Source organism: Pseudomonas sp. MS19, from assembly GCF_013277615.1.
GTDB classification, from domain to species: Bacteria; Pseudomonadota; Gammaproteobacteria; order Pseudomonadales; family Pseudomonadaceae; genus Aquipseudomonas; species Aquipseudomonas marincola.
The window spans coordinates 171900-229570 of sequence record NZ_VBTO01000007.1 but is presented as its reverse complement, the minus strand read 5'-3'; the positions used below and the strand labels follow the sequence as shown (position 1 = coordinate 229570).

At 55.8% G+C, this 57671-nt stretch carries 47 protein-coding genes and 2 tRNA genes (1 of these 49 only partly in view); 12 read left to right on the top strand and 37 right to left on the bottom strand.

The window, feature by feature from the left end; genetic code table 11:
• The 8 genes from pgi to FEZ62_RS06950 all read left to right on the top strand — a co-directional run.
• On the top strand, positions 1 to 1353 hold the 3' portion of the coding sequence (gene pgi, locus FEZ62_RS06985) for a glucose-6-phosphate isomerase (RefSeq protein ID WP_069897959.1). Its footprint begins 312 nt before the window's first position; the window shows 1353 of its 1665 coding nt (coding positions 313-1665); the start codon falls outside the window, past its left edge; its stop codon occupies positions 1351 to 1353.
• A 158-nt stretch (positions 1354 to 1511) separates the two neighbouring features.
• On the top strand, positions 1512 to 3449 hold the full coding sequence (acs, locus tag FEZ62_RS06980; RefSeq protein ID WP_172927236.1) for an acetate--CoA ligase: 1938 nt from the start codon (positions 1512 to 1514) through the stop codon (positions 3447 to 3449).
• A gap of 102 nt (positions 3450 to 3551) precedes the next feature.
• Complete coding sequence (locus FEZ62_RS06975) at positions 3552 to 4424, top strand: oxygenase MpaB family protein (RefSeq protein WP_172927235.1); 873 nt, start codon at positions 3552 to 3554, stop codon at positions 4422 to 4424.
• 95 nt (positions 4425 to 4519) lie between these two features.
• Entirely contained in the window at positions 4520 to 5701 is a 1182-nt protein-coding gene (locus tag FEZ62_RS06970) for an acetyl-CoA C-acetyltransferase (RefSeq protein WP_172927234.1), read from the top strand.
• A 105-nt stretch (positions 5702 to 5806) separates the two neighbouring features.
• Entirely contained in the window at positions 5807 to 6823 is a 1017-nt protein-coding gene (locus FEZ62_RS06965) for a class I SAM-dependent methyltransferase (protein ID WP_172927233.1), read from the top strand.
• Positions 6824 to 6934: 111 nt separating this feature from the next.
• Positions 6935 to 10039 (top strand): DUF748 domain-containing protein, encoded by a 3105-nt coding sequence (locus FEZ62_RS06960; RefSeq protein WP_172927232.1) that lies wholly within the window; start codon positions 6935 to 6937, stop codon positions 10037 to 10039.
• A gap of 68 nt (positions 10040 to 10107) precedes the next feature.
• A complete protein-coding gene (locus FEZ62_RS06955) occupies positions 10108 to 10335 on the top strand; it encodes a DUF2845 domain-containing protein (protein ID WP_172927275.1) in 228 nt (75 codons plus the stop codon).
• 18 nt (positions 10336 to 10353) lie between these two features.
• Positions 10354 to 10665 carry a DUF2845 domain-containing protein gene (locus FEZ62_RS06950; protein ID WP_069897966.1) on the top strand — a complete coding sequence of 104 codons (312 nt, stop codon included), beginning with the start codon at positions 10354 to 10356 and terminating at the stop codon, positions 10663 to 10665.
• Positions 10666 to 10732: 67 nt separating this feature from the next.
• On the opposite strand, the gene FEZ62_RS06945 is transcribed toward FEZ62_RS06950, so the two are convergent.
• The 23 genes from FEZ62_RS06945 to rlmE form a co-directional block, all read right to left on the bottom strand.
• On the bottom strand, positions 10733 to 10930 hold the full coding sequence (locus FEZ62_RS06945) for a CsbD family protein (protein WP_069897967.1): 198 nt from the start codon (positions 10928 to 10930) through the stop codon (positions 10733 to 10735).
• A gap of 51 nt (positions 10931 to 10981) precedes the next feature.
• A complete protein-coding gene (locus FEZ62_RS06940; RefSeq protein WP_069897968.1) occupies positions 10982 to 11350 on the bottom strand; it encodes a BON domain-containing protein in 369 nt (122 codons plus the stop codon).
• 297 nt (positions 11351 to 11647) lie between these two features.
• A complete protein-coding gene (locus tag FEZ62_RS06935; protein ID WP_172927274.1) occupies positions 11648 to 12103 on the bottom strand; it encodes a type IV pilin protein in 456 nt (151 codons plus the stop codon).
• Entirely contained in the window at positions 12103 to 15666 is a 3564-nt protein-coding gene (locus FEZ62_RS20920; RefSeq protein ID WP_345940433.1) for a PilC/PilY family type IV pilus protein, read from the bottom strand. Before FEZ62_RS20920 ends, FEZ62_RS06935 begins: the two co-directional genes overlap by 1 nt.
• A gap of 160 nt (positions 15667 to 15826) precedes the next feature.
• Positions 15827 to 16318, bottom strand: coding sequence for a PilX N-terminal domain-containing pilus assembly protein (locus FEZ62_RS06925; protein WP_172927231.1), 492 nt, complete (start codon positions 16316 to 16318; stop codon positions 15827 to 15829).
• Positions 16315 to 17301 (bottom strand): PilW family protein, encoded by a 987-nt coding sequence (locus FEZ62_RS06920; protein ID WP_172927230.1) that lies wholly within the window; start codon positions 17299 to 17301, stop codon positions 16315 to 16317. Before FEZ62_RS06920 ends, FEZ62_RS06925 begins: the two co-directional genes overlap by 4 nt.
• Entirely contained in the window at positions 17298 to 18107 is an 810-nt protein-coding gene (gene pilV / locus FEZ62_RS20725; protein WP_242454908.1) for a type IV pilus modification protein PilV, read from the bottom strand. The genes FEZ62_RS06920 and pilV overlap by 4 nt, the downstream gene beginning before the upstream one ends.
• 78 nt (positions 18108 to 18185) lie before the next feature.
• Complete coding sequence (locus tag FEZ62_RS06910; RefSeq protein ID WP_172927229.1) at positions 18186 to 18704, bottom strand: GspH/FimT family pseudopilin; 519 nt, start codon at positions 18702 to 18704, stop codon at positions 18186 to 18188.
• Positions 18705 to 19233: 529 nt separating this feature from the next.
• Positions 19234 to 21339 carry a polyribonucleotide nucleotidyltransferase gene (pnp, locus tag FEZ62_RS06905; RefSeq protein WP_069898540.1) on the bottom strand — a complete coding sequence of 702 codons (2106 nt, stop codon included), beginning with the start codon at positions 21337 to 21339 and terminating at the stop codon, positions 19234 to 19236.
• Between the two features lie 265 nt (positions 21340 to 21604).
• The gene (gene rpsO, locus FEZ62_RS06900) at positions 21605 to 21874 is read right to left on the bottom strand and encodes a 30S ribosomal protein S15 (protein WP_069897972.1); all 270 of its coding nucleotides are present in this window, start codon (positions 21872 to 21874) and stop codon (positions 21605 to 21607) included.
• 316 nt (positions 21875 to 22190) lie between these two features.
• Positions 22191 to 23108, bottom strand: a complete 918-nt coding sequence (gene truB, locus FEZ62_RS06895) for a tRNA pseudouridine(55) synthase TruB (RefSeq protein ID WP_172927228.1) — start codon at positions 23106 to 23108, stop codon at positions 22191 to 22193.
• Between the two features lie 4 nt (positions 23109 to 23112).
• Positions 23113 to 23514, bottom strand: a complete 402-nt coding sequence (gene rbfA, locus FEZ62_RS06890; RefSeq protein ID WP_069897974.1) for a 30S ribosome-binding factor RbfA — start codon at positions 23512 to 23514, stop codon at positions 23113 to 23115.
• Between the two features lie 109 nt (positions 23515 to 23623).
• A complete protein-coding gene (gene infB, locus FEZ62_RS06885) occupies positions 23624 to 26143 on the bottom strand; it encodes a translation initiation factor IF-2 (protein WP_172927227.1) in 2520 nt (839 codons plus the stop codon).
• Between the two features lie 26 nt (positions 26144 to 26169).
• The gene (gene nusA / locus FEZ62_RS06880) at positions 26170 to 27651 is read right to left on the bottom strand and encodes a transcription termination factor NusA (protein ID WP_069897976.1); all 1482 of its coding nucleotides are present in this window, start codon (positions 27649 to 27651) and stop codon (positions 26170 to 26172) included.
• A 47-nt stretch (positions 27652 to 27698) separates the two neighbouring features.
• Positions 27699 to 28157: a ribosome maturation factor RimP gene (gene rimP, locus FEZ62_RS06875; protein ID WP_069897977.1), complete on the bottom strand. Its 459-nt coding sequence runs from the start codon at positions 28155 to 28157 to the stop codon at positions 27699 to 27701.
• Positions 28158 to 28287: 130 nt separating this feature from the next.
• Positions 28288 to 28364 (bottom strand) — tRNA-Met (locus tag FEZ62_RS06870).
• 97 nt (positions 28365 to 28461) lie between these two features.
• Positions 28462 to 28547: transfer RNA gene (locus FEZ62_RS06865), tRNA-Leu, on the bottom strand.
• A 12-nt stretch (positions 28548 to 28559) separates the two neighbouring features.
• Positions 28560 to 28943: a preprotein translocase subunit SecG gene (secG, locus tag FEZ62_RS06860; protein WP_172927226.1), complete on the bottom strand. Its 384-nt coding sequence runs from the start codon at positions 28941 to 28943 to the stop codon at positions 28560 to 28562.
• Positions 28944 to 28946: 3 nt separating this feature from the next.
• A complete protein-coding gene (gene tpiA / locus FEZ62_RS06855) occupies positions 28947 to 29702 on the bottom strand; it encodes a triose-phosphate isomerase (RefSeq protein ID WP_172927225.1) in 756 nt (251 codons plus the stop codon).
• Positions 29703 to 29767: 65 nt separating this feature from the next.
• Positions 29768 to 31105, bottom strand: coding sequence for a phosphoglucosamine mutase (gene glmM, locus FEZ62_RS06850; RefSeq protein ID WP_069897980.1), 1338 nt, complete (start codon positions 31103 to 31105; stop codon positions 29768 to 29770).
• A 12-nt stretch (positions 31106 to 31117) separates the two neighbouring features.
• Positions 31118 to 31975, bottom strand: a complete 858-nt coding sequence (gene folP / locus FEZ62_RS06845) for a dihydropteroate synthase (protein ID WP_172927224.1) — start codon at positions 31973 to 31975, stop codon at positions 31118 to 31120.
• Between the two features lie 8 nt (positions 31976 to 31983).
• Entirely contained in the window at positions 31984 to 33900 is a 1917-nt protein-coding gene (ftsH, locus tag FEZ62_RS06840; protein WP_069897982.1) for an ATP-dependent zinc metalloprotease FtsH, read from the bottom strand.
• Between the two features lie 194 nt (positions 33901 to 34094).
• Positions 34095 to 34727, bottom strand: a complete 633-nt coding sequence (rlmE, locus tag FEZ62_RS06835) for a 23S rRNA (uridine(2552)-2'-O)-methyltransferase RlmE (RefSeq protein ID WP_069897983.1) — start codon at positions 34725 to 34727, stop codon at positions 34095 to 34097.
• Positions 34728 to 34842: 115 nt separating this feature from the next.
• Here rlmE and yhbY point away from each other — a divergent pair, with 115 nt between their 5' ends.
• Positions 34843 to 35154, top strand: coding sequence for a ribosome assembly RNA-binding protein YhbY (gene yhbY / locus FEZ62_RS06830; RefSeq protein ID WP_090509752.1), 312 nt, complete (start codon positions 34843 to 34845; stop codon positions 35152 to 35154).
• A 42-nt stretch (positions 35155 to 35196) separates the two neighbouring features.
• On the opposite strand, the gene FEZ62_RS06825 is transcribed toward yhbY, so the two are convergent.
• From FEZ62_RS06825 to grpE, 8 genes are all read right to left on the bottom strand, one after another.
• A complete protein-coding gene (locus tag FEZ62_RS06825) occupies positions 35197 to 35607 on the bottom strand; it encodes a DUF4149 domain-containing protein (protein ID WP_090509819.1) in 411 nt (136 codons plus the stop codon).
• Positions 35608 to 35617: 10 nt separating this feature from the next.
• Positions 35618 to 36094 carry a transcription elongation factor GreA gene (gene greA, locus FEZ62_RS06820; protein ID WP_069897986.1) on the bottom strand — a complete coding sequence of 159 codons (477 nt, stop codon included), beginning with the start codon at positions 36092 to 36094 and terminating at the stop codon, positions 35618 to 35620.
• Positions 36091 to 39312, bottom strand: a complete 3222-nt coding sequence (gene carB / locus FEZ62_RS06815; protein ID WP_172927223.1) for a carbamoyl-phosphate synthase large subunit — start codon at positions 39310 to 39312, stop codon at positions 36091 to 36093. Before carB ends, greA begins: the two co-directional genes overlap by 4 nt.
• A gap of 38 nt (positions 39313 to 39350) precedes the next feature.
• Positions 39351 to 40499 carry a glutamine-hydrolyzing carbamoyl-phosphate synthase small subunit gene (gene carA / locus FEZ62_RS06810; RefSeq protein ID WP_069897988.1) on the bottom strand — a complete coding sequence of 383 codons (1149 nt, stop codon included), beginning with the start codon at positions 40497 to 40499 and terminating at the stop codon, positions 39351 to 39353.
• Between the two features lie 207 nt (positions 40500 to 40706).
• Positions 40707 to 41510, bottom strand: coding sequence for a 4-hydroxy-tetrahydrodipicolinate reductase (gene dapB / locus FEZ62_RS06805; RefSeq protein ID WP_172927222.1), 804 nt, complete (start codon positions 41508 to 41510; stop codon positions 40707 to 40709).
• Positions 41511 to 41714: 204 nt separating this feature from the next.
• The gene (gene dnaJ, locus FEZ62_RS06800; RefSeq protein WP_069897990.1) at positions 41715 to 42857 is read right to left on the bottom strand and encodes a molecular chaperone DnaJ; all 1143 of its coding nucleotides are present in this window, start codon (positions 42855 to 42857) and stop codon (positions 41715 to 41717) included.
• 205 nt (positions 42858 to 43062) lie between these two features.
• On the bottom strand, positions 43063 to 44979 hold the full coding sequence (gene dnaK / locus FEZ62_RS06795; RefSeq protein ID WP_069897991.1) for a molecular chaperone DnaK: 1917 nt from the start codon (positions 44977 to 44979) through the stop codon (positions 43063 to 43065).
• Between the two features lie 100 nt (positions 44980 to 45079).
• The gene (gene grpE, locus FEZ62_RS06790; RefSeq protein ID WP_172927221.1) at positions 45080 to 45649 is read right to left on the bottom strand and encodes a nucleotide exchange factor GrpE; all 570 of its coding nucleotides are present in this window, start codon (positions 45647 to 45649) and stop codon (positions 45080 to 45082) included.
• A 194-nt stretch (positions 45650 to 45843) separates the two neighbouring features.
• On the opposite strand from grpE, the gene recN reads away from it, so the two are divergent.
• Positions 45844 to 47517, top strand: a complete 1674-nt coding sequence (gene recN, locus FEZ62_RS06785; protein ID WP_172927220.1) for a DNA repair protein RecN — start codon at positions 45844 to 45846, stop codon at positions 47515 to 47517.
• A gap of 792 nt (positions 47518 to 48309) precedes the next feature.
• On the opposite strand, the gene FEZ62_RS06780 is transcribed toward recN, so the two are convergent.
• A complete protein-coding gene (locus FEZ62_RS06780) occupies positions 48310 to 49455 on the bottom strand; it encodes an acyl-CoA dehydrogenase family protein (RefSeq protein WP_172927219.1) in 1146 nt (381 codons plus the stop codon).
• A 171-nt stretch (positions 49456 to 49626) separates the two neighbouring features.
• Here FEZ62_RS06780 and FEZ62_RS06775 point away from each other — a divergent pair, with 171 nt between their 5' ends.
• A complete protein-coding gene (locus tag FEZ62_RS06775; RefSeq protein WP_069897995.1) occupies positions 49627 to 50631 on the top strand; it encodes a GlxA family transcriptional regulator in 1005 nt (334 codons plus the stop codon).
• A 78-nt stretch (positions 50632 to 50709) separates the two neighbouring features.
• On the opposite strand, the gene zapE is transcribed toward FEZ62_RS06775, so the two are convergent.
• The 3 genes from zapE to FEZ62_RS06760 form a co-directional block, all read right to left on the bottom strand.
• Positions 50710 to 51804 carry a cell division protein ZapE gene (gene zapE / locus FEZ62_RS06770; protein ID WP_172927218.1) on the bottom strand — a complete coding sequence of 365 codons (1095 nt, stop codon included), beginning with the start codon at positions 51802 to 51804 and terminating at the stop codon, positions 50710 to 50712.
• Positions 51805 to 52013: 209 nt separating this feature from the next.
• Entirely contained in the window at positions 52014 to 53357 is a 1344-nt protein-coding gene (locus tag FEZ62_RS06765; protein WP_172927217.1) for a tryptophan--tRNA ligase, read from the bottom strand.
• Between the two features lie 30 nt (positions 53358 to 53387).
• On the bottom strand, positions 53388 to 54017 hold the full coding sequence (locus FEZ62_RS06760) for an alpha/beta fold hydrolase (RefSeq protein ID WP_172927216.1): 630 nt from the start codon (positions 54015 to 54017) through the stop codon (positions 53388 to 53390).
• A gap of 139 nt (positions 54018 to 54156) precedes the next feature.
• On the opposite strand from FEZ62_RS06760, the gene FEZ62_RS06755 reads away from it, so the two are divergent.
• Positions 54157 to 54597, top strand: a complete 441-nt coding sequence (locus FEZ62_RS06755; protein WP_172927215.1) for a DUF1043 family protein — start codon at positions 54157 to 54159, stop codon at positions 54595 to 54597.
• 134 nt (positions 54598 to 54731) lie between these two features.
• Here the strand turns inward: FEZ62_RS06755 and cysN are convergent, their stop codons facing one another.
• Together cysN and cysD are read right to left on the bottom strand one after the other, a co-directional pair.
• A complete protein-coding gene (gene cysN / locus FEZ62_RS06750) occupies positions 54732 to 56630 on the bottom strand; it encodes a sulfate adenylyltransferase subunit CysN (protein WP_069898000.1) in 1899 nt (632 codons plus the stop codon).
• A 12-nt stretch (positions 56631 to 56642) separates the two neighbouring features.
• A complete protein-coding gene (gene cysD / locus FEZ62_RS06745; protein WP_069898001.1) occupies positions 56643 to 57560 on the bottom strand; it encodes a sulfate adenylyltransferase subunit CysD in 918 nt (305 codons plus the stop codon).
• Positions 57561 to 57671 lie beyond the last annotated feature (111 nt).

Here is a 57671-nt window from a genome sequence, read left to right as displayed (position 1 = left end):
CGCCGCCCGATTGGCGACAAGGTGCTGGTTGATGGCGAAGATGTCATGCCTGAGGTGCAGCAGGTTCTCAACAAAATGACCGCGCTGGTCGGCAGCGTGCATGACGGCCTGTGGCGCGGCTACACCGATAAGCCGATCACCGATGTGGTCAACATTGGTATCGGCGGTTCATTCCTCGGCCCGCAACTGGTCTCCGAAGCGCTGTTGCCGTTCGCCCAGCGCGGCGTGCGTTGTCATTACCTGGCCAACATTGACGGCAGCTCCTTCCATGAACTCTCGGCCAAACTGCGCGCTGAAACCACGCTGTTTATCGTCTCGTCGAAATCCTTCAGCACCCTGGAAACTCTGAAAAACGCACAGGCGGCCCGCCGCTGGTATCTCGCTCAGGGCGGCACTGAAGCAGAGCTGTATCGCCACTTTATTGCGGTTTCCAGCAACAAGCCGGCGGCCATGGCCTTCGGGATTCGTGAAGAGAACATCTTCCCGATGTGGGACTGGGTTGGCGGCCGTTACTCGCTGTGGTCGGCGATCGGTCTGCCGATTGCCATGACCATTGGCATGTCCAACTTCAAAGAGCTGTTGTCCGGCGCCTACAGCATGGACAAGCATTTCCAGACCGCTCTTTTTGAAGAAAACATGCCGGTGCTGATGGCGATGCTGGGCATTTGGTATGGCAATTTCTGGGACGCACAGAGCCAGGCGATCCTGCCGTACGACCATTACCTGCGCAATATAACCAAGCACCTGCAGCAGCTGGACATGGAGTCCAACGGTAAGCGCGTGATGCAAAACGGCCAGCCGGTCAACTGCGACACCGGGCCGGTCATCTGGGGCGGCGTGGGTTGTAACGGCCAGCATGCTTATCACCAGTTATTGCATCAGGGCACGCAAATGATTCCGGCTGACTTCATTGTGCCGGTGGTCAGTTATAACCCGGTGGAAGACCATCACCAGTGGCTGTACGCCAACTGCCTGTCGCAGAGCCAGGCGTTGATGCTTGGCAAATGCCGCAACGAAGCCGAAGCTGAATTGCGCAAGCAAGGGCTCAGCGAAGACCAAGTGCAGTACCTCGCGCCGCACAAGGTGATTCCGGGTAACCGCCCGAGCAACACGCTGGTACTTGAACGCATCAGCCCGCGCCGTCTGGGTGCGCTGGTGGCGCTGTATGAGCACAAGGTTTTTACCCAGAGCGTGATCTGGGGCATCAACGCATTCGACCAGTGGGGCGTCGAGCTCGGCAAGGAACTGGGCAAAGGCGTTTACTCGCGTCTTACCGGCGCTGAAGCAAGCACCGCGGAAGATCAGTCTACCCAAGGTTTGATCGAGTTCTTCCGCGCCCGTCATCGCGGCTAATCGCCCGCGCAAATGGTACCTGCCCGGCAATCGGGCAGGTTGCCAGCACCAGTTTGCCCCTCCTCTTCCCCCGACAGCCGGGCGGCCAATACTTGAACCTGAGCCGCCTCGGGTCCACCCTGTAAGCATCGCGGACAAACAACTACAAAGGACCCGCCATGTTTGAGATTACTCGTCACCCGGTTGCCGAAGCCGTCCGGCAACGTGCGCACCTGAACGACGGTGACTATCAACGTTTGTATCGTCAGTCTGTCGAGCAGCCCGAAGCCTTCTGGGCCGAACAAGCGAAGCAGTTTCTCGACTGGTTTACGCCATGGCAGAGCGTGCACCACGTGGATATGCGCAAAGGCCACGCGACCTGGTTCAAGGGCGGCAAGCTCAATGTCAGTTACAACTGCATAGACCGCCATCTGCAACAGCGCGGCGAGCAGATTGCCTTTATCTGGGAAGGCGATGATCCCAGCGAATCCGCGCACATCACCTACAACAAGCTGCATCACCATGTGTGCCGACTGGCTAACGTGCTGAAAGAACGCGGCGTCGAAAAAGGTGATCGCGTGTGTATTTACATGCCCATGATCCCTGAGGCCGCCTACGCCATGCTGGCATGCACCCGCATCGGCGCCGTGCACTCCGTGGTTTTTGGCGGTTTCTCGCCGGACGCCCTGCGCGACCGGATTCTCGATTGTGACTGCAAAATGGTGATAACCGCAGACGAAGGTGTGCGCGGCGGCAAATACATTCCGCTCAAGGCCAACGTCGACAAGGCGCTGCAGAGCTGCCCGAAGGTCGACACCGTAGTGGTGGTTCAACGCACCGAGGGCAAGATCGACTGGCAAAGCGGCCGTGACATCTGGTACCACGAAGCCGTGCACGCAGTTGAGGCTGATTGCGCGCCAGAACCGATGGACGCCGAAGATCCGTTGTTCATCCTCTACACCTCGGGCAGCACCGGCAAACCCAAGGGCGTTCTGCACACCACCGGTGGCTACCTGCTGCAAGCAGCGATGACGCACAAATACGTGTTCGACTATCACGACGACGATGTCTACTGGTGCAGCGCAGACGTTGGCTGGGTCACGGGCCACAGTTACATCGTCTACGGCCCGCTGGCCAATGGCGCCACCAGCCTGATATTTGAAGGGGTGCCGAATTATCCGGACGCCTCGCGCTTCTGGCAGGTGGTCGACAAGCATCAGGTGAATATTTTCTATACCGCGCCGACTGCCTTGCGCGCCCTCATGCGCGAAGGCGATGGACCCGTAAAAAGCACCTCGCGTAGCAGCTTGCGCCTGCTTGGCAGCGTTGGCGAGCCGATCAACCCGGAAGCCTGGGAATGGTATTTCAATGTGGTCGGCGATAAACGCTGCCCGATTGTCGACACCTGGTGGCAGACCGAAACCGGCGCCATCATGATCACCCCGCTGCCCGGTGCAACCGATCTCAAGCCCGGCTCGGCCACCCGTCCATTCTTCGGCGTGCAGCCAGTTTTGCTGGATGAGCAAGGCAAGGAAATCGACGGCGTCGGCAGCGGCGTACTGGCGATGAAGGCCAGTTGGCCAAGCCAGATTCGCAGCGTTTACGGTGATCATCAGCGCATGATCGACACCTACTTCAGCGCCTATCCCGGCTATTACTTCAGCGGCGACGGGGCGCGACGCGACGAAGACGGCTATTACTGGATTACTGGCCGCGTCGATGATGTGCTCAACGTCTCCGGCCACCGCATCGGCACGGCAGAAGTCGAAAGCGCTCTGGTGCTGCATGACGCCGTTGCCGAGGCTGCCGTCGTGGGTTATCCACATGACCTCAAAGGTCAGGGCGTCTATGCCTTTGTTACGCCGATGCGCGGCGTCGAGCCCACGGAAGCACTGCAGCAGGAATTGCTGGCGCTGGTCAGCAAGGAGATCGGCAGCTTCGCCAAACCGGATCTGGTGCAGTGGGCTCAGGCGCTGCCGAAAACCCGCTCAGGCAAGATCATGCGGCGAATTCTGCGCAAGATTGCCTGCAACGAACTCGACACGCTGGGGGACACCTCAACGCTGGCCGATCCAAGCGTAGTCGACGGGCTGATCGACTCACGCCTGAATCAATAATAGCTGTTACAGCCAAGGCTGCGGGACGCCCTCCCACAGCCTTGGCTGGCTTATGGCGGGCCTGAGCTTGTCGCGCTAGGTGCAAAGCAGCACACTATCGCCATGGAATACATTCGCAAAAAGATCGAAAGCCAAGTGCTGGGCCTCAGCGGGATTGCGCTCGGGCAGATCGACTTCGAAAACCCCGAAGGTGATCCCGGCCTGTTTGGGCCCGATTCGATTAGTTGGCAAGTGCATGGCGACTTCACCAGCATGCTGGTGGGCGGTATCAGTGCCCTGCTGATGCAGGCCCTGCACCCGCTGGCACTAGCGGGCGTGTGGGATCACTCGAACTTTCGTCAAGACCTGCTCGGGCGCCTGCGACGCACCGGCCAGTTCATATCCGGCACCACCTTTGGCGCCAAAGCCGACGCCGACTGGCTGATCGGAAAGGTCAAAACCATTCACTTACAAGTCACCGGCACCGCGCCGGACGGGCGCAGCTATGCAGCCAGTGATCCCGCGCTGCTGACTTGGGTGCATGTTGCTGAGGTACATAGTTTCCTGCAGTCGCACTTGCGCTACCGCAACCCGAATTTATCCGGCGCAGATCAGGATCGTTACTACGCTGAAATAGCCGTTATTGCCGAACGCCTGGGCGCAACGAATGTGCCGCGCTCGCGGGCGCAAGTTGCAGAGTATTTACAGGACATGCGCCCGCAACTGCTCTGCGATGAGCGCTCACTTGAGATATTGCAGATTCTGCTCAACGCCCCCGCGCCCAGTCTTTTAGCTGGAGTGGCCGGCAAACTGTTCATGCAAGGCGGTATCGACCTTCTGCCTGTATGGGCGCAGCGTATGCTTGGCCAGCCTGTCAGCCCGCAGCGCAGCCGACTGATCCGCACCAACATCAATCGGCTTGCCCCGCTGCTGCGTTGGGCCGTGCGCAGCGGGGCTATTCACCGGGCGCGCAAGCGTTTGGGTATAGAGCAATAGCCCAGAATTTTAGTCCTACCGGTTACCAACCGAACCTCTGTGCAACCACCGATCTATTCGCGGCCTGACACGCTGCTTTCAATCAGGAGCCAACCATGCAAGAAGTCGTAATTGTTGCCGCTACGCGCACCGCCATTGGGACATTCCAGGGTTCTCTGGCAAACATTCCGGCGCCAGAACTCGGCGCCGCCGTTATTCGCCGCCTGCTTGAGCAAACAAGCCTTGCGCCGGCCGACGTCGACGAAGTCATACTCGGCCAGGTGCTTACCGCAGGCTCAGGCCAGAACCCGGCGCGTCAGGCATCCATACTGGCCGGGCTGCCAAATGCAGTGCCCGCCATGACCCTGAACAAAGTCTGCGGTTCCGGTCTGAAAGCGCTGCATCTGGGCGCTCAGGCCATTCGCTGTGGCGATGCCGAGGTGATCATTGCTGGTGGCATGGAAAACATGAGCCTGGCCCCGTATGTGATGCCGGGCGCTCGCACCGGCTTGCGCATGGGCCACGCCAAGGTTATCGACAGCATGATCACCGACGGCCTGTGGGATGCATTCAATGACTACCACATGGGCATCACCGCAGAGAATCTGGTCGACAAGTACTCGATCAGCCGCGAACAGCAGGACGCCTTTGCGGCAGCCTCACAGCAAAAAGCCGTCGCCGCGATTGAGGCAGGCCGCTTCGATGCCGAGATCACTCCGGTCATGATCCCTCAGCGCAAGGGCGATCCGGTTGCATTCAGCAAGGATGAAGGGCCGCGCGCGGGCGTAACAGCCGAGTCTCTGAGCAAACTCAAACCGGCATTCAAAAAGGACGGCAGCGTAACCGCCGGCAATGCTTCAAGCCTGAATGACGGCGCCGCTGCCGTGTTACTGATGAGTGCCGACAAAGCCAAGGCGCTTGGTTTACCGGTTCTGGCGCGTATTGCCAGCTACGCCAACGCAGGTGTAGACCCGGCAATCATGGGCATCGGCCCGGTGTCTGCAACCCGTCGCTGCCTGGAAAAAGCCAACTGGAAAATCGAAGACCTCGACCTGGTCGAAGCCAACGAGGCATTTGCCGCCCAAGCGCTTTCGGTTAATCAGGAACTGGGCTGGGACACGGCGAAAATCAACGTTAACGGCGGCGCAATCGCCCTCGGCCACCCGATTGGCGCATCAGGCTGCCGCGTGTTAGTGACTCTGCTGCACGAGATGATCAAACGCGATGCCAAGAAAGGGCTGGCAACCTTGTGCATCGGCGGCGGCCAGGGCGTGGCATTAGCGCTGCAGCGCGACTAAACACCAGCGCCAACGCGAAACGCCAGCACCGCCCGCAATTAGTGGGCTCAGTGCTGGCGTTTTTGTTGATAAACTAGCGCTACCTTCCCTTCTGAGTCGTCGCGCATGTCCGCTCTCACACTGGCGCTGCGCGCCGCTCTGGCTAATCGCCAACCCTTGATCGAACAACTGCACCAGCAGCAGACCGATTGCTATCGCCTGTTTCATGGCAGCCAGGAAGGCGCTGGCGGCCTGACTATCGACCGCTACGGCGACCAGCTACTGGTGCAGAGCTTCCACCAAACCCTCAGCCGCGACGAACTCCTGCAACTGGCCGAGCAGTGCTGTGAGCAGCTCGATAAACAGTTTCTGCTGGTCTATAACGACCGCTCGCAGGGTAACTCGCGGATTGATCGTAGCGATCCCATTTACGCAGCCGAACCTGCTGCACTGGAAGATCTGGTCGGTCGCGAATGGGGCCTGAACTACCGGGTTCGAAGCCGTCACCCCGGACAAGATCCTCTACTGTTTCTCGATCTGCGCAATGCACGCGGCTGGATCAAACAGCACAGCGCCGGCAAGTCGGTGCTTAACCTGTTCGCCTACACCTGCGGCGTCGGTCTTGCTGCTGCGGCCGGTGGCGCCCGCGAAGTGGTCAACCTGGATTTCGCCGAAGGAAATCTGGCGGTGGGCAAAGAGAACGGTTTGCTTAACCCGGCCCTGACGCCCATGCAGTTTGTGCAGTCCGATTACTTTCCAGCCATCCGCCAGCTCGCCGGTTTGCCGATTGCCCAGCGCCGTGGTCAAAAGCTGCCAAGCTACATTCGCATGGCCCAGCGCCAATTTGATCTGGTGTTTCTCGACCCTCCCGCCTGGGCCAAAAGCGCGTTCGGCACGGTAGACCTGCTGCGTGATTACCAGAGCCTGCTCAAGCCCGCCATTCTGGCGACTGCCGAAGATGGCGTGCTGGTGTGCTGCAACAACTTGGCCAAGGTGTCGCTCGCGGACTGGCGCGAACAGGTGCTGCGCTGCGCGACCAAACTGGGCCGCCCCGTGCGCGAATGGCAGCAAATTGAGCCGGCCGCGGACTTCCCCTCAAGTGACGGCCAGCCGCCTTTGAAAACCCTGGTGCTGCGCTTCTAGCAAGGCGTCAGGGTCGGTCTGTGCGCTAGAAATCCTGCAGAGAATGCGTCGCCTGCAAGTAGCCGTGCCATACTACAAAGCACTTTTTGGCGGGATAGATGACGCATCGCTATGTACAAAGGACTGAAATACGTCGCGCTAACATTATTCGTGCTGGTTGGCCTCTACACACTGCTGGGCTTTTTGATACTTCCCGGTGTCGGTTTGCGGGTGATCAACCAGCAACTGGCCAACTACGCGCAAGTGCCTGCAAGGCTGGATCGCCTGCAACTCAACCCCTATTCGTTACAGCTCACACTCTGGGGCCTGCATGTGGGCGAGGCGGAAAAAGAGCAAGTTGCGTTTGAGCGCTTGTACGTAGACCTTGAGCTCGACAGCCTGTGGACGGGCGCCGCGCACCTGGCCGGTATCGAGCTGGACAAATCGCATACCGAAGTCACTTTCGACAAACAAGGCACGCTCAACCTGACGCAGTTGTTCAAGCTGCCAGAAAGCCCGCCTCCCGCAGAAGAACCTGCCGCTACAGATCCTTTTCCGGTGCGCATCGACAGCATCAAACTGGCAGCAGGCTCGCTGCACTTTCAAGATCTGCGCCCCAGCGAGCCGATCAACTTTGTCTACGACAAGCTCGATTTCGAACTGAACAATCTCAGCACCCTGCCAGAAGACAACGCCGAGATGACCCTCACGGCGACTGGCCCACATGGCGGCAGGATCGACTGGAAAGGCCAGGCCAGCCTGGTGCCGATCAGCTCCAGCGGCTCACTAAAAGTCACCGACGCGCAAATGCAGGGTTTCTGGCCCTATGTTCGTGATGCCGTGCCCTTGGATTTAGCCCAGGGCGTTCTCAACCTGAACACCGACTACAAGCTTGATCTACAGGACACCACTGAGCTGGTCCTGAGCAACATCAACGTCAAGGTTTCTCCCTTCGCGATTCAGGCGCCTGATGGTCGGCCGCTGGTCAATCTGGCCAACCTTGAGATCAGTGAAACCACGGTAGATCTGGCCAAGCAAACCGTGGTGGTTGGCAAGATTCGCAGCCAAAAGCTCGAAACATGGGCGACGCGAGAAGCCGATGGCGAACTCGACTGGCAGAAGCTGTTTGCCAGCAATCCACCGCCAGCCAAAGCGCCTGCAAGCAAGGCCCCGAGTAAAGCTGAACAGACGCCGCCAGCAGATGCCGCCAAGTCACCTCAGCCTGATGTGGCCAAAGCTGATGCAGAGCCGGCTGCCGAGCAGTCACCTGCAGTGGCTACAAACGAACCCAAGCCTGCTGCGAAGGCTGACGCCACCGTTGAAAAAACCGCCACGCTTGAGGCTGACAACAAGGCGCCAGCTTCGACTCCAGCACCAGCCAAACCAGCGCAGCCAGTAGAGCCCGGCAAGCCTTGGCAGGTCACGCTCAAGGATGTGCAGCTGCGCGAATATCAAGTTCATCTGGCGGATCGCGTGCCCGAAAAGGACGTCGCGATTGAGTTGGGCCCGCTGAATGTCGACATCCAAAACTTCAACAGCTTGGGCACCACGCCATTCGATCTCAGACTCGACACCGGACTGGGCAAAGAGGGCAAACTTCAAGCCCAAGGCCAGGTACAGATCAGTCCGACCACCGCCAAGCTCAAGGTGGCGACGCAGAATATCGACATGCGCGTGGCGCAAGCTTACCTCAGCCCGTTTGTGCGCTTAGAGCTGCGCAGCGGCATGCTCGGCAGCGATCTCGACGTTGCGCTGCCAAGTGTCGACCCGCTGAAACTGAGTATTACCGGCAACGCCAAAATCACTCAGTTGCACACGCTGGACACAATCAAGGAGCGCGATTTTGTCCGGTGGGAGCAGGTTGACCTCAGCGGATTGAACTACCAACACGGCGACAGCCTGAACATCGACAAAGTCACTCTGAGCAAGCCTTACGCCCGCTTTGTGATCAATGAAGACCTGACCACCAATGTCAGCGATCTGGTGATAGAGCAACCTGCCGATCCCAAAGCCAAGGCTGAGCCAGCCGGCAAGCCGCTGGGAATTCGCATTGGCCAAATCGATATCAAGGATGGCTCGGCCAACTTTGCCGACTTCAGCCTGCGGCCCAACTTCGCCACCGCGATCCAGCAACTCAACGGCAAGATCGGCACCATCAACAGCCGTGCGCCAAAACCGGCCTCAATCAACATTGCCGGTAAAGTCGACCGCTACGCGCCGGTTAGCATCAAGGGCAGCCTGAACCCATTTGATCCCCTTGAAAGCCTGGACATTGCGACCTCGTTCAAGCGTGTCGAGCTGACCACACTTACGCCCTACTCCGGCAAGTTTGCCGGCTACCGGATCCGCAAAGGCCGGCTCAATCTCGACCTGCATTACCGAATCAATCGCGGCAAATTGAATGCTGAAAACAGCGTCGTGGTCGAGCAACTGCAACTCGGTGAGTCGGTCGACAGCCCAAGCGCTGTCGACTTGCCAATTCGCCTGGCCGTTGCGTTGCTTAAAGATGCCGATGGCAAGATTGCCCTGAGCTTGCCGGTTCAGGGTGACCTGAATAATCCGCAGTTCAGCGTGATGCCAATCGTCTGGCAAACCCTGCGCAATCTGGTGGTACGCACCGTGCAGGCACCGTTCAAGTTCATCAGCGGCCTGGTCAGCGGCGGCAGTGACCTCGACCTCAGCAACGTGCCCTTTAGCGCCGGCAGCGCTGAGCTTGAAGGTGACGGCCAGGAAATTCTCGACACCCTGGCAAGCGCCCTTGGCGAACGTCCGAATCTGCGCCTGGAAGTCGAAGGCACCAGCGCCAAGAGCATTGACGGCCCGATCCTCGCGCAACAGCGGCTAGAACGTGAGTATCAGGATACCTACTACCGCATACTGCAACGCCGGGGCGACAAAGTGCCGGCTGAAGCCAGCCAGCTGGAAGTCCCGGATGACGACAAAGCGCCGCTGCTCGAAGGTATTTATCGGGCGCGCCTGAAAAAGCAGCCGCCGAAGGAATGGGCTGAACTCGACTCCGATGTACGCGCTGAAAAACTTCGCGATGGCGTGCTGCAAGCCTGGACCGAAAGCGATTTGTTGCAGCGCAAGCTTGCACAGGAACGTGCAGCCAGCGTCAAAGCCTACCTTGTGGATAAAGGTAAGCTAAGTGATGAACGCGTGTATCTGATTGATGTGAGCCTGGCCGAAGCTGAAGGCGATCAAGTCGCAACCCTGCTGCACCTGGACAGCGACTAATCGTGAAAAGCTTATCTGTCGTGACCCTCGGGCTGTTGCTGCTGTGTACTGCTGCCCGGGCGGACACCATGCGCTGCGGCAGCCAGCTGGTTTCGGAGGGTGACCGCGCATTTGAAGTTGAAGAGAAATGCGGCCGGCCGATATACCGCGATCAAATCGGCTATACCCTTGGCCCTTCCGAGCGCCGCGAAATGCTTATCGAAGAATGGGTGTACGGCCCCACCAACGGCGTTCACAGCATCCTGACATTTGAAGGCAATCGGCTGACGCGCATCGAACGGCGTCGAGCTCGCTAATCGCCATACGAACGGCCTATGTGCAAACCAATCAAGTGCTCAAGCCTGCTCATCTCGCTGATATTGCTCAGCGGATATGCGCACGCCGCCAGCATGCGCTGCTCAAGTGCCTTGGTCACAAGTGGTGACCCCACCAGCGAGGTGCTACAGAAGTGCGGTGAACCGATCAGCCGGGATTTTCTCGGCTACATCGAAGTCCGGGACGCCTGGGGCTATAGCCAGGAGCTGGAGGTTGAAGAATGGAGCTATGGCCCCACCAACGGGATGTACCATTATTTGCGCTTCGAGGGCGGACGCCTGAAGCGGGTCAAAAGCGCCCGCAGGCGTTGATGCTCAAACCCCAATTGCGCGCATAAAAAAGCCCGGCAATAAATGCCGGGCTTTCTCTACCAAGTGTCTACAGCTTACCGCTGAAGTCACGCAGCTCTTCCTGAGCCTTCTCCTTGCTCCAGCCATAACGCTCTTGGAGCTTACCTACGAGGTACTCACTGTGACCCTCAGCAACATCTACATCGTCATCTGTCAGGTTGCCCCAACGTTCCTTGATGCGACCATTCAACTGTTTCCACTTGCCTTTAATAACATCGCTGTTCATCTTAAGTCCCTCTAGGTAAGTAATGGCTGAAGCTCGAATAAACGAATTCGTTTAGTCAGCTGTTTTCAGGCCATCAGCAGATACGTCTGTGACACCTTTAATCTCTTTGGTCTTGGCAACGGCCAGATCACGCTCGGAATCGTTGGCAACAACACCTGTCAAAGACACTACGCCTTTGTTGGTTTCGACTTTAATGTCCAGACCACTCAGGGTGTCATCAGCCAGCAGAGTCGACTTGACCTTGCTAGTGATCCAGGTATCGGTAACCACTTCTTCAGCCTGATCCATGCTGGTATTAGCTGCCAGCATTGTTGGCTGTACAGCGCTCTCGCTAGCGGCGAAAGCTGAACCCGCCAGCGACAAGCTCAGGGTGGTTGCAGCAGCGGCGGCAATGACGAACTTATTGATTGGCTGTTTCATAATTCACAACTCCATTTATTTAAGAAGACCTGCAAGCGATACCGCGTTGCAGACACACCATTACTATCGCAATCGCTGTGCCAGCTTTTTAAAAATAAAAAATCGTTATAAAACAACAACTTAAAAAAACACCAATATGAGCATGTCTTGCGATTCGCAAGGTTGATCATTTTTTATCGGGCAACTTGCACGAATGCGCAGTCACTGAGGGCCAGCCACTACAAAACAGGCCGTAGATTCGAACGAATCGACAAACTCGACTGATCAGCGCTTTCTCTGGCGCTGGGTTGTTTACATTCAGCGCCGCCAACAGGTTGCCAGATTCGCCCCATCATCCTGGCCTTTGACGCCTGTGTGGCTCAGAGTGAGCACACCGCAAATATCATCACGCATCATCCCTTCCGGCCTCGCTTGCAGGACATACCCGTTGGCGGTAGGGCTGCCCTTTGCGAAACCGAGCGAATAAATTTTGCTGCCTGCCTTAGGCGCATAACTGAACGGCAGCGTTGGTGGTTGGCTGTTGCTGTCGAGATAACCGCCGTTGGCGGTGTAGAAGCGCTCCATGTGCTGGGCTAGCTCCATCAAGGCAGTGTGCGCTTCGGATCGCTTGGCACGCCGAACATGATCGACATAAGAGGGATAGGCGATAGCGCTGATGATTCCAATAATGGCAACAACGATCATCAGTTCGATCAAGGTAAAGCCACTGCTCGCATGACACTTCGGTGGGCCGGCAGCTTGTCGAGACTGCATCATAGTGGCTTCACTTCGCGCCAAGACTGGCGGGCAGTGTTCAATACAGTGGCAACAGGGATTTTGCTCAAGTTTCCATCTGAGTCCACGTAATACAAAACTAGTTGATCATCCTCGTAAGCAACCTTGACCCCTTTGATCACACCCTCGAGTTCATAAGAGATACCGGACCACGGGATGAGCTCACCATTTGCATCGAACATGTCTTGGTGATCAAAGAGCGCATCATGGTTTGTATCGAAGTAGACCGAGTCCAGTCGTGAGCCGCTGTCACGAACAACAGCCATGACCCAACTATTGCCTCCGAAAGCACAGGGGTCTGCCGAAGGAGTCATCGTGGTGATGATGATCTGCTGACTGCGCACAGTCGCCTCGGCGATTACACGCTCACCCTTGCCACTGCCACCCTCCAGAACCAGATCCATATACCAACCGGGCTCAGTGGTTAGCTCATGGTCGGTGATCGCCCGAACATTCAATCCACCCGCCAGTGTTCGCTCCTCAAAGATTGTTTGCTGCAAAAGACGACTTCGACCCACAATGGCCTTACCTTCATCAATCAGCCCATAAAACGTCTCAACCGCTGGCTCGCTGGGGATTTCGTTGTCGGTTGTGCGGTAGAAACTGCCGGTTCCAAAGAAAACCATGTGCTGATTTTTCTGGTTGAACCCAGAAGTTAAAGGCGCCGTAATGGCTTGGCGTTGGCCATTTTTATCTTTCGCGATGAATAGAGGCCCATCAGCAAGACTGGACGGAATGCCCCATTTCGCAGGATCTTTATCCGCAAGATCAATGCGCCAGAGATTTCCAGCCGTATCCGCCACATAAGCACGATCGGCAACAAGGTCACGGTTGGTGTCAGAGGCTAATGGGGAGCCCAGGTTAGCGCTGGTAGGCAAGTTTATCTCGCGGATCACATGCCCATCCTTAACATCCAATACCCACAGTTTGCCGTCGTTATCGGGCTCGGTATCGTGGTAACCACTGGTGACCAGCACCGCAAATCGCTCATTGGGTAAGGCAACCAGCGTGGGCTGCCCTAAGTTATAACCCATGCGCGGATGGCTGAATTCCCACAGAACGCTGTTGGAGCCCACATTTTCCGGGTCGGTAACATCGAGGGCGAAAATACTGTTGCCGCCGGCGCCACCACTACCAACTACAACGCTAGCCCAACGGGAGCCCAGCCACACATCGCCGACTCTTGGCGTGCCATCGACGAAATAGCGGTGCGTATAATTTGGATCACTTAACGCTGGCAGCTTGCCAAACAGACTGGCAGGTACATAGGCGAAAAGCTCACGGCCACCGAGTGTTTTACCGCCGTCATCATCGCTCGTTGCATCAAAGCCGTGGAGCATTCCGTCGTTTGCACCTACGACGACAAGCGGGGAGCGCTTCAAGTATTTATTGCTTGAGCGAAAGGTTTTGTAGGCTTGGCCGACCGTTCCGCTCGACCATTTAAGGGTGGCGTAGCCAAAGTTTTGATGATGCAGGTATTGAGGATCGGAGTTGACGATGTCGCCTAGGCGACTGCCACGCTGACGGAAAGGACGGCTGCGAATCTTATCGGTTATCTCTTGCGAGCGATCGCCCCGAAGATACTCAAGCCGCAACTTGGCAGTTGCGCTGCTCTCGTCGTCCAGCGTTAGCTGTTGTTGCTGCTCGCGACTCAAAGCGTTCCAAGTGAACTCGACGCCCTGAGAGGCAATATGTCCACCCACATTAGCCGTTCCGGTCGGCGGGAGGACAGTCAGGATATTGCGCTGAGTAATATCCTTGATCGCATCCAACTTTTGCGCAGCGCTCCACAGCGGCTCTTCAGAAGCAGGGCCATCTGCGTCGATACGCTTGGCAAGCAAATCACCGCTCCATGCTTTGCTGTTGAAGCGCGACTGGAAGATAGCACTGTCGGTTGAAATCCGCGTCGAGTTAGTGGCGAGAGAGGTCGTGGTGCTCGTGACTTCGTTGGCTATTTGCGCAAAAGCACGGGTTAACCCCGCGACCATATTGGCAGCATCACTGGCCACATAAAAATTATCGGGCCTCAAATCATTAGTGCTTAGACGCTGATTGTTAGTATGCCACCAAGCCCTGACCAGTGGACGGCTACGCTGGAGCGGGTTACCAAAGTCGTCAGGTACATCGAAGCCTCCGTATTTTGCAGCTAACCAGTACTGGTTATTCTTTCTAGGCTGTAATTTTTTCTTCTCACGCACATCAACCCAATAGGTCGAAATAGTTTGCTTACCCGGTAAATCCGGTCGAATATCAGACGTATTTGCGTAATAGGCCATTCCAGCGATGAAAGCCGAGTTATTATATTCAGTGAATTGCGCACCAGCAGACTTGTTAATACCTTCTAAATCAAAAACTTTTTGCGTATACCGGCGAACATTTAAGCGATCATCACTGTGAGGCAAGTTTTGATCCTCGTGGGTATGCACATCGCCGATTCCTAAAATAAAGTTATTCTGGCATGCGTATTGGATCGGATCGTCCCATTTTGTAATCACCGGAAATTTATCCCTTTGAATATCATTTGATGCCGATGAGTAGGCCGCTACATTCCCCTGCTTCTTGAAATAGCGTAACGCTGTATAATAAAGCTCACTAACGGGATCATACAGCTTGTGTTGATTAGTGAGCTCCCCGAACTTATTAATATAATTAATAACACCACTATTACCAATTTTATTATTCAGCGGATTTTTATAGATCACGCCACTCACCGAGTCCCACTCAACTCCTGAGTTATTAACGAGTCCTGGCGAGTCTGGCTCGCGCATGAGAGGACCTACATAGGTTTGCTGGGAGCGAAGAACACCTCCATTCTTATTATCATTATCATTATCAATATTCAGATAGCTAAAAGCGCTAAAACGAATATCAGCTGCATACCGTTGGATTAATCCTTCCGGCTTCCAATGATTACCGTAGCGCACGCAATTATCTTCCAACAGCGAGGGATTCTTACACACCTCAACCCGTACAGAATAATAGTGCTTATTTTTACCAACGCCGATCGCAAGAGCCTTGTTGAGCTGATATTTTTTAGCGCGTGCGCTCGCATTCGGGTTAGAAGAAACAACTGAACTGCGTAACGAGTTAGACTGATAAGGAGAGATTCGGCTGATAACATTTCTTCCCGTCACGGTACGATCGTAAAATCGAGTATCCTTCCCATCACTTCCATCGCGATCATCACGAGTTGCTTTCTCCAGAATAGTTTGTGACGCTGTATCCACAGAGCGATAGCCACCCGTCAGAGCCTTTCTAAAGGGGTCAATGGTCTGTGTGGTCGCCCAGTTGAGGTAATTACCACTCCATTTCCCTGCACATGAGCGTCCATGACTCACTGGCGTAAAGTATCCCCCCCCTTCCGCCCCTGTTATTAACCCAAAATAAACATGTCTAACGCTTTGCCGGTTATATTCATAACACTTGTCGCTATCAAAATAACCTACATAATCACTCCCTTCGACGAATTTATTGGCTATGTTGGCAACATTGATAACTGTTGGAAACTCAACCGAAGGAACTAAGGCAAGATTGCCAGGCACTGTATTGCTGCCAAGAATAAGGGGCGTCTGAGCGACCTGAGCAAAAGCCGGACTTATAAATACAGAATAACAGCATAACCTCCAAACCGAACGGCGACCACACGATATAGCAGCAACGATAAGCCCGCCCCCATTACGCCAGCGTCGTATCCGTTCGACTTCACTCTCCATCTTTAAACTCAACTATAAAATTAGATACTAATTTAGCCTGAGATACAGGCGTGTTATCAGCCGCTATACTTTTCCCAAAACCGGTTGACTCAATCCGCGTTAGGGCGCCGTCCGCAACCTTCGGCTCGCCGGCTTTAGTGGTAAAGTCGACAACATCAACTAAAATGACTTTATACTCCGGAGGCTGGACAACGCCCGGAAAGTTTTCATAAGTTCCGGTAATCGGCTCGTCCCTGAGATCGTTTATATCAGCAGTTAGAAACTGATTAATCGCTGTGCGCTCGCCCTCACGCAAAGCAGCTTCAGAGGCTTGAAAAGCCAAGTTTTCATCACGCGCACTGCCGGCCATGGTTTCTTGCAGGGATGTCCCCTGCATACTCGACACTGCAATTATAGTCAGTATCAATAACATAATAAGCGCAACAATGAGGACCGCCCCACGCTGGGGGTTAATAAACTCAACCTGCTGCAGTGTTTTCATGGCAGGCGATTCCTGATACTCACTGTGTTAGAAAAAACCTCAGCCAATTGTCGCTTGGGTATTTCCAATTCCAAACCATTAAACCTTACTGTTTGATTCTCTGTGACGACATTTAATTGCGGACTGACAACTAGAAGTTCGACATGTACAGATACCACACGCTGCCAATCTGGCACTTGATCAGCTGAAACATAGCGAGTCACTTGTTTATCCTCTCCCGATAAACCGTAACTTAATTGCATATCCTGAACATTTTCGATCAACTCTTCAGTTGTCCACTTCAATTCACCCAGTGCTTTTTGAGGGTTCAATCGCTGCCTGAATAGTGAAGAGTTACCACTCAGATTTTCACGTATGTAATACGTGGCATGGTGCACGCCGAGAACGTCTATCTCCTCGGAGTAAGCGCGACTCCAAGGTTTCGAGGCATCATGCTTTGATATTGTTTTGTCGCTTGCTGTTGCTGCATTCAAGAACAGATCACAACCCAGGCCATCTGTAATCAGTGCAACGGCGCCATAATCGATTGCAGAAGGCTCAAGCAAGCGCACAGAATCACTCGCCGCTGTGTTGCTTAAGGCAGCCTCAAGACTGCTTGAGCCCGCAGCATACTTGACCAGAAGAACGTCAGTTCCCTTGATAGGCGTGCCATTGAGGTGGGCAGGTTTACGCTCAACATCATCCCAGCCCTTTAGTGGCTGATCCAATTCCAGGCTGGTGGTTTGACTCGCGGTCAGGTGGTTAGACTCAGGCGTAAAACACAATCCCGTGAAACCCAGCCCCCTGATGGCCACAGTAAGAAAACCGATTGAAAATCGACCGCTCTCCTGAATCCGGGACAATGAACTGTTAGTCGAATACGTCTGCTTGGTGCTTAGAAATACTTGCATCACACCCAGCATAAGAATCAGGGCGATGACCATGCTTACCATCAGCTCGACGAGCGAAAGCCCATACTGTCGGGAGATCAGTGAATGGCTCATATTTCAGTTCGATAAACGAATGTTTCGGTGTATGGCTGGGTGTCAGATCGGGCCTTAACCCGCCCACGGTTGTCGTTCCAACGAATTGATATGCTGAGTAATCGCTCTTCGCGACTTATCGCTGCAGTTCCATCAGGTAAGGTCTGCGCCAAGGCATTAAGCCATTCACTGAGATCCTTATTCGCCTGGTTGCCTGAGACCTCATGCGCTGTTGATGAAGCCGGAAAATTGAGGAAGTAAACATCGGTGTTCGCTTGCACCTGATTTGCGCGCATGCGGTCGGCCATGTCGTAAGCAAGCAAGGTGGCTTGAGAGCGGTAATACGCGCTCTTATTGGCTTGAATGCTGACCATTTGCAGCCCGGCCAAGCCGATTAGCCCAACCGACAACACCAGCAGCGTGATCAGTACCTCGATCAAACTCACACCCTGCTGCGTGTTGTTCATCGCCAGATGAGGCCTTTCAACGATTATGCACCCATTACTGTCGTGCCTCCCGGGCGGCGGTTGCCTTGCCCACGTTGAAGCAAGGCTGGGATTGCTCAGCTGCATAGCGTCTGCTGTATTTACAGTGCAGCTGCTCAGGCTCTCTCCATTACCACCCGTTACGCGACCGCCGCAGCGCATCTCGATGCGTTCAGATGATCCATACGCGCCAATTATTGAACAAGCGAAGGACTGCTTGTTACTCAGGCCAAGAGTATCAAGCACGAGTGAATTGGCTTTTGCCGCCGAAAAAAGCATAGTGCCGGAAAACCCTGTAAAGGTGTGTTCAAGCGCAAAGATACGCAGTCCTTGTATTAACAATTTATCTTCCCTGACTCATTCAAAGTCTTGTATTAAGAGCCGGCAATCTATTCATAACGACTTTATCCTTTGTCGTTATCAACACGGGTTTGCTGCAGCGGCGCTTTCGACCCTGAGCCTGCCCGCGGTATTAATTACGGCACGGCTAGCCTCTTTACTTCCATCACACAAGGTGAAGGTTCCATTCATGCTGTGTGTCATGCCGTTAGGTTTGAAACTTAAATACGCTTTGCCTCTGAAGTTGCTCCAATTCCAGTGATAGGGTTTTGAGATGCTGAACATGCGCAACAATTCATCCCCTTCATCCATCTCACCGTCATTATTGGAATCAGCAAACACCATAACGTTGGACGTCCAATTTGACTCATCTGTGCACGTCACAACCCCAGAACAGACAGTTACTGTGCCATTACGGGTGATCGCACTGGCGCGAGCAAATCGAATCCCGCTTAATAATTCATTCATGTGACTGTTATTTCGTTCGCGCTGTACCCAGCTACTCATACTGGGCGCCGCTATACTTACCAAAATCGCAAGCACTGCAATTGTTGTCAGCAACTCGATCAAACTGAATGCTGCCTGCACTTGGCTCTTCACGTGTCTACCTTTTAATTTCGGATTCCAGTAATTCCTTACGCATGAGACTCAAACCTGACCAAATAGAGTGCCAAAGTGCAATGCAGCACACATCTATTGCTATTTATTCAAAGCTAACTGTTTGATAACACTGAGAGCCGCCTGACCGCACAGACCGAAAGATCAGGCACTGGTGATATTTGAAAACAGAACTCGGCCGAGCCCGACCTGCGGCGCAAGCGTTATAGCCTAGATCAGGGTTATTCCCTATCGCCTTCGCTGCAGTCATCGAGCTGTACCAGGCAGGGCAAAGTCGGCATCTGCGTGCGCCGGGCGCGCACTAATTCACCCTCACAACACACAAGCCTTGGCGCTGGGTATCTGATCTACCAGTTAAAACGCCAGGACCACTTTTCGAAAGCCAAAAAAAAATCCGATGCCTGTTAGGGCATCGGATTTCCAGTGCTGGTGACTACAGCTATTTACCTGAGGTGTTCAAATGCCTCAGTGCAGGCTGTTTTCAATCAAGCACCCATACAGCAATCTGCGATTAAACGCCGGACGCTTTAGCAGCAGCAACGTCTTTGATCGACAGCTTGATACGACCGCGGTTGTCCACGTCCAGTACCAGTACTTCAACTTCCTGACCTTCTTTGAGAATGTCGGTCACTTTCTCAACGCGAGCATCGCTCAGCATAGAGATGTGCACCAGACCGTCTTTGCCCGGCAGGATGTTTACGAAGGCACCGAAGTCAACGATACGCTCAACTTTACCGACGTAGATCTTGCCGATTTCAGCTTCTGCAGTGATGCCCAGAACGCGCTGCTTAGCGGCTTCTGCTGCATCTTTGGTTTCGCCGAAGATCTTGATGCTACCGTCGTCTTCGATGTCGATCGAAGCTTTGGTTTCTTCACAGATTGCACGGATTGTCGCGCCGCCTTTACCGATCACATCACGGATCTTGTCCTGATCGATCTTCATCGCGATCATGGTTGGGGCGTTAGCCGACAACTCTGTACGCGACTCGGCGATAACCTGGTTCATCTGGCCGAGAATGTTCAGGCGCGCTTCAAGGGCCTGGCCCAACGCGATTTCCATGATTTCTTCGGTGATGCCCTGGATCTTGATGTCCATCTGCAGCGCGGTAACACCTTTAGCAGTACCCGCTACTTTGAAGTCCATGTCGCCGAGGTGATCTTCATCACCCAGGATGTCGGTCAGAACAGCGAACTTCTCGCCTTCCTTAACCAGACCCATAGCGATACCGGCAACCGGCGCCTTCATCGGCACACCAGCGTCCATCAGAGCCAGCGATGCACCGCAAACCGAGGCCATCGAGCTTGAGCCGTTGGATTCAGTGATTTCCGATACCACACGAATGGTGTACGGGAACTCATCAGCCGCTGGCAGCATGGCCGCGATAGAACGACGCGCCAAACGACCGTGACCGATTTCGCGACGACCAGTAGCGCCCATACGACCACACTCACCTACCGAGTACGGAGGGAAGTTGTAGTGCAGCATGAACGGGTCTTTACGCTCGCCTTCAAGAGTGTCGAGCAGCTGTGCGTCACGGGCAGTACCCAGCGTGGCAACAACCAACGCCTGAGTTTCACCACGGGTGAACAGCGCAGAACCGTGAGTCTTGTCGAGAACACCCACTTCGATATTCAGGCCACGGACAGTACGGGTGTCACGGCCGTCGATACGCGGCTGGCCGTTAACGATGTTCTCGCGCACGGTGCGGTATTCGATTTCGCCGAAGACTTCTTTAACTTCGCCGGCAGTCGGCTGGCCTTCTTCACCCGAGAACTTGGCAACGACTTCGTTGCGCAGCTCGCCCAAGCGCGCATATCGCTCGTGCTTAACGGTGATGGTGTAAGCCTGTGAGATTGCAGCGCCAAACTCGCTACGGATAGCGTTCAGCAGCTCAACGTTCTCAGCCTTTGGCTGCCAGTCCCAAGTCGGCTTGGCGGCTTCGGCAGCCAGCTCGGCAACAGCGTCGATCACAGCCTGGAATTCGTCGTGGGCGAACAGTACTGCGCCCAGCATCTGGTCTTCGGTCAGCTCTTTAGCTTCCGATTCAACCATCAGCACGGCGTCTTTAGTACCGGCTACAACCATGTCCAGGCTGGAAGCCTGAAGCTGCTCGTAGGTAGGGTTCAGCAGGTAGCCTGTTTCTGGGTGGAACGCTACGCGAGCGGCGCCGATTGGGCCATTGAACGGAATACCCGAAATAGCCAGAGCAGCCGAAGTACCGATCATCGCAGCGATGTCCGGATCTGTCTTCTTGCTGGTTGAGATCACGGTGCAGATAACCTGCACTTCGTTCTGGAAGCCTTCTGGGAACAGCGGACGGATCGGACGGTCGATCAGACGCGAAGTCAGGGTTTCTTTCTCGGAAGGACGTGCTTCACGCTTGAAGAAACCGCCTGGGATTTTACCGGCTGCGTAGGTTTTTTCCTGATAGTGAACTGACAGCGGGAAAAAGCCTTTGCTTGGGTCAGCAGTTTTGGCGCCAGTTACAGCAACCAGAACGGCAACGTCGTCATCGACGGTAACCAGCACAGAGCCAGACGCTTGACGAGCGATACGGCCCGTCTCGAGAGTTACGGTCGACTGACCGAATTGAAACTTCTTAATTACCGGGTTCACGGTGTTTTCCTTTTCTATATTGCCCTTGGGGAAACCTTTTGGAACGCTCTGCAAAACGCCTGCGCTTGGCATTTCGGCGTGATGAGGCGGTTCCATGTAGCGACTGTTGAATGCAGATTCGACTGCAGCAACAGCGTCAAACTTTTCGTGGGCAGCTGCGGGATTCGGCCCGGCACTGTCCAAAACACGGGTAGCTTAAACGCAAAAAGCTGGAAGTGGGATAAACCCACTTCCAGCTTCAGCTTCAGCTACGTGCAAGCATTGCTTAGCGACGCAGACCCAGGCGACCGATCAGGGCGCTGTAACGGCTAACATCTTTACCCTTCAGGTAGTCCAGCAGCTTACGACGCTGGTTAACCATACGGATCAGACCACGACGCGAGTGGTGATCTTTACCGTTGGCCTTGAAGTGGCCTTGCAGCTTGTTGATGTTGGCGGACAGCAGTGCAACTTGCACTTCTGGGCTACCAGTATCGCCAGCAGCTTGTTGGTAGTCAGTTACGATTTGGGCTTTTTCTACTGCGCTGAGTGCCATGGTGGCTTCCTCTCAATTAAGCAACCGTAAACGGTCGCAATAGGCTGGGAACTGCTTCCCATGTTTTAAAATGAGGTATGACCGTGCCTACTAACAGCCACCCTCTTGTTAAGTACCCCTTATAGCTGCTGCACTCGACATAGCTGCGTTAAAAAGTCTCTCAAGATGCTCATTCACATGAGTGAACTCCGCTCCTTCGAGGCTTTTTGCCTTGCTCTGCCTTCGCTCGCGACGCTCTAAGCGGCACTTAAATCTTGCTTTGAAGCTACCTGAGCACCGAAGCACTCATTCAGCCAGATATTCTACTACGAATTATTCACTCTGAGCGAATCAAGCGACGGGGCGCAATGCGACCGTCTTCGCCGACTTCACCGATACCGATGAAACGACCATTATGATCCTGCACCCGAACCATGCCGAACTTCGGCGCTTCAGGTGCGCGTACCGGCTGGCCTTGCAACCAGTAGAACGAACTGTGCTCGGAGAACTGTAGCAAAGGCCAATGTTCCAGACCGCTATCAACCGGGTGCAGGAAGCGATCGACTGCCTCGTTGCCACCTTCAGCGTGAACAGCTTCAAGCTCTTCAAGGCTGACGGTTTGGGTCAAGTCGAAAGGACCGGCCTTGGTTCTGCGCAGTTCTGCAACGTGTGCGCCGCAACCCAGCAAGTGACCGATATCTTCGACCAGTGTGCGGATATAAGTACCTTTGCTGCACTCGACAGCCAAACGTGCCACTTCGCCTTCGCAGCCAAGCAACTCCAAACGCGCAATATTCACTGCACGCGGCTCGCGCTCGACTACTTCACCCGCACGCGCCAGCTTGTAAAGCGGCTGGCCGTCACGCTTGAGCGCCGAGTACATCGGCGGGATCTGGCTGATGTCGCCACGAAACTGCGGCAATACAGCCTCAATATCGCTGCCACTTACGGTGACTGGCTTACGCTCGATCACTTCACCTTCAGCGTCAGCTGTGGTTGTCGTAACACCCAACTGCATCAGCGTCTCGTAGCCTTTGTCGGCATCGAGCAGGTATTGCGAAAACTTGGTGGCTTCGCCAAAACACAGCGGCAACACGCCAGTCGCCAAAGGGTCGAGACTGCCGGTGTGACCGGCTTTTTCAGCATTGAGCAACCAGCGGACTTTCTGCAAGGCGGCATTGGAGCTGAAGCCCTTCGGCTTATCCAGCAGAATGATGCCGTCTACTTTGCGACGAATACGCTTAACCTGGGCCACGTGCTTACTCCTTGGCGTCGGTTGCTTCGTCGTCATGCTGACGATCTTCAGTTACGGCGCGCTCGATCAATGCAGACAATTGCGCACCACGAATAACGCTCTCGTCATAATGGAAGCGCAGGTTCGGCACGCTGCGAAGCTTCATTGCCTTGCCCAACTGCATGCGTAGAAAGCCGCTGGCATCGTTGAGCACTTTTACGCTCTGACGGATGCTCTCATCGTCAATCTCTGAACCCATGATCGTGATAAACACTTTGGCGTGGCTGGCGTCACGGCTGACTTCAACAGCGGTAACTGTGACCAGACCACTGACGCGAGGATCTTTGACTTCGCGGAGAATCAACTGCGCCAGCTCGCGCTGCATCTGGTCGCCGATACGCTGGGCACGGCTATATTCTTTTGCCATTTTTACTACCTTTTACGGTCTCAATGCCTGAAAAAGCATGGGACTCAGAAGCGGCAAACGCCCGGCCGTGCTTAAGCAGGGCCGGGCGTTGCATGTTGCGGCAGGTGCCTTACAGGCTACGAGCCACCTGGACTTTCTCGTACACTTCGATCTTGTCGCCGACCTTGACGTCGTTGTAGCTCTTAACGCCAATACCGCATTCCATGCCGTTACGCACTTCAGCCATGTCGTCTTTGAAGCGACGCAGCGACTCGAGTTCGCCTTCGTAGATAACCACGTCGTCGCGCAGTACACGGATTGGACGGTTACGGTGCACAACACCTTCAATAACCATGCAACCGGCAATCGCGCCGAACTTAGGCGAACGGAACACGTCACGTACTTCGGCAGTACCCAGAATGTTCTCGCGAACATCGCTGCCGAGCATGCCGGTCAGGGCCTTCTTAACGTCTTCGATGATGTCGTAGATGACGTTGTAATAACGCATATCCAGCGACTCTTGCTCGACGATCTTGCGCGCGCCAGCATCGGCACGAACGTTGAAGCCGAACAATACAGCGTTGGAAGCCAGTGCCAGATTAGCGTCGCTTTCGGTGATACCACCAACGCCGCCGCCCACTACACGCACTTGAACTTCGTCGTTACCCAGGCCGCTGAGCGAGCCTTGCAACGCTTCCAACGAGCCACGAACGTCAGATTTGAGGACGATGTTAAGCGTCTTCTTCTCTTCCTGGCCCATGTTCTCGAAGATGTTTTCCAGCTTGCCTGCGTGAGCACGTGCCAGCTTGACTTCACGGAACTTGCCTTGACGGAACAGAGCCACTTCACGGGCTTTCTTCTCGTCAGCAACCACGGTCATGTCGTCGCCCGCTTCCGGCGTGCCATCGAGGCCGAGGATTTCGACCGGAATCGAAGGACCAGCTTCTTTGATGGACTTGCCGTTCTCGTCGATCATGGCGCGGATGCGGCCGTAGTTCGAGCCGACCAGAACCATATCGCCCTGACGCAGCGTACCGTCTTGAACCAGCACGGTTGCAACCGGACCGCGACCTTTATCAAGACGCGATTCAACCACAACACCGCGGCCTGGAGCCGAAGGAGTCGCTTTCAGTTCGAGCAGTTCAGCTTGCAGCAATACGGCTTCAAGCAACTCGTCTACACCGGTACCAACTTTGGCCGAAACCGGTACGAATTGAGTGTTGCCACCCCACTCTTCCGGGACAACTTCGCGGCCAGCCAGGTCGTTCTTGATGCGATCAAGATCCGCGCCCTGCTTGTCGATCTTGTTGACTGCGACAACCAGTGGAACGCCAGCCGCTTTCGCGTGCTGAACAGCTTCCTCGGTCTGCGGCATTACGCCGTCGTCTGCAGCAACAACCAGAATCACGATGTCAGTCGCCTTGGCACCACGAGCACGCATTTGGGTAAAAGCAGCGTGACCCGGAGTATCGAGGAAGGTGACCATGCCGCGCTCGGTTTCTACGTGGTAGGCACCGATATGCTGCGTAATGCCGCCCGCTTCGCCGGAAGCAACTTTTGCACGACGAATGTAGTCGAGCAACGAAGTCTTACCGTGGTCAACGTGGCCCATTACGGTCACAACTGGCGCACGGGAAATCGACTCACCGTCGTACTTCAACGATGCAGCCAACTGCTCTTCAAGTGCGTTATCGCTTACCAGCGTGACCTTGTGGCCCAGCTCTTCGGCGATCAACTGGGCAGTTTCCTGATCCAGCACCTGATTGATAGTCACCGGAGTGCCCATCTTGAACATGAACTTGATAACTTCAGCCGCTTTAACCGACATCTGCTGAGCGAGTTCGCCAACAGTGATGGTTTCGCCGATGGCAACATCACGAACAACCGGCCCTTGCGGGCTTTGGAAGCCGTGCGCGTTGCGCTTCTTCATTTTCGACTTGCCGCGACCACGACGGAAACCGTCGCTTTCTTCGTCAACAGTACGAGGCGCAACACGTGGTGCCGGAGCCTTTTCCTTGACGGTCGGACGATGCGCTACCTTGCGCTCGCCACGACGATCGGAATCGTCATTGCGCGTTTTATCAGGGCGGCGTGGCTCGTCCTTCTTGCGATCATCTTTACGCGTTTCTACAACCGGTTCAGCAGCAGCCGCCACATCACCAATTACGTCTGCAGCGGTAGTCGCAGGCGCTGGCGCAGCTGGCTCAGCAGTCTTAGCAGCTGGCGTTTCTTGCGGCTGACGCTTGGCTTCTTCTTCAGCCTTGCGCTTGGCTTCTTCTTCAGCCTTCACCCGCGCCGCTTCAGCCACAGCGCGTTGCTCTGCAAGCTCGCGCTGCTTCTCTGCTTCGATCTCTTCAGCGCTACGCTTAACGAAGGTTTTCTTCTTGCGTACTTCAACGCTGATAGTCTTGCTGCCAGCAACTCGCAGAGTGCTGGTGGTTTTGCGCTGCAAGGTAATCTTGCGCGGTTCTTCAACCTTTTTGTCGCCGTGGCTGCTCTTGAGATGAGCAAGCAAAGCTTGCTTCTCATTATCGGTGACAACTTGCTCGGCACTGCTGTGCGGCAAACCCGCCTCACGCATCTGCTGCAGCAGGCGCTCTACCGGTGTGTCGACCACTTGGGCCAGTTCTTTCACCGTGACTTGCGTCATGCACTTCTCTCCTCAGGCCGTAAAACTTACTCGAACCAGTGGGCTCGGGCGGCCATGATCAGCTTGCCGGCACGCTCTTCGTCGATGCCGTCGATGTCGAGCAGGTCGTCAATCGACTGCTCGGCCAGGTCTTCGCGGGTAATCACACCGCGCACTGCCAGTTCCTGTGCCAGACCTTTTTCCATACCCTCAAGTGAGAGCAGGTCTTCGGCCGGATGGGCGTCTGCCAGCTTTTCTTCTGTAGCGATGGCGCGAGTCAGCAGGCGATCTTTTGCCCGCGAACGCAGCTCATTGACGATGTCTTCATCGAAGCCATCAATGCTGAGCATCTCTTCCATCGGTACATAGGCAATTTCTTCCAGGGTAGTGAAGCCTTCTTCGACCAACACCTGCGCCAGTTCTTCGTCAACTTCCAGCTCGTCGATGAAGTTCTGCAGAATGTCGCCGGTTTCGGCTTGCTGCTTGGCCTGAATATCTGCCTCGGTCATTACGTTCAACGTCCAGCCAGTCAGCTGACTTGCCAGACGGACGTTTTGACCGCCACGCCCAATTGCTTGAGCGAGGTTGTCTTCGCCAACGGCGATGTCCATGGCATGGGCATCCTCGTCAACGATAATCGCAGCGACTTCAGCGGGTGACATGGCATTGATTACGAACTGGGCAGGATTGTCATCCCACAGCACGATATCAACACGCTCGCCAACCAACTCACCGGATACTGCCTGCACGCGCGAACCGCGCATGCCGATACAGGCACCCTGCGGATCAATACGCTTATCCTTTGAACGTACCGCGATCTTGGCACGCGAACCCGGATCCCGGGAGGCGCCCATGACTTCGATCAGCTCTTCAGCGATCTCCGGCACTTCGATGCGGAACAGTTCAATCAGCATCTCTGGCGCTGTACGCGACAACACCAGCTGCGGACCACGATTCTCGGTGCGAATTTCCTTGAGCAATGCACGTACACGTGCGCCAACCCGGAAAGTCTCACGAGAAATAATATCTTCACGTGCCAGCACTGCTTCAGCATTGTTACCCAGATCAACGATTACGCTGTCACGGGTGACTTTCTTAACAGTACCGGCAATGATTTCACCCAGACGCTCACGGTAGGCTTCAACTACCTGTGCGCGCTCGGCTTCGCGAACTTTTTGGACAATAACTTGCTTCGCAGTCTGAGCTGCAATGCGACCAAACTCGATCGACTCGATTTTCTCTTCGAGAACTTCGCCGACCTGTGCATTGGCCTTGAGCGCTTGCTCCATGTCAGGCGTTAGCTGATGAGCAGGATCGTCCAGCTCAGCATCTTCAACAATCGTCCAGCGACGGAAGGTTTCATAATTTCCGGTATGGCGATCAATCGCCACGCGCAAATCAACCTCGTCCTCAAAACGCTTTTTGGTCGCTGTGGCTAATGCCAGTTCCAGCGCCTCGAAAATAACACCAGCCGGTACGCCTTTTTCGTTGGATACCGACTCGACAACCATCAGTACTTCTTTGCTCATCGTACGCCTCGCCTTTCGCAATCCATTGGATCCGCGGGATCCGCGTCTCAATCAAACCGGGGGATAATATTGGCCTTGTCGATCGAATCGATCGGCAACAGGAATTCGTGGTCATCCACCTGTACTACCACGTCCTGCTCCTCAATACCGCGGAGGAGACCTTGAAAGTTACGACGCCCTTCGAAGGGAATGCGCAGCTTGATTTTTACCTGTTCGCCAGCAAACGCTGCGAACTGCTCCAAGGTAAAAAGTGGACGATCCATGCCGGGTGATGACACCTCGAGGGTGTATTCCGCCGAAATTGGATCCTCTACATCAAGTACGCCACTGATCTGTCTGCTGACTTTCTCGCAATCTTCTACGAGCACGCCATTTTCTTGATCAATATAGACTCGAAGCAGCGAATGACGCCCTTGTGACAGGAACTCGATACCCCAGCATTGATAACCAAGGGCCTCGACTACCGGGGCCAACAAGTCCTGCAACTGTTCTAGCTTGCTCGACACCTGAACCCCTCGCGCATGCTTTGCAAATAAAAAATGGGCGAAACGCCCACTCCATGAACCAGCTTCAGCTGCTGGATAAATCTGTCTCTCAGCTAGCAAAAAGCCCCTTGAAAAGGGGCTCAGCTACTACTGGTTGCGGGAGCTGGATTTGAACCAACGACCTTCGGGTTATGAGCCCGACGAGCTACCAGACTGCTCCATCCCGCGTCAAAGCTGGGGCCGAAGTATACGACCGAACCACCTTGCAGGTCAATCTACACTCCAGCAACAAGAAAGCCCGCATGTAGCGGGCTTTCCTGAAAATTGGTACCGAGGAGGGGACTCGAACCCCTACAGCCTATGGCCACTACCACCTCAAGGTAGCGTGTCTACCAATTCCACCACCTCGGCATTTTTTACGCTTTACTGCTGCTCTGGAGCTTGAGGTACATCGCCTGCAGCATCAACTGCTGGCTTTTGCTCTTCGAGCACCGGTACGTCTTCGACAACCGTTTTTTGTTGCTGCTCAAGTACCGCTGGGTCTGGCAAGCCAGCCTGGCTGATAACCTGAGCTTTCTCATTAGCAAAGTAGCCTAAGCCCAAGCTAGTGACGAAAAAAGCGGTGGCGAGTATAGCAGTAACGCGACTCAAAAAGGTAGAGGAACCTTGACTACCGAATACGGTAGCAGATGCACCCGAACCAAAAGACGCGCCAGCATCGGCACCCTTACCCTGCTGCAATAGAACCAGCACTACAACACCGATTGCACCCAGCAGATGAAGAACTACTACGACTGTTTCCAGCATTATTCAGTTTCCTGCGGCGCGACAGATCGCACCGAACTCATCTGCATTCAGAGAGGCTCCACCAACAAGCCCCCCATCGATATCCTGCATGCTGAACAACTCAGCAGCACTGGCGGCCTTGACACTGCCGCCGTACAAAATTCTTACACCGCGCGCTACATCGGCATTCTCAGCCGCCAGCTGCGCACGTATTGCCGCATGCACCGTTTGTGCTTCTGCCGGCGAGGCGGTCAATCCAGTCCCAATCGCCCAAACAGGCTCATAGGCGATAATTGCCCGCGCAAAAACTCCTACACCCAGAGACTCGATCACGCCGTCCAACTGACGACCAACCACCTCGAGGGTTTTGCCTGCCTCACGCTGCGCCTGGGTTTCCCCTACACACAACACGGGAGTCAAGCCACATGACTGAGCCGCCGCAAACTTACGCGCAACCGCTCCGTCATTCTCACCTAGCAGCATACGACGCTCGGAATGCCCAACCAGAACCAGCGAGCAACCTGCATCCTGCAACTGACTGGCAGCAATCTCGCCAGTCAGCGCACCTTGGAATGGCTCGATTGCGCAATTCTGCGCACCGACTGCCATCGACTTACCAGCAAGACCTTCAATGACTTGACTGATATACAAGCAAGGTGGAAATACTGCTACATCCACTCCAGGCGCCAGCGCTAGCTGGCGAAGACCCTTGATCAGCTCTGCGACACTGGCGCGGGTACCGTGCATTTTCCAGTTACCAGCTACCATTGGGCGACGCATGCTTTACCTCGTCGGTCAGAGTGGGCGCAGATATTACCCAAGAGCAGGACAGCTGGCAAGCCGAATTACGCACATACTTGCGTAACAATTTTAGCTAATTCATTGGCATAGGCGCGAACAGCAGATTCTTCCTCACCTTCAACCATTACCCGAACCAGTGGTTCAGTGCCTGATTTGCGCAACAAAACCCGGCCACGACCCGCCATCAGCTTGGTCACACGCTCACTCGCCGCGATGACATCAGCGTGCTCCAGCGGATCGCTGCCGCCGGCAAATCGCACATTGACCAGCACCTGAGGACACTTGCGCATGGTGCTGCGCGCCTGCGCCAGCGTCTCACCGCGACGACTCAAGGCCATCAACACTTGCAACGCCGCAATAATTGCATCGCCGGTAGTCGTATGCTGCAAACACACCAGGTGGCCAGAGTTCTCACCGCCGAGCTGCCATTGGTTACTGGCCAGATCAGCCAATACATAACGGTCACCGACCTTGGCCCGCTTGAATGGAATATTCAATTCGGCCAATGCCAACTCCAAGCCGAGGTTGCTCATCAGCGTGCCGACAACGCCACCTTCCAGTTTGCCGCGCGCCTGCAAATCACGCGCGATGATGTACAACAGCTCGTCACCATCAACCACAGCGCCCGTGTGATCGACCATCAGCACCCGATCGGCGTCACCATCAAAGGCGATACCCAAATCGGCTTTGCGCTCAACTACAGCGGCCTGCAGCGATTCCATGTGCGTCGAGCCACAACCGTCATTGATATTCAGACCGTTAGGCTCAGCCGCCAACACCGAAACTTCAGCGCCGAGCTCGCGGAACACACTCGGCGCGACCTTGTAGGCCGCACCATGCGCGCAATCCAGTACAATTTTCAGGCCATCAAAGTCGGTGCTCGATGGCACACTGCTTTTGCAGAACTCGATGTAGCGACCTGCCGCATCATTGATGCGCGAAACCTTGCCCAGCTCGGCCGAATCAACAACCGTCATCGGTGCATCCAGCAACTCTTCAATCAATTGCTCGATTTCATCCGGCAGCTTGCTGCCCTGCCCCGAGAAGAACTTGATGCCGTTATCGCCATGCGGGTTATGCGAAGCGCTGATAACAATACCTGCCTCGGCGTGAAAGGTACGCGTCAGATAAGCAATGGCTGGGGTCGGCATCGGCCCGAGCAAAAGCACATCTGCCCCCGCTGCCGACAAGCCAGCTTCGAGCGCAGACTCGAACATGTAACCCGAGATGCGCGTGTCCTTGCCAATCAGAACCTGGCATTTGCCTTGTTTGCGGAACGCCATGCCCGCTGCCCAGCCGAGCTTGAGCATAAAATCAGGGGTAATCGGAAACTGGCCAACATGACCACGAATACCATCAGTACCAAAATATTTTCTGCTCATCGCATCGTATCCTTATGCCTGATCAGCGGCTTCTACCGCAGTGATCATTCGAACCACATCAACTGTTTCAGCCACATCATGCACCCGCAGGATGTGCGCACCCTTGGTCAGCGCTAACGCAGCCAGACCCAAACTGCCGTAAAGCCGCTCATCCACTTCATGGCCGAGCACCTTACCAATCATACTTTTACGCGAAACACCTACCAGCAGAGGTCTGCCCAACTCGAGCAGCGCAGGCATGCGCTTGAACAAGCTCAAATTGTGCTCAAGGGTTTTGGCGAAACCAAAGCCCGGATCAAGAATCAACTTGTCAGCACCGATCCCGACTTCCTCACAGCGCGCCATGCGCTCAAGCAAAAAATCATGCACCTCAGCCAGGATGTCCGGGTACTGCGGATTTTGCTGCATGGTCGTGGGCTCGCCACGCATATGCATAAGGCAAACCGCTAACCCCGACTTTGCCGCCGCCTGCAGTGCGCCTTCGCGGGTTAGCGAACGCACATCATTGATCAATCCTGCCCCCTTGGCAGCGCCTTCCAGCATGACTTCAGGGGTTGAGGTGTCCAGCGAAATGATCACATCGAGCTCGGCAGCGATAGCCTCGACCACCGGGATAACCCGATCAAGCTCTTCCTGCACAGGTACGACAAGCGCCCCCGGCCGCGTTGATTCGCCGCCAATGTCGATCAGACCTGCGCCTGCCGCGACCATTTGCCCGGCGTGACGCAACGCTGCATCGCGCGCCGTGAAACGACCGCCATCAGAGAAGGAGTCCGGGGTTACGTTGAGAATGCCCATCACTTGCGGACGGCTTAAATCAAGAAACCGGCTGCCACAGGGCAGCCGGTTGAAGGGATGTTGCTCGATCATCTCAGACCTTAAACTTCAGCAGCCGGGCCACCAATAGGCTTTTCAGGCGCATCCGGTTTGTCTTCAGGGGTTATCGGCGCAGCATTGCCGCCACCGCCACCCGTCCAATCACGGGGTTCGCGCACGGCGTTACCACTCATGATGTCCTTGATCTGATCCGCGTCGATAGTTTCGTACTTCATCAACGCTTCAGCCATTGCTTCGAGCTTGTCGCGATTCTCGACCAGCAGACGCTTGGCTGTGTCGTAACACTCATCAATGATGCTACGGATTTCCAGGTCGATCATCTTGGCGGTATCGCCCGAGACGTTGCTGCTCTGGCTGCCCATGCTGCGACCGAGGAAAACTTCGCCGTCTTCTTCCGCATACATCAGCGGGCCGAGCTTTTCAGACAAGCCCCACTTGGTCACCATGTTTCGCGCCAATTGAGTCGCACGCATGATGTCGTTGGAAGCGCCAGTGGTTACACCATCGAAGCCAAGGGTCATCTCTTCGGCAATACGGCCACCGAACAATGAACAAATCTGGCTGATCAGCGCACGCTTGCTCAGCGAGTAGCGATCTTCTTCCGGCAGGAACATGGTCACACCCAGCGCACGACCGCGCGGGATGATCGACACTTTGTAAACCGGGTCATGCTCAGGAACCAGATTACCGACAATCGCATGGCCCGCTTCGTGATAAGCCGTGTTGAGCTTTTCTTTCTCGGACATAACCATGGTTTTGCGCTCAGCGCCCATCATGATCTTGTCTTTGGCCAGCTCAAACTCTTTCATTTCAACTGTGCGCTTGCCCGAACGTGCGGCGAACAGCGACGCTTCGTTGACCAGGTTGGCCAAATCAGCACCGGAGAAGCCAGGCGTACCGCGAGCAATAACCGCTGCATCAACGTTGTCGCCCATTGGCACTTTGCGCATGTGCACTTTCAGAATCTGCTCACGACCGCGAATATCCGGCAAGCCAACCACAACCTGACGGTCGAAGCGGCCGGGACGCAGCAATGCAGGGTCGAGCACGTCTGGACGGTTGGTGGCAGCAATAACGATGATGCCGTCATTCGCCTCAAAACCATCCATTTCGACCAGCAACTGGTTCAGGGTCTGTTCACGCTCATCGTGACCACCGCCCATGCCCGCACCACGATGACGACCGACAGCGTCGATCTCGTCGATGAAGATGATGCAAGGCGCATGCTTTTTGGCCTGCTCGAACATGTCACGAACACGCGAAGCACCGACACCGACGAACATTTCGACGAAGTCCGAACCGGAAATAGTGAAGAAAGGTACTTTGGCTTCGCCCGCTACCGCCTTGGCCAGCAAGGTTTTACCGGTACCCGGCGAGCCGACCATCAGCACACCGCGAGGAATACGGCCACCCAGGCGCTGGAACTTGCCCGGATCACGCAGGAACTCCACCAGTTCACTTACTTCCTCTTTGGCCTCGTCGCAGCCGGCGACGTCAGCAAAAGTGGTTTTAACCTGGTCTTCGGACAACAACCGAGCCTTGCTTTTACCAAAGCTCATCGGCCCGCCCTTACCGCCGGCACCGCCCTGCATCTGCCGCATGAAGAACATGAACACGGCAATAATCACCAGGATCGGGAAGCTGGCGACCAACAGTTGGGTCCAGATGCTTTGTTGCTCCGGCTGCTTACCAACAATGTCGACCTTGTTGTCGATCAGGTCTTTGATCAGACCGTTGTCAGCAATCGCAGGACGCACAGTCTCAAAAGACGAGCCGTCAGTACGCACACCGCTGATGATGTAGCCATCAACCGTGACTCGCTTAACTTCACCCTCTTGAACCTGCTGAATGAACTCCGAGTAGTTGAGCTTGTTTGACTCGCTCGGACTGGAGAAATTGTTCATCACTGTCACAAGAACAGCAGCGATGATCAGCCACAGGATCAGATTCTTTGCCATGTCGTTCAATTACCTACCCTCTGAAGCAGCCCCTGTCGACGCATGCTTCGCATGACGACCAGTTTTCTAACCGATCTAACTTACTACACAACGCCCAATACTGGCAGACGCGGTCTGTAACCCTTTATTTACTATCAGCAAACTTTATTCAAGCACACAATGAATATTGACCCGCAATTTAGACCAAGGTTGCACTACTGCTCGCGGCTTCCACGGAAGCCCCGCGCCAGCAAATACTGCTCTCGCGAGCGATCACGAGACGACAATGGCTTGCGCATCTGTACCTTCTCGAACATTTCCCGGGCTTGCTTGTGATAAACATCGAAGCCTTCGCCCTGGAAAATCTTGATCAGGAAATCACCGCCGGGCTTAAGCACCCGACTGGCCAGATCCAGCGCCAGCTCGCACAGATACATCGCACGCGCCTGATCCGCTGTCCTTACACCACTCATATTGGGGGCCATATCGGAAATCACAAGGTCTACCGGATTATTACCGATGGCCTCGAGGATCTGCGCGAACACTTCATCTTCAGTGAAGTCGCCCTGAATGAAGGTCACATCCGGGATGCTGTCCATCTCCAGAATGTCCGAGGCGATCAGCGTACCTTTGTCGCCAATCACCCGGCTGGTCACCTGCGACCAACCGCCCGGCGCGGCGCCGAGGTCAACCACGGTCATGCCGGGACGTAAAATCCGGTCTTTTTCCTGCACTTCGAGCAGCTTGTAGCTGGCACGCGAACGGTAACCGTCCTTCTGCGCCATCTTTACGTAAGGATCGTCGAAGTGTTCTTTAAGCCAACGCAGGCTTGTTTTGGAACGGGCCACGTGGCACCTCTATCAATATTAAAAAATGTGAACAGTGAATATCTGGGCGAGTTACGGAGCGCTCGGGTAAACTGGGCGCCATATTTTTTACCAGATCAGACGTAGGGGTCAGATTATGCCGCTCACTCAAGAGCAGAAGAAACAATACAAATCTATTGGCCACCACCTGAAACCGGTATTGATTGTGGCAGACAATGGATTGACCGAGGGCGTTCTGGCCGAACTTGAACGCGCTTTGAGCGATCACGAGCTTATCAAAGTTCAGCTGCGCATCACCGAACGCGAAGATCGCATCGCCGCGATCGAAGAATTGTGCAAAGCCGGCAACGCCGAACTGGTGCAAATCATCGGCAAAATGGCGCTGATCTACCGCAAAAACCCTAAAGCTAATAAAAACCTTTCCAACATCAGCCGTCATAACGGTTGAGTGTTGATATTTGTGGGCGCGCATTGCCGCCCACAAATAATCTCAAATCGGCTTACGTTTGGCCGACACCGGCACGGGCTGCAAAACCAGCAGCAAACCGCACAGTGCCATCACCAGATAGCTGAATAACTGCCAGCGACGCGGGTCTGACCATAATTGATCAGCCAGCAAATAACTCGCTGCCAAGCCCAACACCGCGAGCAGCAACTGCCCGCGCATGTCCTGCCACATACTCCGCAACCCTTCTGCGCTTACCAGCACCAGCAGTTGCAAGAAGACACAGCAAGCAGCCAGACCGACCAGCAACGGCGCCAGCACAGCCGACATATCGCTGACCAGCATGGATGCCAGGCCGGAATGACTCATGGCCGGCAACAACACAAACTGCAGCAACCAGAGGCCGCCAACCCAGAACGTCTGGGCCAGCAGCCAGCTGATTGAGCCCGCCGTCAGCGACTTGGGCTTAGATGTGACGAACTTCGACAATCTCGTACTCAACCAGGCCGCTTGGCGTTTTAACGGCGACCACATCACCTTCTTCCTTGCCGATCAGGGCGCGGGCGATAGGCGAATTGACCGAGATTTTACGCTGTTTGATGTCAGCTTCGTCGTCACCCACGATCTGGTAAGTCACTGACTCATCCGTTTCGCAGTTGGCGATTTCAACCGTAGTGCCAAAGATAACCTTGCCGGTGTGCGGGATCGCCGTAACGTCGATGATCTGAGCGTTCTGCAAACGCCCTTCGATGTCACGGATGCGCGCCTCGACCATACCCTGCTGCTCACGCGCTGCATGGTATTCAGCGTTTTCCTTGAGGTCACCCAGTTCGCGGGCGGTGCCGATGTCCTGGCTCAGCTTCGGACGCACCACCTTGGTCAGGTGTAGATGTTCTTCTTCCAGGGCGCGAGCGCCCTGGACGGTCATTGGGTATTTGGTCATGCCTTGATTCCTGCATGGAGATCCTGCAAGCGGCGCACGGTCTTCTCTGGACCAAACTTCAGCGCCTCACAGATAGCTGCGCCCGCCGCGAGGGTGGTTGTGCAGCAGATCCGGTGTTGCAGAGCGTTACGACGGATCGAATAGGAGTCAGCAATCGACTGACGCCCTTCGGTGGTATTGATGATCAGCGTGACTTCGTCATTCTTGATCATATCGACAACGTGCGGACGACCCTCGGTCACCTTGTTGACGCGACGAACTTTCAGGCCAGCCGCCTCGATCACTTTAGCCGTGCCAGCCGTTGCCACAACTTCGAAGCCCAGCTCGATCAGGTCACGCGCCACGTCAGCCGCTTGCGGCTTGTCGTCATCGCGCACGCTGATGAAAGCGCAACCGGAGTTCGGCAGGATTTCACTGGCGCCCAGCTGAGCTTTGCCGAAGGCTTCGCCGAAGCTGTCGCCCACGCCCATCACTTCACCAGTGGACTTCATCTCTGGGCCGAGAATCGGGTCAACGCCCGGGAATTTGGCGAACGGGAACACCGCTTCTTTGACGCTGTAGAACGGCGGGATGATTTCTGTGGTGAAACCAATCTCTGCCAGGGTCTTGCCAGCCATTACACGGGCCGCCACTTTGGCCAGCGACTCGCCGATGCACTTGGACACGAACGGCACGGTACGCGATGCACGCGGGTTCACTTCGATGACGAAGATGTCCTCACCCTGCACAGCCATCTGCACGTTCATCAAGCCGATAACGCCGAGTTCAAGGGCCATTTTCTTGACCTGATCACGGATTTCGTCCTGGATGTGCGCAGGCAGCGAATACGGTGGCAGCGAGCACGCCGAGTCACCAGAGTGAACACCGGCTTGTTCGATGTGCTGCATGATTGCGCCGATCACCACTTGCTCACCGTCGCAGACCGCGTCGATATCGACTTCGATTGCACAGTTAAGGAAGTGATCGAGCAACACAGGGCTGTCGTTCGAGACCTGAACCGCTTCGCGCATGTAGCGGCGCAGTTCGTCTTCCTGATAAACGATTTCCATCGCACGGCCGCCCAATACGTAGGACGGACGCACCACCAGCGGATAACCGATGGCCTTGGACGCTGCAAACGCTTCGTCTTCGCTGCGCGCAGTGGCGTTAGGCGGCTGACGCAGGTTCAGGCGCTCAACCATTTGCTGGAAACGCTCACGGTCTTCAGCGCGGTCGATTGCATCCGGGCTGGTACCGATAATCGGCACGCCAGCTTCTTCCAGCGCACGACACAGCTTCAACGGCGTCTGGCCGCCGTACTGGACGATAACGCCTTTCGGCTGCTCGACACGGACGATTTCCAGCACGTCTTCCAGGGTGACTGGCTCGAAGTACAGGCGATCAGAGGTGTCGTAGTCGGTCGATACGGTTTCCGGGTTGCAGTTGACCATGATGGTCTCGTAACCGTCTTCACGCATCGCCAGTGCCGCGTGTACGCAGCAGTAGTCGAACTCGATGCCCTGACCAATACGGTTCGGGCCACCGCCGAGAATCATGATCTTGTCGCGAGTCGACGGATTCGCTTCGCACTCTTCCTCGTAGGTCGAGTACATGTAAGCGGTGTCGGTGGCGAACTCGGCCGCACAGGTATCAACGCGCTTGTAGACCGGCAGCACCTTCAGCTTGTGACGATGGCTGCGCAGGTTCTTCTCGGTCACACCCAAAAGCTTGGCCAGACGCGAGTCGGAGAAACCTTTGCGCTTGAGCTTGAACATTACATCGCGGTCGATGTTGGTCAGGCCCTGAGTCTTGATCAGCTCTTCGTCCTTGATCAGATCTTCGATCTGCACCAGGAACCACTCATCAACGTTGGTCAGCGCGAATACTTCTTCAACAGTCTTGCCCGCACGGAATGCATCGGCGATGTACCAGATGCGGTCTGCGCCTGGAACTGTCAGCTCGCGCTTGAGCGTGCCTTCAAGCTCCGGATCTTTCAGGTCGAGTTTCGGATCGAAGCCCGAAACGCCCACTTCCAGACCGCGCAGGGCTTTCTGCAGGGATTCCTGGAAGGTGCGACCGATAGCCATGACTTCACCAACAGACTTCATCTGGGTGGTCAGGCGGGCGTCGGCTTTCGGGAACTTCTCGAAAGCAAAACGCGGGATCTTGGTCACAACGTAGTCGATGGCCGGCTCGAAGGACGCCGGCGTGCGGCCGCCGGTGATGTCGTTGGACAGCTCATCCAGGGTGTAACCCACAGCCAGCTTGGCCGCGATCTTGGCAATCGGGAAGCCGGTGGCTTTCGAGGCCAGTGCCGAGGAACGCGATACACGCGGGTTCATCTCGATCACAACCATACGGCCGGTGTTCGGGCAGATACCGAACTGCACGTTGGAGCCGCCAGTTTCCACGCCGATTTCACGCAGAACAGCCAGCGACGCGTTACGCAGAATCTGGAACTCTTTATCGGTCAGGGTCTGTGCCGGCGCAACGGTGATCGAGTCACCGGTGTGCACGCCCATCGGGTCGAAGTTTTCGATGGTGCAGACGATGATGCAGTTGTCCTTCTTATCGCGGACAACCTCCATCTCGTACTCTTTCCAGCCGATCAGCGATTCGTCGATCAGCAGTTCGCGAGTTGGCGACAGGTCAAGACCACGCGCGCAGATCTCTTCGAACTCTTCACGGTTGTAGGCGATACCGCCACCGGTGCCGCCCATGGTGAAGGACGGACGAATGATGCACGGGAAACCGACTTTTTCGAGAACCGCGTAAGACTCTTCCATGCTGTGCGCGATGCCGGATACCGGGCACGCCAAGCCGATGTCTTTCATCGCCTTGTCGAAGCGCGAGCGGTCTTCAGCCTTGTCGATGGTATCGGCGTTAGCACCGATCATCTCAACGCCGAACTTCTCGAGCACACCGTGCTTCTCAAGATCGAGTGCGCAGTTCAGTGCAGTCTGACCGCCCATGGTTGGCAGCAGCGCGTCTGGACGCTCTTTCTCGATGATCTTGGCAACGGTCGCCCACTTGATCGGCTCGATGTACGTGGCGTCAGCCATGCTCGGGTCGGTCATGATGGTGGCGGGGTTGGAGTTAACCAGGATGACCCGGAAACCTTCTTCTTTAAGCGCTTTACACGCCTGAGCACCGGAGTAATCGAACTCGCACGCCTGGCCGATAACAATCGGGCCGGCGCCGAGGATCAGGATGCTTTTAATATCTGTACGTTTTGGCATTTTTACTCACTCGAATCCGTTGGTCACAGTCAGCAGGCTTAGCGGCGTTTGGCCATGGCTTCGATGAAGCGGTCAAACAGCGGCGCGACGTCGTGCGGGCCCGGGCTCGCTTCAGGGTGACCCTGGAAGCTGAACGCGACTTTATCGGTACGCTCGATGCCTTGCAGAGTGCCATCAAACAGTGACTTGTGAATGGCGCGGACATTGTCCGGCAGGCTGCTCTCTTCCACCGCGAAACCGTGGTTCTGGCTGGTGATCATCACCACGCCCGAATCGAGGTCTTGTACCGGGTGGTTGGCACCGTGGTGGCCGTGACCCATTTTCAGGGTTTTGGCACCGGAGGCCAGCGCCAGCAGCTGGTGACCCAGACAAATACCGAACACCGGTACGTCGGTTTCCAGCACGTCTTTGATTGCCGTGATTGCGTAGTCGCATGGCTCAGGATCGCCTGGACCGTTGGACAGGAACACACCATCCGGATTCAGCGCCAGCACGTCGCTCGCAGGCGTTTGCGCTGGCACGACAGTCAGGCGGCAGCCGCGGGCAACCAGCATGCGCAGGATGTTCCACTTAACGCCGTAATCATAAGCGACTACGTGGTACGGCAACTCACTGGCTGGCACTTCAGCGTGGCTGTCGGTTTTCAGGTCCCAGACCGTCGAGCGCCATTCGTACTGCTCGGTGCAGCTGACGACTTTGGCCAGATCCATGCCTTTCAGGCCAGGGAAGCTGCGCGCAAGCTCAAGGGCTTTTTCTTCGGTGGCATCTTCACCGGCGAGGATGCAGCCATTTTGCGAGCCTTTCTCACGCAGAATGCGGGTCAGGCGACGGGTATCGATACCCGCGATGGCAACAGTGCCATTCTCGACCAGATACTCTGGCAGTGATTGCTTGCTGCGCCAGTTACTGGCGATCAGCGGCAGGTCACGAATGATCAAACCAGCCGCCCAAACACGATCAGACTCGGCATCTTCCGGCGTGGTGCCGGTATTGCCGATGTGCGGATAGGTCAGGGTTACGATTTGCTGGGCATAGGAAGGATCGGTAAGGATTTCCTGATAGCCGGTCATGGCAGTGTTGAAAACTACCTCGCCAATGGTATGGCCGTCGGCACCGATTGCCTCGCCGCGAAAAATACTGCCATCAGCTAAAGCCAAAATGGCAGGTTTATAGGCTGGCTTACTCAAGAAAACCTCCGAAGATCTAAGCTTGAAGCAAACGCAGATTGTAAAAAAGCGGGATGACGTGTGAACCGTCATCCCGCTTTTTATATGAATTCATTCTGCGTAACTTTTAGTGGACACACTAAAGCGAAAAGCTTACAGGAAAAGCGCTTTTTGGTCCACCCAACTTAAGCTAAAAATTCATCGACTACACACCACTGATCGAGTGGCTCAATTCAACTCAAGCACGTCCTGCATGTCATACAGTTTTGCCGGCTGACCCTGCAGCCAGGAAGCTGCACGAACGGCACCTTTGGCAAAGGTCATGCGGCTCGATGCTTTGTGAGTAATTTCCACGCGCTCGCCGTCGGCAGCAAACAGCACAGTGTGATCACCGACCACATCACCGGCGCGCACAGTGGCAAAACCGATGGTTTCGCGTTCACGCGCTCCGGTCTGCCCTTCACGACCATAAACCGCGACCTTTTGCAGATCACGACCCAAGGCATTAGCCACAACCTCGCCCATACGCACGGCAGTGCCGGACGGCGCATCGACCTTGTGACGGTGGTGAGCTTCGATGATTTCAATGTCCACATCATCACCCAGCACGCGCGCCGCGGTGTCGAGCAATTTCAGGCACAGATTGACGCCAACGCTGAAATTGGCCGCGAACACGATCGGGATTTGCTTGCCCGCATCGCTGAGCAGCTGCTTCTCTTCAACGCTGAATCCGGTGGTGCCAATTACCATCGCCTTGCCTGCCTGACGGCAGATTTCGAGATTTTTCAGGGTCACGGTCGGATGAGAGAAATCAATCAGCACATCGAAGTCATTGAGCACACTGCTCAAGTCGCCCGACAGCTGCACGCCAATCTTGCCCAGCGCCGCCAACTCACCAACATCAGCACCAACCAGACTGCTGTCCGGACGATCCACCGCAGCGCTCAGCGTTACGCCTTGAGCCTGCTGAACAGCCTCGATCAGGGTTTTACCCATGCGCCCAGCGGCGCCCATCACAGCAATACGTTGCATATCAAACAACTCCAAACTGAAAACCTATGCCCAGGCGGCGCGCATAACCCACCCAACCTGCGCACTTTATAACCCATAAACAGCGTGATGGCCGGGGCTAAAATAAAACAAGCCGCTTAACGTGCAACCCGCATCAGCGGGCCTGCACATCAAGCAGCTCATTCAACACTGCAAGCGCTCAATCGCAACTTGTCAGCGCATTCCTCACAGGTCGCCGAAGAAGCGCTTCACGCCTTCGAACCAGCCATTGGCCTTGGGCGAGTGAGAACTGTCACCGGCCAACGACTGACGGAACTCTTCAAGCAGCTCACGCTGACGACGATCCAGCTTAACCGGCGTCTCGACAGCCACACGGCACATCAAGTCACCCGCACCGCCACCACGCACCGGCGCAACACCTTTGCCACGCAAACGGAACAACTTACCGGTTTGCGTGCCTTCCGGGATCTTCAACTTGACCCGACCATCGAGGGTCGGCACTTCAAGCTCGCCACCCAGCGCGGCATCAGCAAAGCTGATTGGCACTTCGCAATACAGATGCTTGCCGTCACGCTGGAAGATCGCGTGCTCACGCACATTCACTACCACGTACAGATCACCTGCCGGGCCGCCCATTGCGCCGGCTTCACCTTCGCCGCTAAGACGAATGCGATCACCGGTATCAACACCCGCCGGCACTTTCACCGACAAGGTTTTGTGCTCTTCAACACGACCCTGACCGTGGCAGCTGGTGCACGGATCAGTAATCATCTTGCCGTTGCCGTGGCAACGCGGGCAGGTTTGCTGCACCGAGAAGAAGCCCTGCTGCATACGCACCTGGCCGATACCGCCACAGGTGGTACAGGTAACCGGCGCGGAGCCTTTCTTGGCGCCCGTACCGTCGCACGGCTTACAGTTGACCAGTGTCGGCACACGTATGGTCACGGTTGTGCCGCGAACGGCCTCTTCCAGATCCAGTTCAAGTGTGTAGCGCAGATCACTGCCGCGCTGTGCACCGCCACGACCGCGACCGCCGCCACCGGCAGCACCGCCGAAGAAGTCGCTGAATACGTCACCGAAAATATCGGAGAAGTTAGCGCCACCGAAACCTGCGCCACCCGCACCGGCGCCGCCCATGCTTGGATCTACACCGGCATGGCCGTATTGATCATAGGCGCTGCGCTTGCTGGCATCGGACAGAACTTCGTAGGCCTCGTTGGCCTCTTTGAACTTCTCTTCCGAAACTTTATCGTCAGGATTACGGTCCGGGTGATGCTTCATCGCCAGGCGCCGGTAAGCCTTTTTCAGCTCCGCATCGCTAGCGCCGCGCTCGACACCCAGCACCTCGTAATAGTCACGTTTAGACATAAATCCTCAAGACCTCGAACAATTCGTTAAAAAGTCATCGCACCCGCGTCACTGATTAACGCCTTGCAAATCATCCTCTCCAGACACGCCAACGCGGGAGCAAGCCCCCGCGCGACGGATCATACCGATTCTAGCTAGCACCACAACCGGCTGGAGCCTTGCACGCCCGGCGAGCATACGCTGGGCGTGCTTAGCAAGCGTGCGCTTACTTGTTGTCTTTAACCTCTTCGAACTCAGCATCAACAACGTCATCGGCAGCGCCTTTGTCGTTGTTTTCTGGCTGAGCCTCAGCACCCGGCTGCGGCTGCTCGGCGTACATTTTCTGCGCCAGCGGTGCAGTCACCTCGGAGAGTGCAGCCATCTTCGCTTCGATTTCTTCCTTGCTATCGCCCTTAACGGCAACTTCAAGTGCAGAGACCGCGGCTTCGATTGCAGTTTTCTCTTCTTCAGTCACCTTATCGCCTGCCTCGGTGACCATTTTGCGGCTGGCGTGAACCAGCTGATCACCTTGGTTGCGAGCAGTTGCCAGCTCTTCGAACTTGCGATCTTCCTCAGCGTTAGCCTCGGCATCACGAACCATTTGCTCGATCTCTTCATCGGACAGACCCGAGTTGGCCTTGATCACGATGGACTGAGTCTTGCCAGTGGCCTTGTCTTTAGCGCCTACGTGCAGGATGCCGTTAGCATCGATGTCGAAGGTCACTTCGATCTGCGGAACACCACGCGGAGCTGGCGGAATCTCAGCCAGATCGAACTTACCCAGCGACTTGTTCTGCGAAGCTTGCTTACGCTCGCCCTGCAGCACGTGAATAGTCACGGCATTCTGGTTGTCGTCAGCGGTCGAGAACACTTGCGACTTCTTGGTCGGAATCGTGGTGTTCTTCTCGATCAGCGCAGTCATCACGCCGCCCATGGTTTCGATACCCAGAGTCAGAGGCGATACGTCGAGCAACAGTACGTCTTTAACGTCACCAGCCAACACCGCACCCTGAATGGCCGCGCCCATGGCAACAGCTTCGTCCGGGTTAACGTCTTTACGGGCTTCTTTGCCGAAGAAATCGGTTACCAGCTTCTGCACCAGCGGCATACGAGTCTGGCCACCGACCAGAATCACGTCGTTGATCGAGCTCACATCAACACCGGCGTCTTTCAACGCGATGCGGCAAGGTTCGATGGTGCGCTGAACCAGGTCTTCAACCAGTGCTTCGAGCTTCGAGCGCGAAATTTTCACGTTCAAGTGCTTAGGACCGGACGCATCTGCAGTGATGTACGGCAGGTTAACGTCAGTCTGCTGGCTCGAAGACAGCTCGATCTTGGCTTTCTCAGCAGCTTCTTTCAGACGCTGCATTGCCAGCGGATCACCTTTGAGGTTCATGCCGGTTTCTTTCTTGAATTCGTCGACGAGGTAGTCGATCAGACGAATGTCAAAGTCTTCACCGCCGAGGAAGGTGTCACCGTTGGTTGCCAACACTTCAAACTGGTGCTCGCCATCAACTTCAGCAATTTCGATAACCGAAACGTCGAACGTACCGCCACCCAGGTCATAAACGATGACAGTGTGGTCGCCCTTGGCCTTGTCCATACCGTAAGCCAGAGCAGCTGCGGTTGGCTCGTTGATGATGCGCTTAACGTCCAGACCCGCAATACGGCCGGCGTCTTTAGTCGCCTGACGCTGGCTGTCGTTGAAGTACGCAGGAACAGTGATCACCGCTTCAGTGACCGCTTCGCCCAGATAGTCTTCGGCCGTTTTCTTCATCTTTTTCAAGATTTCAGCCGAGATCTGTGGCGGAGCCATTTTCTGGCCGTTTACTTCAACCCAGGCGTCCGCATTGTCAGCTTTGACAATTTTGTACGGCACCATCTGGATGTCTTTCTGAACCACTTCTTCTTCGAAGCGACGACCGATCAGACGCTTAACCGCGTACAGGGTGTTGTGCGGATTGGTCACAGCTTGACGCTTGGCCGATTGACCTACCAGGATCTCACCGTCATTTGCATAAGCAATGATCGATGGCGTGGTACGTGCGCCTTCGGCGTTTTCGATAACTTTGGCTTTACCGTTTTCAAGAACGGAGACGCAGGAGTTGGTAGTCCCCAGGTCAATACCGATAATTTTACCCATGTTTGCTCTCCCGAAACTTTGATTATTCCGCCGCTGGTTCTAGCTCAGCAGCGGTAGCTCTAATACGCTTGACTGTTAAATGGGGGCTTGAGGAAATATTTCAAGCCTGCTCATCAATAGAAGGTGAAGCCGGTGCCGGTGCCTTGCTGACCACGACCATGGCCGGGCGCAGCAGGCGACCGTGCAACAGGTAACCCTTCTGAAAAACTTGCAACACGCTGTTCGGCTCGACCAGGCTGCTTTCCTGCATGGCCATTGCCTGATGATGCTCAGGGTTGAATGGCTCGCCTTGCGGGTCGACAGCAACCAACTGGTAACGCGCCAACGTGTCCTGGAACAGCTTGAGGGTCAGTTGCATGCCTTCACGAACCGCTTTGATCGCTTCATCTTCGGCGCTGGTCATCTCAAGGCCACGCTCCAGGCTATCCACTACGGGCAGCAGGTCGTTGGCGAATTTTTCCAGGGCAAACTTGTGCGCCTTCTCGACATCCTGATCGGCGCGGCGACGCACGTTTTGTAAATCAGCAGCTACGCGCAGCGATTGATCCTGCGCAGCGGCCAACTGCTCTTCCAGCGCTTCTACGCGAGCAGCCAGGTCATCACCCGAGGCAGCGTCCGGCGCTACTTGTTCCTCGAGATCTTGCGTATTCAGGGTCTGTTCGTCAGCCATGCGTTCCTCCTGTCAATAACTGGCGTGGTGTCGATAACTCACGCGTCTGCCGTCTATATGGGGGCTATTTGTGCGACTTCAAGGCCTGAATACGCGCAAACGACCAACTGCACACAATCTCATCCCAAGGTAATTGCAAGGCACAAATAAACTACTGTATAAATAACCAGACCTAATTTCTGGGAGGCCACGCCATGCTGGTGCACCTGTCCGTACATAACTACGCAATCGTTGAGCATCTTGATCTTGAGCTGGACGGCGGCATGAGCGTCATCAGCGGCGAAACCGGCGCGGGCAAGTCGATCATGCTCGACGCGCTGGGCCTGACGCTGGGCGATCGTGCAGACAGCGGTGTGGTGCGCCCCGGCGCAGACAAAGCGGACATTCTCGCCAGCTTCGACATCAGCGACATCAGCGAGGCCAAGGCCTGGCTGGCGGAGCGTGACCTGCAACAGGACGGCCCGTGCATTTTGCGCCGTGTAATAACCGCCGAAGGGCGCTCGCGCGGCTACATTAACGGCACGCCCTGCCCGCTCGGGGACTTAAAAGCCCTTGGCGAATTGTTGATTGATATCCACAGCCAGCATGAACACCAATCCCTGCTCAAGGCCGAAACCCATCGCCGTCTGCTCGACGAGTTCGCCGGCTGCCAGGATCTGGCGCGTCAGGTGCAACTGGCCGCGCAACGCTGGAAGCAAACCCGCAGTGAACTGACCCGCATCGCCAACATCGGCGACGAACAACGTGCGCGTCACCAACTGCTCAGCTATCAGCTCGAAGAGCTCGACAACCTGGGGCTTGGCCAAAACGAACTGGAACAGCTCGAGCAGGAACATAAGAACCTGACCAATGCCGAGAGCCTGCTCAGCGCCTGCCGTCAGGTAATCGACTTTTGCAGCGAGAGCGACTCTGGCAACGTGCTGTCTGCACTCACCGCCAGTCTCAATCGCCTGGGCAACTTCAAAGGCCAACCCGGCGCACTGACTGAAGCCGCCAACATGCTTGGCAGCGCGCAGATTCAGGTGGAAGAAGCCGTCGGTGAGCTTAATCGCTTCCTCGACCACTTCGACGCAGACCCCGAGCGCCTGCAAATACTCGAAGAACGCCTCGATGCCATCTACACACTGGCACGTAAGCACCGCACTCAGCCGCAGGAACTTGAAGCCCTGCAACAGCAACTATTTGAAGAACTCGAAAGCCTGAATGCCGATGATCAGGCTGTTGAGCGCCTGACCGAAGAGCTGGCCTCGTATGAGCGTCACTATCAGGAAAAGGCGCTGGAGCTGAGCAATCGCCGGGCGGAGTCGGCCAATAAGCTGGCAGTCGCGGCAGAAGCGGAGATGCAAACGTTAGGTATGCCAGGAGGGCGATTCAGCATCACCCTGCAAGCCAATCAGCTGGATGAACCCCATCCAAACGGCATGGAGCACGTCGAGTTTCTGGTAAGCGCCAACCCCGGCCAGCCGATGAAGGCGTTAGCCAAAGTAGCCTCAGGCGGTGAACTGTCGCGGATCAGCCTGGCGATTCAGGTGATTACCGCGCAAACATCGCGCGTGCCAACACTGGTATTTGACGAAGTAGACGTGGGCATTGGCGGCCCGACGGCCGAAGTGGTCGGGCAACTGCTGCGCCGCCTGGGCGAACGCGGCCAAGTGTTAACAGTGACCCACTTGCCCCAGGTTGCGGCGCAGGGCCATCACCATTTATTCGTACACAAGGCACGCGGCAGCGACGCCACGCGCACCGCCGTAAGTAACCTGAGTGAAGCCCAGCGAGTAGAAGAAATCGCCCGCATGCTCGGCGGTGTCGACCTCACCGAAGAGTCGCTGGCACACGCAAGACAGATGGTAAGCAGCGCACAAGCGTAAACCGCGCACGACCGATAGGCCGTCATGTCGGAAGCCGCTGCGCGGATTCCAACCTCCAACTCATGCCTGTCGCACCAACCGGCGAACCTCCGACTTATGCCTGCTGCGCCAAACGGAGGATGGAACCCCCAACGGGGTTTCCGTCATGGCAATTTCAAGCCGGACCGCGAACCGGCAGTTCCGCCAGCATTGGCGCCGTCGATTGCGCGGCCTGAGGCTGAACAACCAAACCGCGCACGATCATTACGCCGTCATGTCGGAAGCCGCTTCACGGATTCCAACCTCCAGCCTATGCCTGTCGCACCAACCGGTGAACCTCCGACTTATGCCTGCTGCGCCAAACGGAGGATGGAACCCCCAACGGGGTTTCCGTCATGGCAATTTCAAGCCGGACCGCGAACCGGCAGTTCCGCCAGCATTGGCGCCGTCGATTGCGCGGTTTGGAGCTGAAAAACCGAACCGCGCACGATCATTAGACCGCCATGTCGGAAGCCGCTGCGCGGATTCCAACCTCCAACTTATGCCTGTCGCACCATCGGAGGATGGAACCCCCAACGGGGTTTCCGTCATGGCGATATCAAGCCGGACCGCGAACCGGTTGTTGCGCCAGCATGGGCGCTGGCGATTGCGCGGTTTGGAGGCGCACAACCGAACCGCGCACGATCATTAGGCCGCCATGTCGGAAGCCGCTGCGCGGATTCCAACCTCCGACTTATGCCTGCTGCGCCAACCGGAGGATGGAACCCCCAAAGGGTTTCCGTCATGGCAATTTCAAGCCGGGCCGCGAACGGGTTACAACGAGCGGGCGATGATCTCTTTCATGATTTCATTGGTGCCGGCGTAGATGCGCTGCACGCGTGCATCCGCCCAAGCGCGGGCGACTGGGTATTCCCACATGAAGCCGTAGCCGCCGTGCAGCTGCACGCACTCATCAAGCACCTTGCACTGCAAATCGGTGCCCCAGTATTTCAGCATCGCGGCGGTTGGCACATCGAGCTTGCCGTTGAGGTGCAATTCCAGACAGCGATCGACAAACACCTGCCCGACCTGAATCTCGGTTGCCATTTCAGCAAGCTTGAAGCGGGTGTTCTGGAAGTCAGAGATTGCCTTGCCGAATGCCTTGCGGTCACGCGTGTATTCTAGCGTCCAGCCGAGTGCAGCCTGCGCCGAGGCGATTGCACCAATACCAACGGTCAGGCGCTCTTGCGGCAACTCCTGCATCAGGTAGGCGAAGCCCATACCGGCCTGCCCCAGCAAATTCTCTTTCGGTACACGCACATCCTGGAAAAACAGCTCGGAGGTGTCTTGCGCCTTCATGCCGACCTTTTCCAGACGCTGCCCCTTGGTAAACCCGGGGGTGTTGGCCTCGACCAAAAACAGACTGGTGCCTTTAGCGCCTGCTTTCGGGTCGGTCTTGGCGACCACAATCACCAGATCTGCCAAGTAGCCGTTGGTGATGAAGGTCTTCGAGCCGTTGATGATGTAGTCATCGCCATCCAGCACCGCGGTGGTTTTAACGCCCTGCAAATCCGAACCCGCGCCTGGCTCGGTCATGGCAATGGCGGTGACCATTTCACCCGTTACCATTTTTGGCAGGTACTTCTGCTTAAGCGCCTCGGAGCCGTAATGCAGGATGTACGGCGCAACGATATCCGAGTGCAGGGAAAAGCCGATGCCGGTCAGTCCCAGCTTACCGATTTCCTCGATCACCACCGTGCTGTAGAGAAAATCGGCGCCGATGCCGCCGTATTCTTCCGGAATATGCGAGCAAAGCATGCCCGCCTCGCCCGCCTTGTTCCACAGGGCGCGATCAATGAAGCCGTCTTTCTCCCACTGAGCATGGAAAGGCACGGCGTCCTGCTCAAGGAATTTGCGAACGCTATCGCGGAATAATTCGTGGTCTGAGCTAAAAATTGTTCTTGGAATCATCGCTATCACCTTGACCGTTGAATGGAAGAAAAAACAAAACAGGCAGCGACTGTAGGCTAGAGCTGAGGCTAACGCACTGGACACATGCGCCAAAAAATAGGACGATCCAGCCGCACTCTGACCACTTTACCCCAGAGAAGTGCTTCACGCGCCCTGCGCCAAACACCAAGAATAAAAACCATGAGTTTGATCCAGACTACACCGCTAAAACGAGTCTGCATTCTGGCAACCGAAGGCGTTTTTGCCTCGACCCTGATGCAAGCCAAGGATTTTTTCCACATGGCCAGCTTGCGCTACGGCAAGCAACTCGGCCTGGGTTTCACCGCCGCGTTCGAGATCTCGCTGGTCTCACCGGACGCACAGCCGGTGAAAAGTTTCAGCAATGTGATGATCACCAGTGAAGCAGGCTTGGGTGATGCCGAACTCATCATTCTGCCGGCTTTCTGGGATGATTTTGATGCGCTGAAAAAGCGCTATCCACAGATTCTCGACTGGCTGCGCCAGCAACATGCCAAAGGCAGCCTGATCTGCGGTGAAGCCACCGGCGTATTCTGGATGGCTGAAGCCGGCTTGCTGGACGGTAAGGAAGCAACCACTTACTGGCGTTTTTTCAGCGAATTCAAGCAGCGCTTCCCGAAAGTGCTGCTCAATCAGGACAAGCACCTGTCCGATGCCGATAACCTGTTTTGCGCAGGCGGCGTCACCTCAGCGAGCGACCTTTACATCTACCTGATTGAGCGCTTCTGCGGCCCCAGCGTCGCCCAAGGCGTTGCCCGCGACATTCTGTTCGAACTGCAGCGCAGTTACAGCCCTGGCCGTATCGGCTTTGGCGGGCAGAAACAGCATCACGATGTCATCATCCTGCAAATTCAGCAGTGGCTTGAGGAGCACTTTGCCGAGAAGTTTCGCTTCGAGGATGTTGCCCGTGAGCATGGCATGAGTATTCGTAATTTCATGCGCCGGTTTCAGGGCGCCACTGGCGACAAGCCACTGCACTATCTACAGCGCCTGCGTATTGAAACGGCCAAGGGTCTGCTCAGCGCCACGCGCAAGAGCATCAAAACCATCAGCTACGAAGTCGGCTATGACGATGCGAGCTTTTTTGCGCGCTTGTTCCGCCAGCACACCGAGTTGTCGCCTAACCAGTACCGTCGCCAGTTTCAGCACAAGGACGGACCAGCATAATCGCAGCCACTGCAAAGACCATCCGCTGAACAATAAAAAAGGCTGCCATTGGCAGCCTTTTCAGCAATCGCGAACAGCTTAAGGCTTGTGCGCCCGCGCCAGGAACTCGTGCGACTGCATCTCCAGCAAACGACTCAGGGTGCGCTGGAACTCAAAGGTCAAACGACCGCCGGTGTACAGGTCTTTCAGTTCAACTTCGGCCGAGATGATCAGCTTGACGTTGCGGTCGTAAAATTCATCAACCAGGTTGATAAAACGCCGCGCCATGTCGTCTTTGGCCACGCCCATCTGCTCGACGTTAGCCAGCAACACCGCGTGGAAGATCTTACCCAGTTCAATGTAGTCATTCTGGCTGCGCGGGCCATCGCACAATTCACGGAACTCGAACCAGGCAACGTCTTCACAGACCCGAACCGCCTTGATTTCGCGATTCTCGATCATGATCGCTTCGCCTTCGACTGCATGCGTGCAATCCGGCAGCAAGCTGCTGAAGCTACGGTGCAAGCTGGCCTCTGCTTCGGCATCCAGCGGCCAATGGAACAACTCGGCCTGCTCCAACGCGCGCAGGCGATAATCGACGCCACTGTCGACGTTGACGATATCGGTGTGCTGCTTGAGCAACGCAATCGCAGGCAGGAAACGCGCGCGCTGCAAACCATCTTTATACAAGCCGTCAGGCACGATGTTTGACGTTGCCACCAGACACACACCGTTCTTGAACAACTCTTCGAGCAAGGTCGCCAGAATCATTGCGTCGGTAATGTCGGAAACAAAGAACTCGTCAAAGCAGATGACTTGCGCTTCATCGGCGAAACGCTTGCCAATGATGGTCAGCGGGTTCTTCTCGCCTTTGAGGGTACGCATCTCTTCGTGCACGCGCTTCATGAAGCGGTGGAAGTGGGTGCGCACCTTGCGCTCGAACGGCAGCGAATCGAAGAAAGTATCGACCAGATAAGTCTTACCCCGGCCAACGCCACCCCAGAAGTACAGACCTTTAACCGGCGCGGCCTGCTTCTTGCCAAACAGCTTGCCGAACATGCCCGGCTTGCTCTTCGAGTCAGCGACCAGATCGTCATACAGGCGCTGCAAGTGACGAACAGCCAATTCCTGCGCGGCGTCATGGAAGAAGTCAGGGCGTTTAAGATCGGCTTGATAGCGTTCTAGCGGAGTCATATTCGTTAGCTGGGTAACAAAAATAGGGGCGTAACTTTAGCGACGAACGCATGGAATGGCAATCGGCTATCTGTCTAGCGGTGGTGTGAACGCTGAAATCTTCCCGTATGGGCCGTTAAGCCGCGCAAAATCAGGCGCTACGGCACATCACCGGGAGCAGGCCCGCACGCTGGCGCATCAGCCAGCGTGCGGTGCAGTAAAGGTTGCCTTTACTCGCCTTGCAGCGCTTCGCGCAGGCGCGCAATAGCCGACTCACAGCTGGCGCTATCGGCAAAGTCCGGGCTGTGCGCAACGGCGGCATCATCCAGCCACACGGCAAAACCACTGTTGTGCTGGCGAACATCCAACTCATCACCCGACTGCAAACGCTTGTTGACCATGCCGGCAGACTTGCCGTCGGCAAAAGCGACTGACAACAACAGCTGCTCGCCTGCCGCATCCAGCAAACGGAAACGGAAGCTGCCGTCTTCATCACGGAAGCTGACAAAGCGCGCGCTTTTCGCCGCTTTCTTTTTACCGGCCTGAGTATCGACTGCGGCGCTGCGGAACGAGCGCAGGCCGACCGCTTCACGCAGCTCACCCAGGAACGGCGTTGCGGTTTTACGTGCTTTAGCCGCGCCGTCGAGCAGAATGTCTTCCAGATCGGCAGGTTTGCTGATCAGCGCGTTGTAGCGCTCACGTGCTTCGCCCAGCTCATTGTCGAGCAATTCGAACAGACGCTGCTTCGCTTCGCCCCACGCCAGACCGTCGAGCAGCTCGGCGCGCAGAGCTGCCTGTTGTTCAGCCGTCGAGAACGCCTGATACAAGGTAAACAGATGCGAGTTGTCTGGGTCTTTGGCTTCGCCAGGCAGCTTGGAGTCGGTAACAATCCGCGCTACGGCGTCTTTCAGTTGCTTGGCGGTACCGAACAATGGAATGGTGTTGTCGTAGCTCTTCGACATCTTGCGGCCATCGAGGCCTGGCAATGTGGCGACATCCTCTTCAATCACCGCTTCTGGCAGGGCGAACAGTTCCTTGCCCTGACCAAACAGATGATTGAAGCGCTGAGCAATGTCACGGGCCATTTCAACGTGCTGGATCTGGTCGCGACCGACCGGAACCTTCTGCGCGTTGAACATCAGAATATCGGCGGCCATCAGCACCGGATAGCTGAACAGGCCCATGGTGATACCGGCATCCGGGTCTTCACCGTTCTCCACATTCTTGTCGACCGAGGCCTTGTAGGCGTGAGCACGATTGAGCAAGCCCTTGCCCGCCACGCACGTCAGCAACCAGCACAGTTCGGGGATCTCCGGGATGTCGGACTGGCGATAAAAGGTCGCCCGGTTAACGTCCAGACCACACGCCAGCCAGGTAGCGGCGATTTCCAGACGCGAACGCTGAATACGCGCCGGATCATCACATTTGATCAGCGCGTGGTAGTCCGCCAGAAAATAGAACGAGTCGAAGTTGTCACTGCGGCTGGCAACAATGGCCGGACGAATCGCGCCCGCATAGTTGCCCAGGTGCGGAGTGCCGGTGGTGGTGATGCCAGTAAGGATACGTGTGGTCATGGCTTATCGCTTGTCAGACTGCATACGGATTCAAAGACGTGGCAGCAACAGATCCTTGAGATCGGTCAGCTTGCCATGGAAAAAGTGACCGCATTCTGCCACTTTCAGCAACTCATGGGGACGTTCAAGCGCAGCCGACCACTGATAAACCACTTCAGGCGGGATCACTTCATCGGTTTCTGGCTGAATAATGGTCATCGGGCAGCGCGTGGACAGCGGCGTATCGGCGCTCAGGCGATTGACGGCAGGCGCAACCATGAACAAGTTCGCCAGCTCTACGCCCTGCTCTTCCAGTCGGCCTGCCAGTGCGGCTGCAACAAAACCGCCAAAAGAGAATCCCATAAGCGTGATGGGTAATTGCGGATGCTGTTCACGCAGCCAGTTGAGGGCTGCTTCGGCATCATCGACCTCACCGAACGCCATGTCGTGGCTGCCGGCACTTGCGCCGGTTCCGCGATAATTGAAGCGCAAGGTATGCAAGCCCTGATCACGCGCTGTGCGCTGCAAGGTCGAAACAACCTTGTTGAGCATTGTACCGCCCTGCACCGGATTCGGATGGCAGATCAACGCAATGCCTCGCGCATCAGCTACTGTGAGCGATAAAGCTTCCAATTGACCGCACGGGCCGTTTATAAACAAAGGGGTTTCTCGACTAAGCAACGCTACGCTCCGTGACCAATAACTCGATAGACTCGTCTAGAAAGACAACCTGCACTGCACTCATCGGCAATGCAAAGCAGTATACAGCGCAGGTTCGAGCCGTTAACGTAATGCAAAGCCGTATAGAGAGGAAGGACTCGTGGAACAGACGCTAACCGACTGGCTGTTACCAGCCCTCGCACTGGTAGCAGGTATTGCTATCGGTTTTCTGATTGCCCGCCTGGCACCGAATGCAGCCCCAAGCCGCACACAGCGTCAGCTGGACGACATGCAGGACAAATTTGACGCCTACCAGAGTGAGGTCGTCAGCCACTTCAGAACCACCAGCAGCCTGGTCAAGAAACTGACCCAGAGCTATGAAGATGTTGAACAGCATCTGGCCGAAGGCGCGCAACGCCTGGCGCTGGATGACGTGACCCGGCAGAGTTTGTTGGCGGCACTGCACTCAGGTGAAGGCAACGAGCGTCGTGAACGCCTGACGCCGCCACGCGACAATGAGATGCCTAAAGACTACGCGCCAAAAGGCGCAGACGTACCGGGCATGCTCGACGAGAATTACGGCCTTAAAAGCAAACGTTAAGCGCACACTGGTCAATAAATACCAGACAATAAAAAACCCGCACTCATTTGAATGCGGGTTTTTTATTGTCTGGCGATTAGTGCGTTAACAACCGAAGCCCACTGCAACGAATCCGCTGCAGTGGGCCAGTGGCGTTAAATCGCGCCGCGTTCGCGCAGTACCGCGAGTACCTGCTTGACGCCTTCCTCGACCGAGACGCTTTGCGTGTCGATAACCAGATCCGCATCCAGCGGCACGTCATACGGGAAGGACTCGCCCGGGATGTTGTCGCCATTGGCGGCATACAAACCCTGCGGGTCACGCTCGCGGCAGGCCTGCGGTGAAGCCTGCACGTAAACAGTGATCATGCGCTCGGCGCCGATCAGTGTGCGTGCTTGCTCACGGCCTTCAGCCGACGGCGCGACGAACGCGGCCAGTGTCAGCAGACCCGCTTCGTTGAATTGGCGTGCCACGTGTGCAGCGCGACGCCAGTTCTCGGTACGGCCAACACGGTCTTGCGGCAGACCTTTGTTGAGGTCGTGACGTAGGTTCTGACCATCAAGCACGTAAACCGCACGGCCCATGTCAAACAGCTTGCGCTCAACCGCGTAAGCCAAGGTGCTCTTGCCAGCGCCCGACAGGCCGCTGAACAACACAGTGGCCGGCTGCTGACCGAGACGCGCAGAACGCTCTTCAGTCGAAACGTGAGCTTGTTTGCCGTGATGCGAACCGCCTTGCGAGCCGACAGCATCGGCGATGATCATGCCAGCGCCAACGGTGCCATTGGTCAGCCGGTCGACCACGATAAACGCCCCTGTGGTGCGGTTATGCGCGTAGCCATCCAACGCAATCGATGCATCCAGAGCCACTTTGACCTGACCGATTTCGTTAAGGTTGAGGCTGCTCGCAGCACCCTGTTCCAGGGTATTTACATCCACGCGGTGAGTAATGCTGGCAATAGTGCCCGGCACATAGCTGGTGGCGCGTTTGATGTCGTATTTCTTGCCAGGCAGCATGGGCTCTTCAGCCATCCACACCAGCATGGCATCGAAGCTGTCAGTGACCTGCGGACGGTTGTCGGCATGCACCAGCATGTCGCCACGCGACACGTCGATCTCGTCTTCCAGAGTCAGGGTAATCGCCTGGCCAGGACCGGCCTGCTCAAGCTCACCTTCGTAAGTGACGATGGACTTGACCTTGCTGCTCTTGCCCGAAGGCAACACCATCACTTCGTCGCCCTTGTGCACGATGCCACTGGCGAGCGTGCCGGCAAAACCACGGAAGTTCAGGTTCGGACGGTTAACGTACTGCACCGGGAAACGCAGGTCGGTGAAGTTGCGATCACCCGCGACTTCAACGGTCTCAAGAATTTCCATCAGCGTCTGGCCGGTGTACCAAGGCGACTGCTCGCTGTGGTTGACCACGTTGTCGCCTTTGAGCGCAGACATCGGCACGAAGTGCAGCGATGTTGGCTTGAGCTGGATACCTTCGGCGAACTTCAGGTAATCGGCCTTGATCTGCTCGAAAACGCCTTCATCGAAGCCTTTGAGGTCCATCTTGTTGACGGCCACTACGATGTGCTTGATGCCCAGCAACGAGGCAATAAAGCTATGACGCTTGGTCTGTGTCTGCACGCCGTAACGCGCATCAATCAGAATAATCGCCAGGTCACAGGTCGAGGCGCCCGTGGCCATGTTGCGCGTGTACTGCTCATGGCCTGGTGTATCGGCAATGATGAACTTGCGCTTGGCGGTCGAGAAATAACGGTAGGCCACGTCGATGGTAATGCCCTGCTCGCGCTCGGCTTGCAGACCATCAACCAGCAGCGCCAGATCCACTTCTTCGCCGGTGGTGCCGCTCTTTTTCGAGTCGCGGGTAATCGCTTCAAGGTGATCTTCGTAGATCATCTTGGAGTCGTGCAGCAGGCGGCCGATTAGCGTGCTCTTGCCGTCGTCGACGTTACCGCAAGTAAGAAAGCGCAGCAGTTCCTTGCGTTCGTGCTGGGCCAGATAGGCGAGGATGTCCTCGCTGATCAAATCGGATTGATGACTCATCGTGCGCGATCCTTAGAAGTAGCCCTGACGTTTTTTCTCTTCCATAGAGCCCGCTCCATCGTGATCGATGACGCGCCCCTGGCGTTCGGACGTACGGGTCAGGAGCATTTCCTGAATGATATCGGTGAGGGTTTCGGCCTCGGACTCGACAGCACCCGTCAACGGATAGCAGCCAAGGGTACGGAAACGCACTTTGCGCTTCTCGATCCGCGACTTCTCTTCATCGGTGAGGTGCTCAAGAATGCGCTCGTCATCAATCATGATCAGCGTGCCATTCTTCTCGATCACATCACGCTCGGCAGCGAAGTAAAGCGGCACGATCGGGATCTGCTCAAGGTAGATGTACTGCCAGATATCCAGCTCGGTCCAGTTGGAGAGCGGGAACACCCGAATCGACTCACCCTTCTTGACCTTGCTGTTGTATACATTCCACAGCTCGGGACGCTGATTCTTCGGGTCCCAACGATGCTTGCTGTCACGGAAGGAATACACGCGCTCTTTGGCACGCGACTTCTCTTCGTCACGACGGGCACCACCGAAAGCGGCATCGAAACCATGCTTGTCGAGTGCCTGCTTGAGACCTTCGGTTTTCATGATGTCGGTATGCTTGGCGCTGCCGTGGGTGAACGGGTTGATGTTCTGAGCCACGCCATCAGGGTTGATGTGGGTGATCAGATCCAGGCCCATTTCCGTGACCATCTGCTCGCGGAAGCGGTACATCTCCTGGAATTTCCAGCGCGTGTCGACGTGCAATACCGGGAAAGGCAACTTGCCCGGGAAGAATGCCTTGCGCGCCAGATGGAGCATCACGGCGGAATCTTTACCGATGGAATAGAGCATCACCGGGTTATCGAATTCGGCGGCCACTTCACGAATGATGTGGATACTCTCCGCCTCCAGCTGTTTCAGGTGCGTCAGTTTATCGAGCATGGCTACTCACGATTGGCTATATCATTGGGCCGGCGGGCCGTGGATTAGAGCCGCACTCTAGCACAGCACAACGGTCTATTCAGGGCGCTATCTAGAACAAAACGGTCTAAC

Excerpts from the sequence above, each read along its gene's own strand:
- dnaK (WP_069897991.1), bottom strand. The coding sequence starts at position 44,979 with ATGGGTAAAATTATCGGTATTGACCTGGGGACTACCAACTCCTGCGTC.
- yhbY (WP_090509752.1), top strand. The coding sequence starts at position 34,843 with ATGCCGCTCACTCAAGAGCAGAAGAAACAATACAAATCTATTGGCCAC.
- rpsO (WP_069897972.1), bottom strand. The coding sequence starts at position 21,874 with ATGGCACTCAGCGCAGTAGAAAAAGCCCAAATCGTAACTGACTACCAA.
- FEZ62_RS06960 (WP_172927232.1), top strand. The coding sequence starts at position 6,935 with ATGTACAAAGGACTGAAATACGTCGCGCTAACATTATTCGTGCTGGTT.
- cysD (WP_069898001.1), bottom strand. The coding sequence starts at position 57,560 with ATGCTCGATAAACTGACGCACCTGAAACAGCTGGAGGCGGAGAGTATC.
- tpiA (WP_172927225.1), bottom strand. The coding sequence starts at position 29,702 with ATGCGTCGCCCAATGGTAGCTGGTAACTGGAAAATGCACGGTACCCGC.
- folP (WP_172927224.1), bottom strand. The coding sequence starts at position 31,975 with ATGATCGAGCAACATCCCTTCAACCGGCTGCCCTGTGGCAGCCGGTTT.
- rbfA (WP_069897974.1), bottom strand. The coding sequence starts at position 23,514 with ATGGCAAAAGAATATAGCCGTGCCCAGCGTATCGGCGACCAGATGCAG.
- nusA (WP_069897976.1), bottom strand. The coding sequence starts at position 27,651 with ATGAGCAAAGAAGTACTGATGGTTGTCGAGTCGGTATCCAACGAAAAA.
- ftsH (WP_069897982.1), bottom strand. The coding sequence starts at position 33,900 with ATGGCAAAGAATCTGATCCTGTGGCTGATCATCGCTGCTGTTCTTGTG.
- glmM (WP_069897980.1), bottom strand. The coding sequence starts at position 31,105 with ATGAGCAGAAAATATTTTGGTACTGATGGTATTCGTGGTCATGTTGGC.
- zapE (WP_172927218.1), bottom strand. The coding sequence starts at position 51,804 with ATGACTCCGCTAGAACGCTATCAAGCCGATCTTAAACGCCCTGACTTC.
- FEZ62_RS06955 (WP_172927275.1), top strand. The coding sequence starts at position 10,108 with ATGCGCTGCGGCAGCCAGCTGGTTTCGGAGGGTGACCGCGCATTTGAA.
- FEZ62_RS06965 (WP_172927233.1), top strand. The coding sequence starts at position 5,807 with ATGTCCGCTCTCACACTGGCGCTGCGCGCCGCTCTGGCTAATCGCCAA.
- greA (WP_069897986.1), bottom strand. The coding sequence starts at position 36,094 with ATGACCAAATACCCAATGACCGTCCAGGGCGCTCGCGCCCTGGAAGAA.
- FEZ62_RS06975 (WP_172927235.1), top strand. The coding sequence starts at position 3,552 with ATGGAATACATTCGCAAAAAGATCGAAAGCCAAGTGCTGGGCCTCAGC.
- FEZ62_RS06935 (WP_172927274.1), bottom strand. The coding sequence starts at position 12,103 with ATGCAGTCTCGACAAGCTGCCGGCCCACCGAAGTGTCATGCGAGCAGT.
- FEZ62_RS06775 (WP_069897995.1), top strand. The coding sequence starts at position 49,627 with ATGAGTTTGATCCAGACTACACCGCTAAAACGAGTCTGCATTCTGGCA.
- dnaJ (WP_069897990.1), bottom strand. The coding sequence starts at position 42,857 with ATGTCTAAACGTGACTATTACGAGGTGCTGGGTGTCGAGCGCGGCGCT.
- dapB (WP_172927222.1), bottom strand. The coding sequence starts at position 41,510 with ATGCAACGTATTGCTGTGATGGGCGCCGCTGGGCGCATGGGTAAAACC.
- FEZ62_RS06765 (WP_172927217.1), bottom strand. The coding sequence starts at position 53,357 with ATGACCACACGTATCCTTACTGGCATCACCACCACCGGCACTCCGCAC.
- FEZ62_RS06970 (WP_172927234.1), top strand. The coding sequence starts at position 4,520 with ATGCAAGAAGTCGTAATTGTTGCCGCTACGCGCACCGCCATTGGGACA.
- FEZ62_RS06945 (WP_069897967.1), bottom strand. The coding sequence starts at position 10,930 with ATGAACAGCGATGTTATTAAAGGCAAGTGGAAACAGTTGAATGGTCGC.
- cysN (WP_069898000.1), bottom strand. The coding sequence starts at position 56,630 with ATGAGTCATCAATCCGATTTGATCAGCGAGGACATCCTCGCCTATCTG.
- infB (WP_172927227.1), bottom strand. The coding sequence starts at position 26,143 with ATGACGCAAGTCACGGTGAAAGAACTGGCCCAAGTGGTCGACACACCG.
- FEZ62_RS06925 (WP_172927231.1), bottom strand. The coding sequence starts at position 16,318 with ATGAAAACACTGCAGCAGGTTGAGTTTATTAACCCCCAGCGTGGGGCG.
- FEZ62_RS06950 (WP_069897966.1), top strand. The coding sequence starts at position 10,354 with ATGTGCAAACCAATCAAGTGCTCAAGCCTGCTCATCTCGCTGATATTG.
- FEZ62_RS06920 (WP_172927230.1), bottom strand. The coding sequence starts at position 17,301 with ATGAGCCATTCACTGATCTCCCGACAGTATGGGCTTTCGCTCGTCGAG.
- grpE (WP_172927221.1), bottom strand. The coding sequence starts at position 45,649 with ATGGCTGACGAACAGACCCTGAATACGCAAGATCTCGAGGAACAAGTA.
- secG (WP_172927226.1), bottom strand. The coding sequence starts at position 28,943 with ATGCTGGAAACAGTCGTAGTAGTTCTTCATCTGCTGGGTGCAATCGGT.
- recN (WP_172927220.1), top strand. The coding sequence starts at position 45,844 with ATGCTGGTGCACCTGTCCGTACATAACTACGCAATCGTTGAGCATCTT.
- acs (WP_172927236.1), top strand. The coding sequence starts at position 1,512 with ATGTTTGAGATTACTCGTCACCCGGTTGCCGAAGCCGTCCGGCAACGT.
- FEZ62_RS06940 (WP_069897968.1), bottom strand. The coding sequence starts at position 11,350 with ATGAAACAGCCAATCAATAAGTTCGTCATTGCCGCCGCTGCTGCAACC.
- carB (WP_172927223.1), bottom strand. The coding sequence starts at position 39,312 with ATGCCAAAACGTACAGATATTAAAAGCATCCTGATCCTCGGCGCCGGC.